Source organism: Aminobacter sp. Y103A (assembly GCF_030294925.1).
Lineage (GTDB): Bacteria > Pseudomonadota > Alphaproteobacteria > Rhizobiales > Rhizobiaceae > Aminobacter > Aminobacter ciceronei.
Map to the genome: position 1 here is coordinate 207,501 of NZ_AP017986.1, position 57,336 is coordinate 264,836.

At 64.0% G+C, this 57,336-nt stretch carries 49 protein-coding genes, 1 tRNA gene, 2 rRNA genes and 1 pseudogene (2 of these 53 running past the window's edge); 14 read left to right on the forward strand and 39 right to left on the reverse strand.

Annotated elements, in window-relative coordinates:
* From Amn_RS01010 to Amn_RS01020, 3 genes are all read left to right on the forward strand, one after another.
* A 23S ribosomal RNA gene (locus Amn_RS01010) occupies positions 1-1,516 on the forward strand (it extends 1,296 nt beyond the left edge of the window).
* Positions 1,517-1,616: 100 nt separating this feature from the next.
* Positions 1,617-1,731, forward strand: a 5S ribosomal RNA gene (rrf, locus tag Amn_RS01015).
* Positions 1,732-1,902: 171 nt separating this feature from the next.
* Positions 1,903-1,979 (forward strand) — tRNA-Met (locus Amn_RS01020).
* A gap of 419 nt (positions 1,980-2,398) precedes the next feature.
* Here Amn_RS01020 and Amn_RS01025 read toward each other — a convergent pair.
* From Amn_RS01025 to alr, 20 genes are all read right to left on the reverse strand, one after another.
* On the reverse strand, positions 2,399-3,127 hold the full coding sequence (locus Amn_RS01025) for a phytanoyl-CoA dioxygenase family protein (RefSeq protein WP_263005478.1): 729 nt from the start codon (positions 3,125-3,127) through the stop codon (positions 2,399-2,401).
* A gap of 10 nt (positions 3,128-3,137) precedes the next feature.
* Positions 3,138-3,953, reverse strand: a complete 816-nt coding sequence (locus Amn_RS01030; protein ID WP_286294290.1) for a glycosyltransferase family 32 protein — start codon at positions 3,951-3,953, stop codon at positions 3,138-3,140.
* Between the two features lie 108 nt (positions 3,954-4,061).
* Positions 4,062-4,403, reverse strand: a complete 342-nt coding sequence (locus Amn_RS01035) for a DUF8776 family protein (protein WP_157096964.1) — start codon at positions 4,401-4,403, stop codon at positions 4,062-4,064.
* Between the two features lie 61 nt (positions 4,404-4,464).
* On the reverse strand, positions 4,465-4,971 hold the full coding sequence (locus Amn_RS01040) for a chemotaxis protein CheD (RefSeq protein WP_067965849.1): 507 nt from the start codon (positions 4,969-4,971) through the stop codon (positions 4,465-4,467).
* A 26-nt stretch (positions 4,972-4,997) separates the two neighbouring features.
* On the reverse strand, positions 4,998-5,387 hold the full coding sequence (locus tag Amn_RS01045) for a response regulator (RefSeq protein ID WP_067955473.1): 390 nt from the start codon (positions 5,385-5,387) through the stop codon (positions 4,998-5,000).
* Entirely contained in the window at positions 5,365-6,435 is a 1,071-nt protein-coding gene (locus Amn_RS01050) for a protein-glutamate methylesterase/protein-glutamine glutaminase (protein WP_067955471.1), read from the reverse strand. The genes Amn_RS01045 and Amn_RS01050 overlap by 23 nt, the downstream gene beginning before the upstream one ends.
* Positions 6,432-7,328: a CheR family methyltransferase gene (locus tag Amn_RS01055; RefSeq protein WP_154387180.1), complete on the reverse strand. Its 897-nt coding sequence runs from the start codon at positions 7,326-7,328 to the stop codon at positions 6,432-6,434. The genes Amn_RS01050 and Amn_RS01055 overlap by 4 nt, the downstream gene beginning before the upstream one ends.
* Positions 7,325-7,789 carry a chemotaxis protein CheW gene (locus Amn_RS01060; protein ID WP_154387179.1) on the reverse strand — a complete coding sequence of 155 codons (465 nt, stop codon included), beginning with the start codon at positions 7,787-7,789 and terminating at the stop codon, positions 7,325-7,327. Before Amn_RS01060 ends, Amn_RS01055 begins: the two co-directional genes overlap by 4 nt.
* Positions 7,790-7,793: 4 nt before the next feature.
* Entirely contained in the window at positions 7,794-9,971 is a 2,178-nt protein-coding gene (locus Amn_RS01065) for a chemotaxis protein CheA (protein WP_502874761.1), read from the reverse strand.
* Positions 9,972-9,996: 25 nt separating this feature from the next.
* The gene (locus tag Amn_RS01070; protein ID WP_182576065.1) at positions 9,997-10,362 is read right to left on the reverse strand and encodes a response regulator; all 366 of its coding nucleotides are present in this window, start codon (positions 10,360-10,362) and stop codon (positions 9,997-9,999) included.
* Complete coding sequence (locus Amn_RS01075) at positions 10,359-10,661, reverse strand: STAS domain-containing protein (RefSeq protein WP_154387177.1); 303 nt, start codon at positions 10,659-10,661, stop codon at positions 10,359-10,361. Before Amn_RS01075 ends, Amn_RS01070 begins: the two co-directional genes overlap by 4 nt.
* Before the next feature lie 7 nt (positions 10,662-10,668).
* Positions 10,669-12,660: a methyl-accepting chemotaxis protein gene (locus Amn_RS01080; protein WP_210252536.1), complete on the reverse strand. Its 1,992-nt coding sequence runs from the start codon at positions 12,658-12,660 to the stop codon at positions 10,669-10,671.
* A 1,069-nt stretch (positions 12,661-13,729) separates the two neighbouring features.
* Entirely contained in the window at positions 13,730-14,800 is a 1,071-nt protein-coding gene (locus Amn_RS01085) for an ABC transporter ATP-binding protein (RefSeq protein ID WP_067955465.1), read from the reverse strand.
* A gap of 4 nt (positions 14,801-14,804) precedes the next feature.
* Entirely contained in the window at positions 14,805-15,653 is an 849-nt protein-coding gene (locus Amn_RS01090) for a carbohydrate ABC transporter permease (protein WP_067955463.1), read from the reverse strand.
* Positions 15,653-16,576 carry a carbohydrate ABC transporter permease gene (locus tag Amn_RS01095; protein ID WP_286294294.1) on the reverse strand — a complete coding sequence of 308 codons (924 nt, stop codon included), beginning with the start codon at positions 16,574-16,576 and terminating at the stop codon, positions 15,653-15,655. Before Amn_RS01095 ends, Amn_RS01090 begins: the two co-directional genes overlap by 1 nt.
* 190 nt (positions 16,577-16,766) lie before the next feature.
* Complete coding sequence (locus Amn_RS01100; protein WP_067955461.1) at positions 16,767-18,044, reverse strand: ABC transporter substrate-binding protein; 1,278 nt, start codon at positions 18,042-18,044, stop codon at positions 16,767-16,769.
* Between the two features lie 30 nt (positions 18,045-18,074).
* On the reverse strand, positions 18,075-19,256 hold the full coding sequence (locus tag Amn_RS01105; RefSeq protein WP_067955459.1) for a PLP-dependent transferase: 1,182 nt from the start codon (positions 19,254-19,256) through the stop codon (positions 18,075-18,077).
* Positions 19,253-19,981, reverse strand: a complete 729-nt coding sequence (locus Amn_RS01110; protein WP_067965845.1) for a FadR/GntR family transcriptional regulator — start codon at positions 19,979-19,981, stop codon at positions 19,253-19,255. The genes Amn_RS01105 and Amn_RS01110 overlap by 4 nt, the downstream gene beginning before the upstream one ends.
* A 362-nt stretch (positions 19,982-20,343) precedes the next feature.
* The gene (locus Amn_RS01115) at positions 20,344-21,597 is read right to left on the reverse strand and encodes a D-amino acid dehydrogenase (protein ID WP_154387173.1); all 1,254 of its coding nucleotides are present in this window, start codon (positions 21,595-21,597) and stop codon (positions 20,344-20,346) included.
* Between the two features lie 15 nt (positions 21,598-21,612).
* The gene (alr, locus tag Amn_RS01120; protein ID WP_067955456.1) at positions 21,613-22,746 is read right to left on the reverse strand and encodes an alanine racemase; all 1,134 of its coding nucleotides are present in this window, start codon (positions 22,744-22,746) and stop codon (positions 21,613-21,615) included.
* 130 nt (positions 22,747-22,876) lie between these two features.
* Between alr and Amn_RS01125 the strand changes: the two genes are divergently transcribed.
* Positions 22,877-23,341, forward strand: a complete 465-nt coding sequence (locus Amn_RS01125) for an Lrp/AsnC family transcriptional regulator (RefSeq protein ID WP_067955455.1) — start codon at positions 22,877-22,879, stop codon at positions 23,339-23,341.
* Between the two features lie 44 nt (positions 23,342-23,385).
* On the opposite strand, the gene Amn_RS01130 is transcribed toward Amn_RS01125, so the two are convergent.
* From Amn_RS01130 to Amn_RS01140, 3 genes are all read right to left on the reverse strand, one after another.
* On the reverse strand, positions 23,386-24,819 hold the full coding sequence (locus tag Amn_RS01130) for an NAD-dependent succinate-semialdehyde dehydrogenase (protein WP_067955453.1): 1,434 nt from the start codon (positions 24,817-24,819) through the stop codon (positions 23,386-23,388).
* Positions 24,820-24,902: 83 nt separating this feature from the next.
* A complete protein-coding gene (locus Amn_RS01135) occupies positions 24,903-26,024 on the reverse strand; it encodes an NAD(P)/FAD-dependent oxidoreductase (RefSeq protein ID WP_067955452.1) in 1,122 nt (373 codons plus the stop codon).
* 2 nt (positions 26,025-26,026) lie between these two features.
* The gene (locus tag Amn_RS01140) at positions 26,027-26,713 is read right to left on the reverse strand and encodes a GntR family transcriptional regulator (RefSeq protein ID WP_067955451.1); all 687 of its coding nucleotides are present in this window, start codon (positions 26,711-26,713) and stop codon (positions 26,027-26,029) included.
* 268 nt (positions 26,714-26,981) lie between these two features.
* On the opposite strand from Amn_RS01140, the gene Amn_RS01145 reads away from it, so the two are divergent.
* Positions 26,982-28,352, forward strand: a complete 1,371-nt coding sequence (locus tag Amn_RS01145; protein ID WP_067955449.1) for an aspartate aminotransferase family protein — start codon at positions 26,982-26,984, stop codon at positions 28,350-28,352.
* A gap of 163 nt (positions 28,353-28,515) precedes the next feature.
* Here Amn_RS01145 and Amn_RS01150 read toward each other — a convergent pair whose 3' ends face one another.
* Together Amn_RS01150 and Amn_RS01155 are read right to left on the reverse strand one after the other, a co-directional pair.
* Positions 28,516-29,886: an IS1182 family transposase gene (locus Amn_RS01150; protein ID WP_067961601.1), complete on the reverse strand. Its 1,371-nt coding sequence runs from the start codon at positions 29,884-29,886 to the stop codon at positions 28,516-28,518.
* Between the two features lie 131 nt (positions 29,887-30,017).
* Entirely contained in the window at positions 30,018-30,770 is a 753-nt protein-coding gene (locus Amn_RS01155; protein ID WP_067955447.1) for an SDR family NAD(P)-dependent oxidoreductase, read from the reverse strand.
* A 166-nt stretch (positions 30,771-30,936) separates the two neighbouring features.
* Here Amn_RS01155 and pcaD point away from each other — a divergent pair, with 166 nt between their 5' ends.
* A complete protein-coding gene (gene pcaD, locus Amn_RS01160) occupies positions 30,937-31,734 on the forward strand; it encodes a 3-oxoadipate enol-lactonase (protein ID WP_067955445.1) in 798 nt (265 codons plus the stop codon).
* Between the two features lie 21 nt (positions 31,735-31,755).
* Here pcaD and Amn_RS01165 read toward each other — a convergent pair whose 3' ends face one another.
* The 3 genes from Amn_RS01165 to Amn_RS01175 are packed head-to-tail and all read right to left on the reverse strand — an operon-like array spanning position 31,756 to position 37,031.
* Positions 31,756-34,842, reverse strand: a complete 3,087-nt coding sequence (locus Amn_RS01165) for an efflux RND transporter permease subunit (RefSeq protein WP_067955444.1) — start codon at positions 34,840-34,842, stop codon at positions 31,756-31,758.
* Positions 34,843-35,910 (reverse strand): efflux RND transporter periplasmic adaptor subunit, encoded by a 1,068-nt coding sequence (locus tag Amn_RS01170; protein ID WP_286294298.1) that lies wholly within the window; start codon positions 35,908-35,910, stop codon positions 34,843-34,845.
* Complete coding sequence (locus Amn_RS01175; RefSeq protein ID WP_154385853.1) at positions 35,907-37,031, reverse strand: efflux RND transporter periplasmic adaptor subunit; 1,125 nt, start codon at positions 37,029-37,031, stop codon at positions 35,907-35,909. Before Amn_RS01175 ends, Amn_RS01170 begins: the two co-directional genes overlap by 4 nt.
* A 179-nt stretch (positions 37,032-37,210) precedes the next feature.
* Between Amn_RS01175 and Amn_RS01180 the strand changes: the two genes are divergently transcribed.
* Both Amn_RS01180 and Amn_RS01185 read left to right on the forward strand, forming a co-directional pair.
* A complete protein-coding gene (locus Amn_RS01180) occupies positions 37,211-37,456 on the forward strand; it encodes a DUF982 domain-containing protein (RefSeq protein ID WP_067955441.1) in 246 nt (81 codons plus the stop codon).
* Between the two features lie 173 nt (positions 37,457-37,629).
* Positions 37,630-38,123: pseudogene (locus Amn_RS01185) on the forward strand (ABC transporter permease subunit); the annotation flags it as partial.
* A gap of 27 nt (positions 38,124-38,150) precedes the next feature.
* On the opposite strand, the gene Amn_RS01190 reads toward Amn_RS01185, so the two are convergent.
* From Amn_RS01190 to Amn_RS01205, 4 genes are read right to left on the reverse strand one after another with little or no spacing between them, the layout of a single operon-like run.
* Positions 38,151-39,053, reverse strand: a complete 903-nt coding sequence (locus tag Amn_RS01190) for an ABC transporter permease (protein WP_286294301.1) — start codon at positions 39,051-39,053, stop codon at positions 38,151-38,153.
* 3 nt (positions 39,054-39,056) lie between these two features.
* The gene (locus tag Amn_RS01195; protein ID WP_430732234.1) at positions 39,057-39,869 is read right to left on the reverse strand and encodes an ABC transporter ATP-binding protein; all 813 of its coding nucleotides are present in this window, start codon (positions 39,867-39,869) and stop codon (positions 39,057-39,059) included.
* On the reverse strand, positions 39,854-40,816 hold the full coding sequence (locus Amn_RS01200) for an ABC transporter substrate-binding protein (protein ID WP_246341065.1): 963 nt from the start codon (positions 40,814-40,816) through the stop codon (positions 39,854-39,856). The genes Amn_RS01195 and Amn_RS01200 overlap by 16 nt, the downstream gene beginning before the upstream one ends.
* Before the next feature lie 30 nt (positions 40,817-40,846).
* On the reverse strand, positions 40,847-41,845 hold the full coding sequence (locus tag Amn_RS01205) for a dipeptidase (RefSeq protein WP_184770175.1): 999 nt from the start codon (positions 41,843-41,845) through the stop codon (positions 40,847-40,849).
* Between the two features lie 119 nt (positions 41,846-41,964).
* On the opposite strand from Amn_RS01205, the gene Amn_RS01210 reads away from it, so the two are divergent.
* On the forward strand, positions 41,965-42,897 hold the full coding sequence (locus Amn_RS01210; protein WP_067955433.1) for a LysR family transcriptional regulator: 933 nt from the start codon (positions 41,965-41,967) through the stop codon (positions 42,895-42,897).
* 79 nt (positions 42,898-42,976) lie between these two features.
* On the opposite strand, the gene wrbA is transcribed toward Amn_RS01210, so the two are convergent.
* Entirely contained in the window at positions 42,977-43,621 is a 645-nt protein-coding gene (gene wrbA / locus Amn_RS01215; protein ID WP_286294302.1) for an NAD(P)H:quinone oxidoreductase, read from the reverse strand.
* Between the two features lie 86 nt (positions 43,622-43,707).
* Positions 43,708-44,589 carry an EamA family transporter gene (locus Amn_RS01220; RefSeq protein WP_286294305.1) on the reverse strand — a complete coding sequence of 294 codons (882 nt, stop codon included), beginning with the start codon at positions 44,587-44,589 and terminating at the stop codon, positions 43,708-43,710.
* A gap of 88 nt (positions 44,590-44,677) precedes the next feature.
* Between Amn_RS01220 and Amn_RS01225 the strand changes: the two genes are divergently transcribed.
* Positions 44,678-45,166: a MarR family winged helix-turn-helix transcriptional regulator gene (locus tag Amn_RS01225; protein ID WP_286294307.1), complete on the forward strand. Its 489-nt coding sequence runs from the start codon at positions 44,678-44,680 to the stop codon at positions 45,164-45,166.
* Between the two features lie 100 nt (positions 45,167-45,266).
* On the opposite strand, the gene Amn_RS01230 is transcribed toward Amn_RS01225, so the two are convergent.
* Together Amn_RS01230 and Amn_RS01235 are read right to left on the reverse strand one after the other, a co-directional pair.
* Complete coding sequence (locus Amn_RS01230) at positions 45,267-46,433, reverse strand: cystathionine gamma-synthase (RefSeq protein WP_286294309.1); 1,167 nt, start codon at positions 46,431-46,433, stop codon at positions 45,267-45,269.
* A complete protein-coding gene (locus Amn_RS01235) occupies positions 46,430-47,818 on the reverse strand; it encodes a pyridoxal-phosphate dependent enzyme (RefSeq protein ID WP_286294311.1) in 1,389 nt (462 codons plus the stop codon). The genes Amn_RS01230 and Amn_RS01235 overlap by 4 nt, the downstream gene beginning before the upstream one ends.
* Positions 47,819-48,089: 271 nt before the next feature.
* Here Amn_RS01235 and Amn_RS01240 point away from each other — a divergent pair, with 271 nt between their 5' ends.
* On the forward strand, positions 48,090-49,013 hold the full coding sequence (locus Amn_RS01240) for a MerR family transcriptional regulator (RefSeq protein WP_286294313.1): 924 nt from the start codon (positions 48,090-48,092) through the stop codon (positions 49,011-49,013).
* 86 nt (positions 49,014-49,099) lie between these two features.
* Here Amn_RS01240 and ilvD read toward each other — a convergent pair whose 3' ends face one another.
* Together ilvD and Amn_RS01250 are read right to left on the reverse strand one after the other, a co-directional pair.
* On the reverse strand, positions 49,100-50,941 hold the full coding sequence (gene ilvD / locus Amn_RS01245; protein ID WP_286294314.1) for a dihydroxy-acid dehydratase: 1,842 nt from the start codon (positions 50,939-50,941) through the stop codon (positions 49,100-49,102).
* 141 nt (positions 50,942-51,082) lie between these two features.
* Positions 51,083-51,961 (reverse strand): MurR/RpiR family transcriptional regulator, encoded by an 879-nt coding sequence (locus tag Amn_RS01250; RefSeq protein WP_286294315.1) that lies wholly within the window; start codon positions 51,959-51,961, stop codon positions 51,083-51,085.
* 232 nt (positions 51,962-52,193) lie between these two features.
* Here Amn_RS01250 and Amn_RS01255 point away from each other — a divergent pair, with 232 nt between their 5' ends.
* Entirely contained in the window at positions 52,194-53,270 is a 1,077-nt protein-coding gene (locus tag Amn_RS01255) for a Gfo/Idh/MocA family protein (protein ID WP_286297797.1), read from the forward strand.
* 82 nt (positions 53,271-53,352) lie between these two features.
* On the opposite strand, the gene Amn_RS01260 is transcribed toward Amn_RS01255, so the two are convergent.
* The gene (locus Amn_RS01260) at positions 53,353-54,075 is read right to left on the reverse strand and encodes a hypothetical protein (protein WP_286294316.1); all 723 of its coding nucleotides are present in this window, start codon (positions 54,073-54,075) and stop codon (positions 53,353-53,355) included.
* Between the two features lie 236 nt (positions 54,076-54,311).
* Here Amn_RS01260 and hrpB point away from each other — a divergent pair, with 236 nt between their 5' ends.
* Positions 54,312-56,774 (forward strand): ATP-dependent helicase HrpB, encoded by a 2,463-nt coding sequence (gene hrpB, locus Amn_RS01265; protein WP_286294319.1) that lies wholly within the window; start codon positions 54,312-54,314, stop codon positions 56,772-56,774.
* Between the two features lie 178 nt (positions 56,775-56,952).
* Positions 56,953-57,336 carry the 5' portion of an ActS/PrrB/RegB family redox-sensitive histidine kinase gene (locus Amn_RS01270; protein ID WP_067955412.1) on the forward strand. 942 nt of this gene lie beyond the right edge of the window, so only the first 384 of its 1,326 coding nucleotides appear in the window; its start codon is at positions 56,953-56,955; its stop codon lies beyond the right edge, outside the window.

A 57,336-nucleotide genomic window follows, 5' to 3' on the forward strand; every position in this document is an offset into this window, starting at 1 on the left:
CAGAAGTGCGAATGCTGACATGAGTAACGTAAGGGGTGTGAGAGACACCCCCGCCGAAAGTCCAAGGGTTCCTGCTTAAAGCTAATCTGAGCAGGGTTAGCCGGCCCCTAAGTCGAGGCAGAAATGCGTAGACGATGGGAACCACGTTAATATTCGTGGGCCTGGAGGAAGTGACGGATCACGTATGTTGTGGGGTCTTATTGGATTGATCCCTGCAGCGGAGTGGTTCCAGGAAATAGCTCCTCCTTATAGACCGTACCCGAAACCGACACTGGTGGACTGGTAGAGTATACCAAGGCGCTTGAGAGAACTATGCTGAAGGAACTCGGCAAATTGCACGCGTAACTTCGGAAGAAGCGTGACCCTTTCCTGCGCAAGCAGGGTGAGGGTGGCACAGACCAGGGGGTAGCGACTGTTTATCAAAAACACAGGGCTCTGCGAAGTCGCAAGACGACGTATAGGGTCTGACGCCTGCCCGGTGCTGGAAGGTTAAGAGGAGAGGTGCAAGCTTTGAATCGAAGCCCCAGTAAACGGCGGCCGTAACTATAACGGTCCTAAGGTAGCGAAATTCCTTGTCGGGTAAGTTCCGACCTGCACGAATGGCGTAACGACTTCCCCGCTGTCTCCAGCATAGACTCAGTGAAATTGAATTCCCCGTGAAGATGCGGGGTTCCTGCGGTTAGACGGAAAGACCCCGTGCACCTTTACTATAGCTTTACATTGGCATTCGTAGTGGCATGTGTAGGATAGGTGGTAGGCTTTGAAGCCAGGGCGCCAGCCTTGGTGGAGCCACCCTTGAAATACCACCCTTATCTCTATGGATGTCTAACCGCGGCCCGTTATCCGGGTCCGGGACAATGTATGGTGGGTAGTTTGACTGGGGCGGTCGCCTCCTAAAGAGTAACGGAGGCGCGCGATGGTGGGCTCAGACCGGTCGGAAATCGGTCGTCGAGTGCAATGGCATAAGCCCGCCTGACTGCGAGACTGACAAGTCGAGCAGAGACGAAAGTCGGTCATAGTGATCCGGTGGTCCCGTGTGGAAGGGCCATCGCTCAACGGATAAAAGGTACGCCGGGGATAACAGGCTGATGACCCCCAAGAGTCCATATCGACGGGGTTGTTTGGCACCTCGATGTCGACTCATCGCATCCTGGGGCTGGAGCAGGTCCCAAGGGTATGGCTGTTCGCCATTTAAAGCGGTACGTGAGTTGGGTTCAGAACGTCGTGAGACAGTTCGGTCCCTATCTGCCGTGGGTGTAGGAATATTGAAAGGATCTGTCCCTAGTACGAGAGGACCGGGATGGACGGATCTCTGGTGGACCTGTTGTGGCGCCAGCCGCATAGCAGGGTAGCTATATCCGGACGGGATAACCGCTGAAGGCATCTAAGCGGGAAACCCACCTTAAAACGAGTATTCCCTGAGAACCGTGGAAGACGACCACGTTGATAGGCCGGGTGTGGAAGTGCGGCAACGCATGAAGCTTACCGGTACTAATAGTTCGATAGGCTTGATCGTTCTCATTCCTTATGTTCATCGCAGTGCGATCCCAAAGGGATCGTCACGAAAAACGACAAAAGCACAAAAACAGCTTCTCGATTAACATGCGCTTTGCCGACCTGGTGGTTATGGCGGAGCGGCTGCACCCGATCCCATTCCGAACTCGGCCGTGAAACGCTCCAGCGCTGATGGTACTTCGTCTCAAGACGCGGGAGAGTAAGTCGCTGCCAGGTCTGCCAAGCGCATGTTAAATCTTCTCGATACAAAAGGCCCGCCAACGGGTAGACGGGCCGCGTAAGCGGCCCTTTCCTTTGGCAAAAGCCAGACAAAAAGACATTTTGCCCGTGGCAAAAGTCGGAAAGCGTTGAAAAAGGACATTTTGCCTGTCGCAAAATGTCCGGTGGCGCGGGGTGGAGCAGCCCGGTAGCTCGTCAGGCTCATAACCTGAAGGTCACAGGTTCAAATCCTGTCCCCGCAACCAAATACCAAAACAGCCCAGCTTGTCTGGGCTGTTTTGGTATTTGGACGCAGGTGACGGTCGAGTTCAACCTGCATCAGCGGCCCGCTAGGAGCCAAAGCCGACAAAGCGGGACAAAAAGCCAAATCCTGTCCCCGAAACCAACAATAAAAGCCCGCCAAGGTGAAAACCACGGCGGGCTTTTTGCTGTCTCGAACCACGTGACAGCCCGAGCTTGAAGCGTGAGGCGGCCTCCAAAGCCGCAGACCCAACAATCAAAAGCCCCCAAAGGTCAAAACCACCGACGGCTCTGTCGTGGCTGGACGCTGGTGACGCGACAGCTGAAAGTGCTGCACGGTCCGCGCCGGCAAAGGTCGCCGGAGCTCGAGCTGGCAGGCCTCGACCAAACCTGCTCCGCCCGTCAGCCTCATGCTCCTGAAGGCCTAAGCCAAATAGCGCCTGTCCCAGTCGGCCATCCTATGCGCATTGCCGATCTGCATCGCCTGCGAAAAGGCCGAGCCGACACCACCGAACACCGTCGACACCAGGATCTTCGGCCGCGCGGCGAGCTCCGCGCTTGCCATATCTGCATCAGTCGACCCGCGATGCAGCGCCCGGATGTCCATGATAACCACGTCGCCGGCCCTAACGTCGATGCGAACGACGTCCGCGGCCGACGCTTCCGCAAGGGCTTCGAGCCGTGTGTCATCGAGCGGTGTGGGCGTAAGATGCGAGCCTGGCAGGATCCGAAGGCTGGCGCCGTCCTGCAGATAGACCAGTGCCTTGAGGCATCCGGCCGTCTCCGCCCAGGGATCGCAATCCTTGAGGAAACCGCTGTAGCGGCCACGCAGCAGATCGGTGTGCCAGTGTTGGGAACGATTGACCGTAATGTCGCTCAAGCCAAGGGCGAAATACGGGATGTCCTGGTAATAGGCCTGCAGGAACCGGTTGATCGTCTCGTCGGCGGCGATCCTGGCGTGGACTGCCGCCAGGGCTGGAAAGCGATGAAAGCCGGCGAGATGGTAGGAGTGGGCGACGTTACGTGTCTGTCCCATGCTGCCGAGATTGTCGACGGCAGCTTGGCGAAATGCCTCGATTTCGGCTTTGTCGAAGACTTGCGGCAGAACGCAATAACCGTCTCTCAGGCTCAGGTTCGTCAGTTTCGGATCCATGCACCCCAGCTCAGCCCTGCTTCAGCGATCGGCGCTTGCGCACCCGCTTCGCCTTGAGATCGGAGCGCAGCCGCTCGATCAGGCCACGCGTGTCCGGCTCGCCCCAGATGCGCCGTTCGCTCCACAATCGGTTGTAGTTGTTTCCGCCTGATGGCACCAGATCGCTGAACTCGCCTTCCGCTGTCTTGTTGCGGATGGCCACGATTTCTCCGGACGGCATCATCTTGACGATGTTGACCCTGTCGGTTCGGTCGGTGTTCAGCCGCGGCGAGTCGCCGAAGGTGATCGAGCGCCAGTCGGACGTCTCGGCCAGGACGCGGCCGAACAAATAGGGTCCGGTCGGTTCCAGCGACGAGTGGCCATAGAAGCGGGCGTTGAAATGCGTGACGATGCGGTCGATCGCCCGCGCCAGAACCGGATTGCCGGCTTCGGCATAGATGAGCGCGTTGCTCGTCGCCCAGGACGGATGGCCTGATATGTCGCGAAAAACCACCATCTTGCAGCGGCTCCCGATCGCGATCGGGCGCAGGTGGAGATAGGACAGGTCGGAATAGAGCCCGCCATAGCTATGCAGCAGGCAGTAGCGCGCCAGGTCCGCCTTGAAAGCGTAAGGCGTCAACGCTTGATAAGCCTGCAGTACCGGTTCGGGATAGCTGGCGGCGAGAAATGCGGTCAGTTCTTCGTTGTCGTAGCGCCGGTACTCAGCGTCGGGATAGGTCGACCTGAACGACTCGACGTTGCGCGCGAAGCTGTCCGTTGTCGCTGGCGACGGCTGCGCGCCGTCGGTGATCATGATCTGGAAAAGCCGCAGCGGCGGTTTTGTCATTCCATTCGTCCCCGATTGCGACCGTGTTATCAGCCCGAGCGTGGGCGTGAGAAGGGGCTGTCTGGTCTGGCAGGGGGGACGTTGCGGCTATACAGCTCAAAATCGCGGCTAGAACAGCTCAAAATCGCCCGATGGCGCGGCGTTCGGCTGCTCGGAGGTCTGGCCGGCCAGGCGTGCTGCGAGGTCTGAAAGGGTGATCGCTGCGAGGGCCGCTTGCGGATCGAGCTGCCAGACCGGGCTCATGCCCGTGCCGATCTCGTCGAGATAGCCGGCTAAGCAGCGGAGTTTCTGCTCGATGTGATCGAAGCTCTGCAGCGCCTGCGCATAATGCGGGTCGCTGCCGGCGAGCTGGCTGCTCCGGGCGGAAACCAGCGGATGCAGCCTTTCCACTTGCGCGGCGATGTCATTCAACTCGCTGCTCACCCGTCCGAGCAGTTCGGAAACGGGCACAAGCGTCTCGTGGCAAAGTGCAGTGGCACGCGATGGCATGTCGGAACGGCCTTTCAGAAGATCAGAAGAACTCGACGGAACCGCCCGAAGGCGCGACCAACGGCTGTTTGGGCGGAACAGGCGCAACAAAACCCTTGTCGCCGGAGAGCATGACCTGGCGGGCGCGCCCCGACAATGGCCAGTATTCGACCCGGCGGCCGCGATCGCCGCCGAGGTCGCCGCCGACGATGCTGATGCCTTCATTGCGCAGGAACGTCTCGGCAAACTCGCCGTTCATCGCGCCGATGTCCGAAAGACCTTCGATGGTCCGGGCCCCCCCGAACAGCTTGGCTTCCAGCCGGTGGCGATGGGCGCCACGCTGCAGCAGGCCGTTGACGAGCAACTCCATCAGGTGGACGCCGTAACTCTGGGCATCGAGCGACGAGCGGCCATTGTTGCCGGGCAGCAGGAAGTGGTTCATGCCGCCGGTCCGGGCAAAGGGATCGCGAATGCAGGCGGCGACACAGGAGCCGAGAATGGTCGTCAGCACGACGTCCTCCCGGTCGACCACGTGGTATTCGCCGCGCATGACGGTGATGCGCTGGTTTACAAGGGTCACTTAAGGATCCCGACGATTGCTTCGATAGCCTTCTTGAGCGCCGGCGTGGTGAACGGCTTGGTCAGGAAGTTGTTGACGCCAAGTGCCACGGCGGCTTCCAGGAGCTGGCGGTCGCCCTTGCCGGTCAGGAGGATGAACGGCGTCGCCCGGGTCGGGCCGTAGGAGCGGATCGCCTTCAGCAGCTGCAGCCCGTCGAGTTTCGGCATGTTGAAGTCGGAGATGACCATGTGCGAGGGCTGCTCCATCATCATGCGCAGCGCCTGCTCGCCGTCCTTGGCGATGGCGATCTTGCGGATGCCCATCTCCTGCAGCGCATCGGTGATGAGCATGCGGCTGGTCGTCGTATCGTCGACCACGAGGACCTTAAAGTGTTCGAGGAAGGACATTTTTAGCTCCGTTGGAATTCGAGCGCGTCAGCGCGAGGATATGGGAGGCGATCTTGTCCAGCGGCGCCTGCCGCTCGACCGCGCCGACTTCGAAAGCGACCCTGGGCATGCCGTAGACAAGGCTGGTGGCCTCGTCCTGACCGATCGTGCCGGCGCCTGCCTGGCGCATGTGCAGCAGTCCGGCAGCACCGTCGCGACCCATGCCGGTCAGGATCGCGCCGACTGATTTCGACCCTGTCGCCTTGGCGACCGAGGCAAACAGCACGTCGACCGACGGCCGATGGCCATTGACCGGATCGGTGCTGCGCAGCCGGCAGCGCAACTGGCCGGGCCCCGAAATCTCGAGATGCGTGGCACCACCGGGGGCGAGATAGATGTGCCCGGTCGTCAGCGGCGCGCCATCGACGGCCTCGCTGACACGTGGCCGCGACATGCGGTTGAGGCGCTCGGCGAAGCTCTTGGTAAAGGCTGCCGGCATATGCTGGGTGATCACGGTGGGCGGGCAGTTCTCCGGAAACTGCGACAGCACGGTGATCAGCGCCTCGACGCCGCCCGTCGACGAGCCGATCGCCACGACCTTGCCGTTGGGCACATAGTCGGCGTTGGCAGCAGGCTGCTCGCGCGCGTCGCTCGGCTGGTTCGTCGCCAGCGGGCGAATCTGGGCACGTGCTGCTGCCTTCACCGTCGCTTGCAGCGTGCCGAAGGCGCGGTCGTCGCTGAACGACGCCTTGGAAATGCAGTCGAAGGCGCCGATCTCAAGGGCCGTGATCGTGGCCGTAGCATCCCTTGATGTCAGGCTCGACACCATGATGACGGGCATCGGCCTCAGCCGCATGATCTTCTCGAGGAATTCGAGCCCGTTCATGTTCGGCATCTCGACGTCGAGCGTGATGACGTCGGGATTGAGTTCCTTGATCTTGGCGCGGGCCTCCAGCGGGTCGGCGGCATGGCCGACGACCTCGATGGCCGGGTCGAGGCGCAGCACTGCGGAAAGCAGTGTGCGCATGGTGGCGGAATCGTCGACGATGAGAACGCGAACCGGCTTCATGCGGCGCCCTCGCGCAGCTTGTAGGTGGTGATCCCTTCGGGCTGGAAATCCGCCGTCGCAGGCCCTGAGACGCGCTCGGAATGGCCGATATAGAGTGTGCCGCCCGCCGTCAGCAGCGGAACGAAGCGGCTCCAGATTCGCGACTGCGTCGCTTCCTCGAAATAGATGACGACGTTGCGGCAGTAGATCGCCTGGAACTGACCCTTCATCGGCCATGCGCCGATCAGGTTGAGCTCGCGGAAAGCCACGATCGTACGCATTTCGTCGGCAGCACTGAACGAGTTGCCGTCGCCTGAGCGGACTGGCGTGAACCAGCGCCGGCGCAAATCAGGCGGCACCGGGCGAAGGGCTGCCTCGCTGTAGATTCCCTCGCGACCGAACGCGACCATGTTGGGGTCGATGTCGGTCGCCAGAACCCGGATGTCGTGGTTGGCGGCTTCCGGCATCAGCGACAGGATCGTCAGGGCGATCGAATAGGGTTCGGCGCCATTGGAGCATGCCGCAGACCAGATCCTGACGCGGCCGCCGCGCCTCGCCGCTTCGAGCAGCGGCGGCAGGACCTGCTTGGCCAGATGTTCGAAGTGATGCGGCTCACGGTAGAAATTGGTGACGTTTGTGGTCAACGCCGCCAGCATCCTCTGGCGCTCGTCGAGACCCTCGCGCGAGGCGATGAGCGCGCAGTAGTCGCGGAAGCTTTCCAGTCCGAGCGCCCGCAGGCGCTTGGACAGCCGGGAGTAGACGAGTGCTGCCTTCGCCTCGGTCAGATGGATGCCGGCGTCGGCATGGAGCATCGCCGCGATCTGCCGCATGTCCTCGCCGGTGAGCACGAACTCACCGGCGACCAGGCTCTGGCGCTGATTGTGCGGCTTGTCGATGTTTTGCAGAGTGGTCATGCCGCGATCGGCTCAAGCGCCGGCAGGACGTTGTCCAGTGCGATCAGGCTGATCATGCGGCCTTCGATGGCCAGCACGCCGCGTACGAAGGTCTTGGCCATGTCCGAGGCGACGTCGGGCGTCGGCTTGATGGCGTCGTCGGTGACCGACAATATGTCGGACACGGCGTCGACCAGTAGGCCCACCACCTGGGTGCCGACCTGAGCCACCATGATGACATGGCGAACGGTAGGCTCCGGCGGCTGGAAGCCGAGGCGGGCAGCGAGATCGACGATCGGCAGGATCGCGCCGCGCAGGTTGATGACACCGCGGACGTAGGGCGGTGACTTCGGCAGCACAGTCGCCGGTGCCCAGCCTCTGATCTCGCGCACCGACATGATGTCGACGCAGAATTCCTGCTCGCCGATACGGAACGCGATGAGTTCGCGGCTGCTGTTGTCGTGTTTGGTGGTCTCGATCATGGCATCACCCTGCTGCTGCAAGAACGGGTTCAAGAATGGTCGCGTCGGACTGCGAATTGGCGATCACGGTGTCGACATCGATGATGAGGGCGACGCGGCCATCGCCGAGGATGGTTGCGGCGGCGATGCCCGGCACATGCCTGTAGTTGGACTCCAGGCTCTTGATGACGACCTGGCGCTGGCCCTGGATCGTGTCGACGAGCAGGGCGCTGCGGCGGCCGCCTTCGGTCTCGACGAGGATTGCCACGCCTGCCAGCGGATCGGTGGCGGTGTTGCGGAAGCCGAGCTCGCGGCCGACGTCGATCAGCGGCGTAAACGCATCGCGGATCGCAATGACCCTGGAGCCGCCGCCGAGGCCGTGCACGTCGGCTGCTTTGGGCTGCAAGGTCTCGATGATCGCCGTCAGCCGCACGACCAGCGTCTGGTCGGCCACCGTCACCACCATGCCGTCGAGCACGGCGAGCGTGAGTGGCAGGCTCATGGTGAAGGTCGAGCCCTTGCCGGGGCGCGAGGTGATCGACAACCGACCGCCAAGACCCTGGATCGAGCGCTTGACCACGTCCATGCCGACGCCGCGGCCGGAGATGTTCGACACTTCCGATGCCGTGGAGAAGCCAGGCAGGAAGATCAGATTGTCGATCTCCTCGTCGGACAGCACGGCGTCGGCTGCGATCAGTCCCTTCTCCACAGCGATCGCCTTGACCCGCGAGCGGTTGATGCCGGCGCCGTCGTCGGCAACCTCAATGACGATGCGGCCCGAGCGGTGCATCGCCGAAAGACGCACAACGCCTTCGGCCGGCTTGCCGGCGGCGATACGCACCTCGGGCTTTTCCAGCCCATGGTCGATGGCGTTGCGGATCATGTGCGTCAATGGGTCGTTCAGGCGGTCGATCACCGTCTTGTCGACTTCGGTGCCTTCGCCGTCAGTGATCAAGCGGACCTGCTTGCCGGTCATGCTGGCGACTTCGCGCACCAGGCGCGGAATGCGCTGGAACACCGACTTCACCGCCTGGGCGCGGATCGCCATGACGCAGTCCTGGATCTCGCGCGTCAGGTGCTCGAGCTCGTCGAGGCCAAGGGCCACGGCGGATCCAGGTACGTGTCCGGCTTCCATGACGCGCTGCGACAGCATCGCCTGGTTGATGACGAGCTCGCCGACGAGGTCGATAAGTCGGTCGACACGCTCGAGATCGGCGCGGATGGTCTGCGGGGCACCCGCATTGGCATTGGCGCCGCTTTCGCTGTTGCGCGCCGCGGCAGCCTTGGTCGGCTGGGCCTCGACTTCGGCAACAGCCTCGCGTTCCTCGGCTGATGGCAGCGGGATGATCTCCGCCGTCGTTGCCGGCTGAGCCGCCTCGTCGCCCTGGATGGAGCGGAGCAGGGCAGCGAATGCGTCTTCGGTCGAGTCGGCGCCGGGTTCGGCATCGGAGGAACCGGCGTCGGCTGCCTGGATGGTCAGGCTGGAATCCCATTCCACGAATTCGAAGACTTCGCGGATCGCGTCCTCACCCTTTTCGGTGGTGAGCTTGATGGTCCATTCAAGATAGGCGCCTTCCGGATCGAGTGCGGCGAGAGACGGCAAGCCGCTTGCGTCGCAGTTGATTTCCAGCTCGCCGAGCCGTTCCAGTTCGCGCAGCACCAGCACCGTCTCGTTGCCCTTGGCATAGAGTTCGGGCCTGGGCTTGAAAGTGATCGTGTAGCTGCGCCCGATATCGACGGGTGCGTCCGAGAAATCGAACGCCACGGTGACGGGCGTGAAGGAGAAGTCGCTCATGTCGTCTTCTTCTTCGGCTTCCGCCTCTGCCCCGCCGGGGCTCAGTGCGGTGAGCTCGCCGACAAGCACTTCGCTGCGGCCGCTGTCGACCGTGTGGCCATCGCGTGCCGCCGCCACGAGATCTGCCAGAAGGTCGGCGGCGCGCAGCATGACTGCCATGACGTCGGCCGTCGGTTCCAGCGCGCCGTTGCGGACGTGGTCGAGCGTGGTTTCGAAGACATGGGCGAACTGCACAAGGCCTTCTAGGCTGAAGGCGCCAGCGCCGCCCTTGATCGAATGCACCGCGCGGAAAACCGCGTTCACGGTGTCGGATTCGGCTTCCCCGCGTTCCATCGCGAGAAGGCCGGTTTCCAGTTCGGCGAGTTGTTCCTCGCACTCCTGGAAGAAGGTCTGCTTGACCGCTGCCATTGCGTCCACGGACATGTCTCCCGGTTCAGGCCGACACGCGGCGGATGGCGTCGATCAGCTTGGCAGGATCGAATGGCTTGATGATCCAGCCGGTCGCACCTGCACGGCGGGCGCGATCCTTCTTCTCGGCATCGCTCTCGGTGGTCAGCACCAGGATCGGAATGCCGCGATAGGAGTCGTCTGCACGCACATGCTCGATGAAGCCGAAGCCATCCATGCGGGGCATGTTGATGTCGGTGACGATGACCCGCGGGGTCTCTGTCTTCAGCACCTCGAGGCCATGGACGCCGTCCTCGGCTTGAATGACCCTGTAGCCGGCTTGCGTCAGCGCCAGTTTCAGCATCTCGCGCATGGTGCGAGAATCATCGACGGTCAAAATGGTCGCGCTCATTCCGGCATCTCCTCCCTGGTGAAATCCGCTTCCGAGAAGCCCAGGAGCCGCAGGCCTTCGACGAAGCCGGGCGTCAGGTTGGTGAAGGAGAGCGCGGTGTCATCCGCGCTCCAGGTTTGTTGCGCCGACAGGAGAACCTGAAGGCATTGACCGCCGATCCGCTCCACGCGCGAGGCATCGATGGTCAGCGCGGTTCCGCGCATTGCAAGCAGGCTTTCGGTCAGAGGCGCTGCCGCCCTGAAGTCCAGCGCTGCCGCAAGCTCGAGTATCCGTTGTGAAGGATCGGACACGGTGGTCATGGCTCGATCAGAACTCCTGCCAGTCGTCGGCCGCCGGAGCGACCGCACGGGCTGCGGAAGAACCGAAGCTCGACGATGCGACCTTCAGTTCCGGCCGTGGCGCGCGCGCCGGAGCCTTGGGGCTTGCTGGGCGGCTGCCTTCGACGACCGAGAGTTTGCCCAGCCGGAACGTGCTGATCTGGCGCGACAGCTCTTCGGTTTCCTGCGACAGTGAGTGGCTTGCGGCAGTCGATTCCTCGACCATCGCGGCGTTCTGCTGGGTCACCTGGTCCATCTGGTTGACCGCCGAGTTGACCTGGTCGAGACCGGTGGACTGCTCATGCGCGCTGGCCGCGATGTTGGTGACGACGGCATTGATCTCGGCCACCTGGAGAACGATGCGCTCCAGTGCCTTGCCGGTCTCGGCGACCAGCTTGACGCCTTCGCCGACCTGGGTCGTCGAAGCGGAGATCAGGCTCTTGATCTCGCGGGCGGCTTCCGCCGAACGCTGGGCCAGCGCGCGCACCTCCGAGGCAACCACGGCGAAGCCGCGTCCAGCGTCGCCGGCGCGAGCCGCTTCGACACCGGCGTTGAGCGCCAGGAGGTTGGTCTGGAAGGCGATCTCGTCGATCACGCCGATGATGCGGCTGATCTGCTCGGACGACTTCTCGATCGTGCCCATGGCATCGATGGCCTTGCGCACCACCACGCCGCTGGTCTCGGCATCGGTCTTGGCCGTCGAGACGACATCACGGGCATGCACTGCACCTTCGGCCGTCTTCTTGACGGTCGCGGTGATCTCGTCGAGCGCGGCTGCGGTCTCTTCGAGGCTTGCGGCCTGCTGTTCGGTGCGGCGCGATAGGTCGTCGGCGGCGGTGTAGATCTCGCCGGTGCCGGCGTGGATCGCCTTCACCGAGGAGGTGATGCTGAGCATCGTCTGCTGCAGCTTCTCAACGGATTCGTTGAAGTCCTGGCGCAGCTTGACCAGCTTGTCGGGGAACGGCGCGTCGATGCGGTGCATCAGGTCGCCCTTCGACAGCGCGTCGAGGCCGTGGCCCAGTGCCGAGATCGCAACCATGTCCTGGCGGTCTTCCTCGGCCTTCTGCGCGGCGCGCAGTGCGGCCTCGTCCTCGGCGCGGCGGCGCGTCTCGGCGGCTTCTGCCTCGAGACGAACCTTCTCGATCGCGGCTTCCTTGAAAGTCTGCACGGCGGACGCCATCTGGCCGACTTCGTCGCGGCGGCCGATGGCCGGAACGACGACCTTGAGGTCACCGGAAGCCAGGCTGCGCATCGCCTGCGTCATGTTGTTGACCGGCGTTGCGATCTGGCTGGAGAGCCACAGCGCGATCACGACGAGGATGGCGATAGTCAGGCCGGCGCTGCCGAGCTGCAGATACTGTGCAGTGGCGATGGCGTCGTTCTTGAGAACGGCGGTTTCGGTCTCCCACCGGGTGATCTCGGCCTGCATCTCTGCAACCGCCTTGCGAACGGTGGCCTGCACCTCAGATGCCCGAACCGAGGACCCGCGCTCGCGACCCTCTGCGTAGGTAGCTTGATTGCCGGCCAGCTGGACCATCGGGTCGCCGACCTCATTGCGCCAATTCTCGGTCATTGCCCTAAAGTTCTCGACGGCGGCGATGACAGCCTTGTCGTCGATTGGCAGGTTCACAGCTTCGGTGATCGTCTTGTCGACGTTCTTCGAGGTCTCGTGATAGCGCTTGGCTACGTCTTCCCTGAGATTGAGCAAGTAGGTTCGAGCAATGTTGGATCGATCGAGGTGGAGCGCTTCCGCCTTGCCGACGGTGGAAAGCACGCGGCTGGCCACCTCGAGTTCCGCACTGGCAGCTTCAAGCTGGCTGAGGGCGCGCATCATCATCCCGCCGACGACGAGGCTCACGATGACGATCGCCGAGAAGGCAAGCACCAGCTTGCGCGTGATGCTGAGATTGGTTGTGGAGAAGCCCCCTCTCTGAGGCGGAGCGCCGTAATGGGTGGCTGTTGGATCGAAGGTGGAACTCATTGGGCGTTTCCTTGCCGTAGAGGTAGAACGTGGTTGCCTGGCCCCGACACGTCTTCTTCGCCGGCAAAGTATTGCCGATCGCTGGGAAGCGTTTCGCTTCGCACCGCCTGAAGACATGCAGGAATGTGAGTAGGGGATGGCGCCGGCGGCGTCGCCAGCGCGTGTTTTGCTTCGAAAAGGAGGAGATCTAAGAGAGGTTTCTCAAACGTCGCTTATTAGAAAATGCTCATGTCTTGCCTGCTACTTCATTCCCCGAGAGCGCCGACAGGAACCCCTCCCTGTACTTAAAAATTTAGCTATCTCGTTGACTCGACGTATTCAGAAGAAATTACCCAAGTGTAAATGCCGGCAGCACTGCCAAGGATCCGAGTCATCAGTACTTGTACGGCAAGAGTCATTCGCGCTGCGCAAGCAATGTGTGAAAGATAAGTCGTCGGTATTGAGAATGATCCGCTTAAGATAAACCAGTACTCTTGCAAGAACACTGGTCAGTTGAATCAGGCTCGATCCTAGTCGGCACCGATCCATGTAAGCCGCCGCTGACAGTCGAATCCGCTGCATTTTCGGCTTTTTCGCACGGTTGCTGCCCGGTGACTCAAGGGAAAGGCGGCTATCGATCTGCCTCATTCTTGCCACAGGTGGCGGTCGACTTGTTGGAGTTCAGAGGTCGATGCGCTGCGAAATTCCGCTGAGTCGTGCAAATTTTTTTGCGGTTTGACGCCGAAGTTGACCTTGAGTCACGCGATCGGCGTTGGTGTCTGCGCGCGTCGGTTGTGAGCCAGTTTTGCAATTCGCCGAACAAGGGGAATCATCGCTTGCTGCACTTTACTTCGGTCGCGCGCGGGCTGCTTCCCTTAGTTGAATCCGCGCGCGTTTTACTTCCTGTCTAGTTGCAGAACGCATCGTCGCTGGCCGCCGAGGACGCTTTGTGCACAAATGAAAATGCCGCCTGGACCGTTCCCACAAGAATGAATGGCGTCGTTGAAAGTTTGTACACAAACGAAAAAGGCGCCGACTTTGGCCGACGCCTTCACAAGATGGATGCTGGTGGTACCAGCTCGCGGCTAGCTTATCCGATGCGCTGGCCGCTCTTCGGATTGAATACATGCAAGTCGGCAGCACTTACCGACAGCCGGACGGTGTCGTCAGGCTTCACCGCGACCCGCCCCATGGCAAAGACACACGCCTGCTGGCCGGCAAGCCTGGCATAAAATTGCGTCGACAGGCCGAGAGGCTCGACCACCTCGACCCGAACGGCGATGCCGCCATCGCCGGCGACGCGCATATGCTCGGGCCGCAACCCTATCGTCACCTCGTCACCGTCGGCAACCGGCAGGCTGGCCAGTACGGGCAGGCGCTGGCCGTCGCTCAGGACGGCCGCTGCATCATCGCCCGTCCGCCTGACAGTCGCCGGCAGGAAGTTCATGCCCGGCGAGCCGATGAAGCCGGCAACGAAAGCGTTGGCGGGCCGGTCGTAGAGGTCGAGCGGCGCGCCGACCTGCTGGACGACGCCATCATGCATGACGACGATACGGTCGGCCATCGTCATTGCCTCGACCTGGTCGTGGGTGACATAGACCGATGTCGTCTTGAGCTGCTGGTGCAGTGCCTTGATCTCGGTGCGCATATGCACGCGCAGCTTGGCATCCAGGTTGCTGAGCGGCTCGTCGAACAGGAACACCTTAGGGTCGCGCACGATGGCGCGGCCCATGGCGACGCGCTGGCGCTGGCCGCCGGAGAGCTGGCGCGGCAGACGCGCCAACAGCTTGTCGAGCCCGAGCCGGTTCGCCGCGCCATTGACCCTGGTGTCGATCGAGCCCTTCTCGGCCTTCCGAAGCGCCAGGCTGAAGCCCATGTTCGAAGCGACGTTCATGTGCGGATAGAGCGCATAGGACTGGAACACCATGGCGATGTCGCGGTCCTTGGGCGCGACGTCGTTGACGACGCGCTCGCCAATGCGGATCTCGCCCGCCGAAACCTCTTCCAGACCGGCGATCATCCTCAGCAAGGTCGACTTGCCGCAACCGGAGGGGCCGACGAGCACCACGAACTCGCCGTCTGAAATCTCGAGGTCAACGGCCTGGAGCACGTTGAGCGAACCGTAATCCTTCTGGACCTTGTTGAGTGTAACCGAAGCCATGGTCCTACCCTTTGACGGCGCCGGCGGTCAGGCCGGTCACAAGATAGCGTTGCAGGAATGCGAAGAAGATGCAGACCGGGATGAGCGCCAGGATCGACGCCGCCATCATCTGTCCCCAGTCGACGGCGAATTTGCCGATGAAGGTGAGCAGCCCAACGGCGAAGGTCTTCTGGCCCTCGCTGGAGATCAGCATCAGCGCGAACAGAAGTTCGCTCCACGCCGCGGTGAAGACGAAGCCGAGCGTCGCCCCCATGCCGGGCAGCGTCAGCGGGATGATGATGCGGCGCAAAGCCTCGAAGCGGGTGCAGCCGTCGATCATCGCCGCTTCCTCCAGGTCTTTCGGTATGCCGTCGAAGAAGGATTGCATCAGGAAGGTCGCGAAGGCGGTGTTGAAGGCGGTGTAGATGATGATCAGCCCGGTCAGGCTGTTGGTCAAGCCGATCTCACCCATGATGCGGTAGATCGGCGGGATGACCATCACCAGCGGGAAGGTCTGCGTCAGCAAAAGGGCTATCGCCACCGTCGTCTTGCCACGGAAGGAGAAGCGCGACATGGCGTAGCCGGCGCCCGAGGCGATGACGGTCACCAGGATGGCCGTGGTCACGGAGACAAGCACGCTGTTGAAGAAGTAGAGTGGAAAATCGCTGGCCTTCAGCACCGTGGCATAGTTCTCGAAGGTCGTCGCCGACGGCCACAGCGTGATGCCTTCGGAATAGAGCAGCGACTGCGGCGTCACCGAGATCTTCAGCGTCCAGTAGATCGGAAACAGCGCGAAGATGACGTAGGCGGCAATGGCGCCGTAGAGCCCGGTACCGCCGAGCAGGCGCACGGAATTGGAGCGTCCGGCAATCATCACGAGTACCTCGCGAGCGAGCGGCGGATGCCGATCAGCACCACCGCATAGACGATGAGAAGGATCAGCAGCAGCACTGCCACCGCCGAGGCGTAACCCTTGTCGAGCGACTTGAAGGCGCTGACATAGATGTAGGTGGCGACCGTGTTGGTCGAGCCGGCTGGTCCGCCCGAGGTCATGACGAAGATCAGGTCGGCGAAGGTCGCGATCCAGATCGTGCGCAGCATGACGGTGATGGCGATTGTCGGCGCCAGGAACGGCAGCGTCACTTTGGAAAAGCGCTGCCATGGCGAGGCGCCGTCGATGGCCGCGGCCTCGTGCAGCTCGGACGGGATCGACTTCAGTGCCGCCAGAAGCGTGATGGCGAAGAATGGGATGCCGAACCAGACATTGGCGATGATCGGCCCCCACATGGCGATCTTGGGGTCGGCCAGGATGTTGCTCGGCTCGGCCATGATGCCCATGGCGTAGAGCCAATGCGGCAGCGGCCCGACGATCGGGTTGAACAGCCAGGCCCAGGTGAGGCCGGACAGGAAGGATGGTACCGCCCAGGGCAGGAACACCACCGCCTGCACCATCTTGCGGCCCCAGAACGGCCGGTCGAGCAGGAGCGCCAGGCCGAGTCCGAGGAAGAACTGGAAGAACAGGCTGCCGACGGTCCACCACAGCGTGTTGACCAGCGCTTGGGCAAGCAGCGGATCGGAAAACAGTGCCTGGTACTGGCCGAGGCCCACATATTCGGACTTGAAGGCCGAGAATTTACGAAACGAATAGCTGATGCCGATGATCAGCGGCACGAGCAGCACCGTGACCAGCAGGATCAGGGCTGGGCTGAGATAAAGCCACGGCTCGAAGCCGGGCAGGACGGAACCCCTGCGCCCCGCCTTGCGGGGCGAATTCGATTCGGCGACTGCAGTGATCATGGGCGACGCTTTCGGGCGATGCTTTCGGCATGGCGAAAAGATCGCCCCCTCGCGCGCGACCTCGTCTCCAAGGGGAGAAAGGGCTTGGCGGCGATGCCGGCATGACCGCGAAACGCGGTCGCGAGGGGGCAGCAAAGGAGCCCTGGCGACAGGGCAGGGTTGGCGGGACATCGCTGCCCCGCCATGGCCGTTACTTCTTGTTTTTGGCCATCCAGTCCTGCTGTTCCTTGGTCAGGAACGCAGCCCACTCGTCGGCGATGTCCTTGGCCGTGCGCTGGCCGAGGAGCACCTCCTGGACATTCTTGACCGAGACCTGGTCATAGAAGTTGCCGAGGTTTTCGAGATGCACCGGCGGCGTCACGAACTCGAACTTGTCGGGATTGTTCAGCTCCTCGAACCAGCCCTTGAACTGCTCGGTCTTGAAGTGCGGATCGTCGGCGGCGCTGTTGTGGATCGGCAGCACGCCGACTTCCTTGGCCCAGCCGATATTGTTTGCCGGCGAAAGCAGCGTCGACATCAGCTTCCAGGCGTCGTCCTTGACCTTGGAACTGGCGAACATCGACCACCCGGCATAGCCGAGCGTCGGATAGGATTTTCCAGACGGACCGGCCGGCATCGGGGCCACGGCGAAGTCTTCCGCCTTCATCTTTTCGGCGATGCCGATCAGCGCGTCCGGGTCCTGGTCGAGCATGGCGCACGTGCCGGAGTAGAAGCCGGTGACGATCTCGTTGAAGCCCCAGCTGACGCTGTCCTTGGGCGCGTAGCCTTCCTTGTAGATGTCGGCCAGCATCTGCAGGCCCTTGACCGAGCCTTCCTCGTTGATGGTCGAGGTGCCGTCCTCGTTGAAGTAGCCGCCCTTGCCGTTGGCGATGTTCATGAACATCTGCACGCCGTTGAAGCCGCCGGGGCCGCCGCGCATGCAGTAGCCATACTTGCCTGGAATGGCTGAGATCTTCTTGTTGGCGTCCATGAACTCGTCGAGCGTCGTCGGCGCATGGTCGAGGCCGGCTTCCTTGAACAGCTTCTTGTTCCAGAACATGGCGCGCAGGTAGTAGCCGTAGGGAAGCATGTACTGCTTGCCGTCGACGACGGAACCGAACTGCTTGGCGCGGTCGCCGAGCGTTGCGGCGTCACCCCACTTGGCCATGTAGGGCGTGAGATCCTCGAGCTGGCCGTTGGTGCCGTAGAGGCCGAGCCAGCGCTCGGGCATCTCGACGATGTCGGGCGTGTCGCCGGCCTGGACCATGGTCAGGAATTTTTCGAAGGCCTGACCCCAGGGCAGCGAGACGAGCTCGACCTTGATGCCCGGATTGGCGGTCTCGAATTCGGCGATCTGCTTTTTCAGGAATTCGGTGCGCGGCGGGCTGGTGATGACCTCCACCATCTTGATTGTCGAGTCGGCGAGCGCCGACCCCGCCGACAATGCGAGGCCCATGGCCGCCGCGAACAACACTCCGTACTTCTTCATTCCAGTCACTCCCATTCTTGGATCTTGAAGTTATTTTCTTGTTGCACTCTCGAAGGCCCGACTGACGTCGGCCCAGAGATCCTCCACGTTTTCCAGCCCGATATTCAGCCTGATGGTTCGCGGGCTGACCCCGAACCGGCCGATCGAATTGGCATCCGGCGTCTGCTGCAGCGAGGCGAGCGCCGGCACCACGAGGCTTTCGTGACCGCCCCAGCTGACGCCGATGCGGAACAGTTTCAGCGCGTCGGTGAAGGCAGGCACGTCGATGTCGTCGGTCACCTCGAAGGAGAACAGGCCGGAATAGCCAGTGAGCGTCTTCTTGCCCGGATGGTTGGAGAAGGCGGGGTGGTTGACGCGCTCGACATGGCCGTGGCCCTTCAGCCGTTCGGCAATCGTCAGCGCGCTCTTCATGTGGTGCGGCAGGCGCAAAGGCAGCGTGCGCAGTCCGCGCAGCAAGAGCCACGCCTCGAAAGGCGACAGCTTGGCGCCGAGATAGGGATAGGTGCGCTCGTTGATGCGGCGAATGTGCTCGGCCGAGCCGGCGACGACGCCGGCAACCGTGTCGCTGTGGCCGCCGAGATATTTCGATGCCGAATGCATGACCACGTCGACGCCGTGCAGGATCGGCTTCTGGAACAGCGGCGTCGCCCACGAATTGTCGATGACGGTGACGATGCCTTGCGCCTTGGCGAGTGCCGTCAATACCTCGAGGTCCTGCAGCTCGAACATCATCGAGGTCGGGCTTTCGAGATAGAGCATCGCCGCGCCCGGCAGTGCTGCCTTCACCGCGTCCGGGTCGGAGCCGTCGACATAATCGACCTTGATGCCGAGATGCGGCAACAGCCGCTCGAACAGGCGGTAGGCGTCGCCGTAGCAGTTGCGGATGGCGACGATGCGCTGACCCGCGCCGACAAAGGCAAGCACGGTCGAGCTGATTGCCGCCATGCCGCTGGAAAATCCGCGCGCCGCGTCGGCCCCTTCAAGGGCGGCGATCTTGCTCTCGAATTCCATGACCGTCGGGTTGTTGCCGCGCGAATAGATCGGCTTGGTGCTGCGCCCGGCAAACACGTCCGCCATCTCGGCATAGCTGTCGAAAGTGAACAGCGATGTCTGGTAGATCGGCGGAACCACAGCGCCGCCGGGGAACGGCTCGTCATGGGCCAGCAAGGTCGCCGCCTCGGCTATGAAATCGCGCTCGAACTCGCTGTTCATTTGTATCCCGCACGTTTGAGATTGGCGTCGCCGCGGCGTAGGTCGGCCTCGACGGTGGCGATCAGTTTCAGCGCTTCGCCGCGCGCTCCTTCGGCGTCGCCAGCCGCAATCCGCTCGTAGACCGTGCGGTGATAGGGAAAGCTGGCGTGGCCGAAATCGCGGACGCCCAGCGGATGCTCCCAGAAACGGTGGAACAGCTCATGCATTGCCGAGATGATCTGTTCGAACAGCGGATTGCCCGACACGCGGTAGATCGCCTGATGGAAATCCCAGTCTTCGTCCGAGGACATGCCGGCGCGGCTGTGGAAGGCTTCTTCCATGACCTCGAGCTTCTGGCGGATGATCTCGACTTCGGCCGGACCGGCGCGCAGGGCGCACAGGGCGGCGGCTTCGGCCTCGAGGCCACGGCGGATTTCCAGCGTGTGCATCAGGCTTTCGAAGTCGTTGCCCGAGGCAAATGTCAGCGGCAGATGCAGCATGTCGCGCGATACCGCCGCCTTGAGATAGGTGCCGCTGCCCTGGCGGCGTTCCACCAAGCCAAGTCCTTCCCAGCGCGTCAGCGCCTCGCGCACGGTGGTGCGGCTGACCTTCAGCCGCTGCGACAGGACGCGCTCGGTCGGCAACCGGTCGCCGGGCTTGAGCTCTTCGTGGATGACGAAGTCTGCCAGCACGTTGAGGACTGCATCATCGCGCGCAGTGGCTTGGAGGGGAGGCAGGTCGAGCACGTCGCGGCCTTCAAATGGTACAATGGTCAGACCAATTTGTGCATGGCCAGTTGCGGCTGTCAATCGCGAATGTCAGGACAGTTCAGGAGCGACTGACCGGGCACCGGTCGTGGGCAACTGATACGAGGCGTCTGGCGATGCTGGATGCCGCGTCGAGATGAGTGTTGTTGACGGTCGTGGTCAACTGGTCGGCAGGGTCATCTTTGCAATGGTTTCAAAGCCTTGCGGACAATGCGATGCACAATAGGCCGCCTCCGAGGTCGGAGGGCGACCTATTGCGACAAGACAGTCAGCTGGGCGACGAGGGTCGTAGCATCGGAAAACGCAGGCACGGCCTGGCGCCCGCGCGACAGCTGATGTTTTCAGGCGTAGCGCGACAGAGCGAGGTCGGAGACGTCGATCTCGGGACGGACGCCGCCGATCATGTCGGCCAGCACCCGGCCCGAACCGCAGGCCATGGTCCAGCCCAGCGTGCCGTGGCCGGTGTTGAGGTAGAAGTTGTCGAACTTGGTGCGTCCGATGACCGGCGTGCCATCCGGCGTCATCGGCCTCAGCCCGCTCCAGAAGGTGGCGCGGCTCTGGTCGGCGGCGCCGCCGAACAGGTCCTCGACCGAGAACTGCAGCGTTGCCTTGCGCGACGGCGACAGGTCGGTGTTGAAGCCGGCGATCTCGGCCATGCCGCCGACGCGGATACGGTCGCCGAGGCGGGTAATGGCGATCTTGTAGGTATCGTCCATGATCGTCGACACCGGCGCCTTGCTCTCGTCGACGATAGGCACGGTGATCGAATAGCCCTTGACCGGATAGACCGGGACCCGGAGGCCCAGCGGCTTGACGAAGGACGGCGTGAAGCTGCCGAGTGCGCCGACGAACATGTCGGCCTCGACATCGCCTTCCGAGGTGCGGACGGCGACGATGCGCTTGCCTTCCTGGCGCAGGCTTTCCAGCTTCACATTGTAGCGGAACTCGACGCCGAGCTGTTCCGCGAGTTTGGCCAGCTCGTTGGTGAACTTGAAGCAGTCGCCGGTCTCGTCATTCGGCAGGCGCAGGCCGCCGGCGATCTTCTCGCGCACCGGCGCCAGGCCCGGTTCGGCACCGACGCAGCCGGCGGGATCGAGCACTTCGTAAGGCACGCCGTCGCTCTGCAGCACCTCGATGTCCTTGGCCATGCCGTCGAGCTGCTTCTGGTAGCGGAACAGCTGCAGCGTGCCCTGCGTGCGGTGGTCATACTGGATGCCGGTATCGTCGCGCAGCGCAATCAGCTGGTCGCGGCTGTATTCGGCGAGGCGGACCATGCGGCTCTTGTTGAGCGCGTAGCGGGCCGAGGTGCAGTTGCGCAGCATTGCCGTCACCCAGCGCCAGGTCGAGACGTCGAGCATCGGCTGGATGATCAGCGGCGCGTGCTTCATGAACAGCCACTTCATCGCCTTTTGCGGAATGCCGGGAGCGGCCCAGGGCGAGGCATAGCCGGGCGAGATTTCGCCGGCATTGGCAAAGCTGGTTTCCAGCGCCGGACCGGCCTGGCGGTCGAGCACGGTCACCTTGTGACCCTGCTTGGCCAGGTAGTAGGCGGAGGTGACGCCGATGACACCGGCACCGAGAATGACTATGCGCATGATTGCCCCTGTGGTTTAGCGCGCTGCCGGGCTGAGGTAGCGGCGTCTGTAGCGCCGGCCCAGGCTGGTCAGGATTTCGTAGGAAATGGTGCCGGCATCCGACGCGATCATTTCGAGCGTCTGGTGCGGGCCGATCAGTTCGACCATGTCGCCAAGCTTCAATGTTCCGGTCGGCAAGCCGGTGACGTCGAGAATGATGCTGTCCATCGACACGCGCCCGACGATCGGCAGGCGCACGTCACCGAACCAGGCAGCGCCTGAATTGCTGAGATGGCGCGGCAGGCCGTCGGCATAACCTGCGGCGATGGTGGCGAGCCGCATTTCGGACCTGGCGACGAAGCTTGCCCCATAGCCCACCTCGGCACCCGCCGTCACGGTGCGGGTCTGGACGACGCCGACGTCGAGGCGGACCACCTGCTGCATCGGATTGACGCCCTCGCCGAGCGGCGCGCCGCCATAGAGCGCTATGCCCGGGCGGGCGAGATCGCCATGAAAATCGTCGCCCAGGAAGATGCCGGCGGAATTGGCAAAGGACAGCTTGGCATCGGGGAAGCGTGCGCGCACGTCCCGCATGCGTCCGAGCTGGCGGGCGTTGGCATCATGCGCCGGCTCGTCGCCGCAGGCGAGATGGCTCATCACGATGTCGATGTGGATACCGTCGAGCCGGTGTGGTTCGGCGATCAGAGTTTCCAGCTCCTGCGGCTCGAGCCCGAGCCGCGACATGCCGGTGTCGGCCTGGAGTGCTGCCGGCAACGTCACGTTGCGCGCCCTTGATGTGGCCGACCAGTTGGCGACCTGTTCGAGCGAGTTCAGCACCGGCACCACGCCGAGGTCGGCGCAATCGGCCTCGCTGCCCGGCATCAGACCGTTGAGCACCAGGATGCGTGCGTCAGCAGTGAGATGCGGCTTCAGCCTGACCGCTTCGATGAAATGGGCGACGAAGAAGTCGCGGCACCCGGCGGCGTATAGAACCGGGGCAACCTCGGCCACGCCGAGCCCATAGGCATCGGCCTTGACCACCGCCGCGGTCCTTTCAGGCGCGTTGCGCTGGCTCAGCTGCCGATAGTTCTCGACCAGAGCGTCGAGATCGATGGTCAGCACGCCGCATGCCGCACGGCTCTCAATGTCGCTTTGCACGCCCATTGTCATATCAGGAAATTGTCCTCACCTTCGCCAAAGAATATCGCAATGATCGGCGAAAATCTTGCCAATGTGATGATGATCATGCGAACTGTGCGTAATCTGTGCAATTTTCGAAGCGTTGTTGAAAGGAACAGCGATGCCCTCTCTGGACGCCATCGACCGCGGCATCATCCGGGCATTGCGCGCCAATGCGCGCGTCAGCAATGCCAGCCTCGCGGCCGAGGTTGGCCTGTCGCCATCAGCCTGTCTCAGACGGGTGCAGTTGCTGGAGCAGGAAGGGGTCATCAGGGGCTACACCGCGATCATCGGCAATGCCGCGGCCGACGAGGGCATCGCCGTCATCGTCCAGATCACGCTGGAGCGGCAGACCGAGGAGTATTTCAACCGCTTCGAGCTCGCGGTGCGGCGCTACCCCGAGATCAAGGAGTGCTACCTGATGACCGGCGATTCCGACTATTTCCTGCGTGTCGAAGTGGCCAGTGCCGGCGATTTCGAGCGCGTGCACAAGGAGATCCTGTCAGCGCTGCCGGGCCTCGCCCGGATCCATTCGAGCTTCTCGATCCGCAACATCCTGCAGTCGAAACGGCCGAAGACGTCTTGAAGAAAAGCCGGCGCCCTGGTGGTACGCCGGCTTTGTTGTCAGTGTCAGACGGCTGACTGGGTCACGAATTTGGTGACCAGATAGGCTTCGAGCGCTTCGGTGCCGCCTTCCGAACCGTAACCGCTGTCCTTGACGCCGCCGAACGGCGTTTCGGGCAATGCCAGGCCGAGATGGTTGATCGTCAGCATGCCGGTTTCGATCTCGGCGCCGAGGTCGGTGACCGTCTTGTTCGACTTGGTGAAGGCATAGGCCGCGAGGCCGTAGGGCAGGCGGTTGGCCTCGGTGACGACGTCCTCGAAGGTCCTGAACGGCATCACCAGCGCCACCGGGCCGAAGGGCTCCTCGTTCATGATGCGCATGTCGGTGCGCACGCCCGACAGCACCGTCGGCTCGAAATAGGAGCCCTTGTTGCCGATGCGCTTGCCGCCAGTCTCGAGTCTGGCGCCGTCGGCCACCGCCTCGGTGATCAGCTTTTCGACCGCTTCCAGCCGGCGTTCATTGACCAGCGGGCCCATGCGGCTGCTGGCCTCCAGGCCGTCGCCGACCTTCACGCCCTTGGCATGCTCGACGAACTTGCCGAGGAAGCGGTCGTAGGCGCCTTCCTGGATCAGGAAGCGCGTCGGCGACACGCAGACCTGGCCGCCATTTCGGAACTTCGACGCGGCGAGCGTCGCTGCGGCTGCGTCGACATCGGCGTCGTCGAACACCATCGCCGGTGCATGGCCGCCAAGCTCCATCGTCGCGCGCTTCATGTGGGTGCCGGCCAGCGCCGCCAGATGCTTGCCGACCGGTACAGAGCCGGTGAACGACACCTTGCGGATGACCGGATGCGGCACGAGGTAGCCGGAGATTTCGGGCGGGTTGCCATAGACGAGGTTGAGCACGCCGTCGGGCAGGCCGGCATCCCTGAACACGTCGGCAAGGCAGGCCGGCGACGCGGGCGTCTCTTCCGGCGGCTTGACGATGATCGAGCAGCCGGTGGCAAGGGCTGCGCCGATCTTGCGCGCCGCCTGCGAAATCGGGAAGTTCCAAGGCGTGAACGCTGCAACCGGACCGACCGGCTCCTTGACGACGATCTGCTGGATGCCGGGCGCACGGGCCGGAATGACGCGGCCATAGGTGCGGCGGCCTTCCTCGGCGAACCAGTCGAACAGGTCGGCTGAGGAGAGCACTTCCATCTTGGCTTCGCCGACCGGCTTGCCCTGTTCCTGCGTCAGCAGTGTCGCGATCGCATCGGCGCGTTCGCGTAAGATGTCGGCGGCGCGGCGCAGCACCTTGGATCGGTCGTAGGGCGACACCTTGCGCCAGATCTTGAAGCCGCGCTCGGCGGCGGCGAGTGCCCGGTCGAGGTCGCCCTTGCCGGCCGAGGCGACCTTGCCGATCACCTCGTTGGTGGCGGGGTTGTAGACGTCGATGGTCCTGCCGCCTTCGGCCGCCGTCCATTTGCCATCGATGAACAATTTCACTTCGGGGTACATGCTGTGTCCTTGCTGGGTCGTTCGTGAGCGGATGAAGATGGGGCAGGCGTCGCCGGGCGGCGGGTCACGCCTCGAATGGTGCGCTAGACATAGGTTCGCTTCAGCTTCCGTGCCACCAGTTCTGCGATTGCCAGCGACGAGGTCAGCCCCGGGCTTTCGATGCCGAACAGATTGACCAGTCCACTGACGCCGTGGACCTCCGGGCCTTGGATGACGAAATCGGCAGCCGGCTCGCCGGGCCCGACAAGTTTGGGGCGGATGCCGCAGTAGGTCGCACTCAGGCTGTCGTCGGCGAGGCCGGGCCAATATTTCCGGATCTCGCCATAGAAGTGGTCGGCCCGTCGCGGATCGACCGTGTAGTCCTTGGTCTCGATCCACTCGACATCGGGGCCGAAGCGCATGCCGCCATTGAGGTCGAGCGTCAGATGCACGCCGAGCCCGCCCGGTTCAGGCACCGGATAGATCAGCCGTGAAAACGCCGGCTTGCCTGACACCGAGAAATAATTGCCCCGGGCATAAAGCAGCGCGGGCACGAATTTCGGGGAGAGCCCCGCCAGCGATGCGGCGAGCCTGTTCGCGCCAAGACCGGCGGCGTTGACGACATGCCGTGCTGCGATCTCGAAACCTGCGCCGCTCGAGCTGTCCAGTGTCTGCAGCACGAAACGGCCCGCTTCGATACGACCGGAAACGATCTCGGTGTTGAGGCTGAGAAAGGCGCCATGCTCCTCGGACTCACCGAGCAGTGACAGCATCAGTGCATGGCTGTCGACGATGCCGGTCGATGGCGACAGCACGGCGGCGTGGCAGGCAAGAGACGGCTCCATCGCTTGCGCTTCGGTGGCGTCGAGCAGCACGAGGTCGTCGACGCCGTTGGCCCGAGCCTTGTTGATGATGCCTTTCAACGTCGGCACCTGCTCCGGCAGCGTTGCCACGATCAGCTTGCCGCAGCGCTTGTGCGGAACGCCGCGCTCTGCGGCATAGGCGTAGAGCATGTCGCGGCCTTTGACGCAGAGCTCGGCCTTCAGGCTGCCCTCGGGATAGTAGATGCCGGCGTGGATCACTTCCGAGTTGCGCGAACTGGTTTCGGTGCCGATGGCATCAGCCGCTTCGACGACGATCGTCTCCATGCCGCGCCGGCTGAGTTCCCGCGCCACGGCGAGACCAATGACGCCGGCGCCGGCGATGATGCAGTCGACCGTCTCCATGGTCAGCCGGCACTCCCGGTCGGCTTCAGCGCCGCGAGCTGCTCGATGATGGCCGAGCTTGCGCCGCGGATGTCGTCGACGATGGCGCGCTCGGCCCGGTCGGCGTCGCGGGCCTCGATGGCTAACAGGATCATGTGGTGATAGTCGATCATCGCCCGCCCGCCATGCTGGTAGGACGCCGCGATCATCGGCCCCATCTGCAGCCACAGCCGGTTGAGGATGCCGCGCAGCACGGTCATGCCGGCGATCTCGGCCAGCGCAAAATGGAAGGTCTGGTTCAGTTCCAGCGCCGCCGGCCAGTCCGCCGCGGCAATGGCCTGCTCGTTGCGCGTGACGAGTTCGCGCAGCCGCTCGATGTCCCTGGCCTCGGCCTTCAGCGCTGTCTCGCGCGCGGCAAGCCCCTCCAGCTTCATCCTGATCTGACGGATTTCGAGATAACGCTCCAGCGTCATGACAGGCACGCGTACTTCGCGCGCCGACTTCTGCACCAGCGCCTCGTCCTGGATCAGGCGCAGTATGGCATCGCGCACCGGTGTCACCGACGTACCCAGCGACTGCGCCAGGTCGCGGATGGTCAGGCGCGCGTCGGGCGCGAAGCGTCCCTTGATCAGCGCGTCGGACAGCTGGCCGTAGACAATCTCGCCGAGATTGTCGTGCTCAACCATCTGCAAGGCGAAGCCTTCGGTCATCGGTTTCCTTCGCTCAGCTGCTCATTGTCCGGGCTCGCATGGCGCCGGGGTCAGGTCGCGTGCCCCTTTGTCGGTACTGGGCAGCTGCGGCACCCTGGCCTTATCTGGCCTGCCCGTGCCGCTTCTCTGGCCCTTGACATTGGTCCACACGAAAAACATGATGCATCAAACAACAATTTACGGATTTTGCAAGCGGTCGCTGACCGCGAACGCAAGATCATCGACATCGTCGCCCTGCCGGCGACGCTTCATCCAGTGAGGAACGACAATGGACAGCCAGCCGAATTCGCCCGAGGCGCGCGACAAGAAATTCCACATGCACGCCTACACCAATGCCCGCCGCCACCAGGAGGTCGGCCCGCTGATCATCGAAAAGGGCGACGGCATCTATGTCGAGGACATCTCGGGCAAGCGCTACATCGAGGCGATGTCGGGACTGTGGAGCGTCGGCGTCGGCTTCTCCGAGAAGCGCCTCGTCGATGCCGCAACGAAGCAGATGGCCAAGCTGCCCTACTACCACAGCTTCACCCATAAAGGGCACTCGCCGCTGATCGACCTCGCCGAGAAGCTGGTGACGATGGCGCCGGTGCCGATGAGCAAGGCGTTCTTCACCAATTCCGGATCCGAGGCCAATGACACGGCCATGAAGATGATCTGGTTTCGCTCCAATGCGCTCGGCCAGCCCGAGCGCAAGAAGATAATCTCGCGCAAGCGTGCATATCACGGCGTCACCATCGCTTCCGCCAGCCTCACCGGCCTGCCCAACAACCATCTGTCCTTCGACCTGCCGATCGCCAATGTGCTGCACACATCGTCGCCACACCACTGGCGTGAGGCGCTGCCTGGCGAGACCGAGCAGCAGTTCTCGACCCGTCTCGCCGACGATCTGGAAAAGCTGATCCTCGCCGAGGGCCCCGAAACCATCGCCGCCATGTTCGGCGAGCCGGTCATGGGTGCCGGCGGCGTCGTCGTCCCGCCGGCCGGCTATTGGGAGAAGATCCAGGTCGTTCTCAAGAAGTACGACATCCTGCTCGTCGCCGACGAAGTCATCTGCGGCTTCGGCCGCACCGGTAACATGTTCGGCTCAGAAACCTACGCCATGCAGCCCGACATCATGGTCATGTCCAAGCAGATCTCGTCGTCCTATCTGCCGATCTCGGCGCTGATGATCAACGACAAGGTGTTCGAGCCGATCGCCGACGAAAGCAACCGCATCGGCACCTTCGGTCACGGCTTCACCGCCGGCGGTCATCCGGTCGCCGCCGCCGTTGCGCTCGAAAATCTCAAGATCATCGAAGAACGCAATCTGGTCGCCAACGCCCGCGAGGTCGGCGCCCACATGCAGAAGCGCCTGGCGAAAATCGCCGCGCACGATCTCGTCGGCGAGGTCCGCGGTGTCGCCCTCATCGGCGCCATGGAGCTGGTCGCCGACAAGGCAACCAAGGCGCCATGGGGCTCCGCTGGCGCACTTGGCGGCCTGGTCAACGGCCTGCTGCAGCAGAATGGCATCATCTCCCGCAACATGGGTGACGCGCTTGCCTTCTGCCCGCCGCTGATCATCAACGACAAGCAGGTCGACGACATCTTCGACGCCGTCGAGAGGTCGCTCGACGAGGCAGCGAAGCACGTCAAGGCCTGATCGTCGATTCAACCAGGCAACAGCAAAAAGCCCGCCATCCGGCGGGCTCAGACTGCTGACAAACCCCGTCGAATTTCGGCGGGGTTTTGTTTTGTGGGTTGATTGAGCTTTTGGATTGATGTCGGGGGGCAGATGCCAAGGCCGTTGCGAGCCGGCTTTGGCCTCATGCGAGGCTTGGTTTTGGCTTTGGCCAGAGGCTGATTGCGATCTTTTTCATGTTCTGGGCGGCGGCTGCGATCAGGCACTGGCAGGCGACGCTTGTTCGCCCTCGGAAGCGGGCATAGCGATGGCCGAAGAGCTGCTTGGCATCGGCGAAGGATCGCTCGACCGTCTCCTTGCGGCGTCGATAGATCGCCTTGCCCCATGCGGTTAAGCGGTTGGCATCGACCCGCTCGCGGACATCCTGCCAGACATGGCGCGTGATGGTGCGCTCGGCCTTGGCGTTTGATGTGCAAGACGCCAGCAGCGGACAGTTGCGGCAGATCGTCGGGTCGCTCCTGTAGTGGCGATAACCGCCGCGATCGGTGGTGGCGTAAGTGAGCAACTGGCCCTGCGGGCAACGATAGCCGTCAAGGTCCGGCTCATGGACGAAAGCGCCCTTCCTCATCTTGCCAGGCTTTGGCCGGGGCGGGTTGCGATAGCCGACGACACCCTGGATGTTCCTGTCCTCCAGGCCCTTGGCGATGCCTGGCGTGGCATAGCCGGCATCCAGCCCCGCCGCCGTGACGTCGAAGCCGAAACGCTCCACCTGGCGGTCGAGCCGGTCGAGATAGACGATCGAGTCATGCACGTTGGCCGGCGTGGCAAACGTGTCGGTGATGATGCCGAAGCCGCCATCCACCGTGCGGTGATCGAGATAAAAGAAGCCCTTCGGCTTGCCCTCGCGCACCATATAGCCAGCCTCAGGATCGGTGCGCGAGACCTTCGTCTCTTTCACCGCAGGCTGCCGCTCCTGCTCCTTCAGCGCCTTCTGGCCGTGCAACGCCCGTTCGGCATCGATCGCCCGGTCGAGCTCGCCCCAGTAGTCGGCACGCGACTTGGCGACCATGGCAAGGTCGTACTTGCCCTTGTTGGCATTGGCCTTCAGGTGCGTGCTGTCGGTGTAGAGCACCGTGCCGTCGACCAAGCCTGCCCCGATCGCCTGCTCGACAATGCGGTCGAAGATCGCCTGCGCGATCGTCTCGTCCTGGTAGCGCCGGCGTCGGTTCTGCGACAATGTCGAGGCGTCGAACACCTTGTCCGTCAGCTTCAGCCGCAGGAACCACCGGTAGGCGACATTGACCTCGATCTCTCGCACCAATTGCCGCTCCGAGCGCACCCCGAACAGGTAGCCGATGAACAGCGCCTTGAACATCAAAGTCGGATCAAGTGGCGGGCGACCATTGTCGGCGCAGTAAAGCGGCGCTGTCAGATCGTGGATGAACGAGAAATCGATAACACCATCGATCTTGCGCAGAAGGTGATCAACTGGAACCAGTTGATCGAGCGTGACGATCTCAAGTGCGGTTTGTTCAGGGCCGGCTCGCTTCAACATCACCCACTGAATCACAAACCCCCAACTCTCGCCAGGGGGTTGTCAGCAGTCTGAGCCCGCCATCCGGCGGGCTTTTTTTGTTTGGGCGCGCGGCAGGTATTCTCCCGCACACGGAGAGCAGGCAAAAGCTCTCAAACGTGCTGACCGCCGTTGATATGGATTTCAGAGCCCGTGACATAGGAGGCCTGGCCCGAGCACAGGAAATAGATGATGTCGGCGACTTCCGACGTCAGGCCGAGCCGGCGCATCGGGATCGTCTCGACGATCTTGTCGGTCCCCGGCGACAGGATGGCAGTGTCGATCTCGCCGGGCGCAATGGCGTTGACACGGATGCCGTGCGGGCCGAAGTCGGCGGCCATCTCGCGGGTCAGCGCGCCAAGTGCTGCCTTGGACGTGGCATAGGCCGTGCCGGCAAAGGGATGGACGCGGGTGCCGGCGATTGAGGTCACGTTGACCACCGAGCCCTTGGCCGCCGCCAGTTCCTTGAACAGGCCGCGCGCCAGCATGATCGGCGCCAGGAAATTGACCTGGAACACGTCGCGCCAGACGTGCATCGGCGTGTCGATCGAGTTCATCCGACCGCCGCCCTTGTGCTTGGGCGAGATGCCGGCGTTGTTGACGAGCGCATGCAGCAGTCCGCCTTCCTTCTCCAGCCGCTGGCGGATTTCGGAAACGGCGCTGCCGACATCACCCTGGTCGGCGAGGTCGACCTTGATGTGATCGTCCGGACCGGCCGGCCACGGGCAATCGTCTGAAAATGCCTGGCGCGAACAGGTGATGACGCGCCAGCCCTCGCGCGAAAAGCGCTTCACCGTCGCATGGCCGATGCCGCGGCTGGCTCCGGTCAAAACGATCGTCTTTCGCCCTTCGGTCTTCTCGGCCATCACATCCTCATTTTAAGCTTACAGCTTATGTAGCGGATGCACCTTGCCATTGCGAGGGGGCGCGGCTCTCGGCCGCGCTCGGCAGAGGCCTCGCGGCTTGACCGCGCCGGCCTGACGGGCGACTTCTAGGCCCCATGTCCATGACCTCGCGACGAGGAGACTGTCCGTGCAATTTACTGAAATCGGCGGCATCACGCTGCATCACCAGCTGATCGGCGGGCCTGCCAACAAGCCGGTCTTCGTCTTCGTCAATTCGCTCGGCACCGACTTCCGCATCTGGCGTGACGTCATCATCCGCTTTGCCGGCGACTTCCCGATCGTCACCTACGACAAGCGCGGCCACGGCCTCTCCGATGTCGGTACGTCGCCATATCGGATGGACGATCACATCGGCGACCTCGAAGGGCTGCTCGATCATCTCAACGTCAAGGACGCCATCATCTGCGGGCTGTCGGTCGGCGGCATGATCGCGCAAGGCCTTTACGCCAGGCGGCCCGACCTGGTGCGGGCGCTCGTGCTCTGCGACACCGCCCACAAGATCGGCACGGCAGAGCTGTGGAACAGCCGCATCGCCGCCGTCGAAAAGGATGGCATCGCGGCGATCACGGGCGACATTCTGCAGCGCTGGTTCACGCCCGACTTCCACGCGCAGCGCAAAGCCGACCTCACCGGATACCGCAACATGCTGACGCGCCAGCCTGTCGTCGGCTATGCCGGCACCTGTGCTGCCCTGCGCGATGCCGACTACACCGAGGCGGCCAAGGCGATTGCTGTGCCGACGCTCTGCGTCGTCGGCGATCATGACGGCTCGACGCCGCCGGCGCTGGTGCGCGCGCTGGCCGATCTCATCCCCGGCTCTCGCTTCAAGATCATCGACGGCGCCGGCCACATCCCTTGCGTCGAGAAGCCGGAAGAACTGACCGCTCTCATCAAGAACTTCGTCGCCCAACTGCCGCCGCAATAGGCTGGCTGCCACCGGTGGCGCCTACGCCGCCGGTGGTTCCATCGCTTCGGTCGTGGCGCTGCCGGCCTCGTCCGGCTCCTTGAGCCTGAACCAGGCGACATAGAGTGCCGGCAAAAACAGCAGGGTAATTGCCGTGCCGGCCAGAATGCCGCCCATCATCGCATAGGCCATGGGCGCCCAGAACACCTCGCGGGCGATCGGGATCAGCGCCAGCGATGCTGCCGCCGCCGTCAACGCAATCGGCCGCATGCGGTGCTCGGAGGCCTCGATCACCGCATGCCACCGGTCGGTACCCGTGGCGATCAGCTCCTCGATCTGGACGATCAGGATCACCGAATTGCGGATCAGGATGCCGACCAGCGCCAGCACGCCGAGGATGGCGACGAAGCCGAGCGGCTGGCCCGTCGGCACGAGTGCCGCGACCACGCCGATCAAGCCGAGCGGCGCGACAGCCACCACCAGGAACAGCCGCTGGAAGCTTTGCAGCTGCAGCATCAGCACGGTTGCCATGATGAACAGCATAAGCGGCACCACGGCGATGATCGGCCCTTGGCTGTTGGCGCTTTCCTCGACCGAACCGCCGGTTACGACAGTGTAGCCGTCGGGCAACTTGGCCGCGAAGTCGTCGATCGCTGGCTTGAGTTCGGCGACGACGGTGTCGGGCAGGGCGCTGCCGACCATGCCCGCCTTGACGGTGATGGTGGGCAGGCGGCTGCGGCGCCAGACCGTCGGCTGCTCGATCTCGTAGCGGAAGTCGGCCACCGTCGCGAGCGGGATGGATTCGCCGCCTCCGGTGGGTATCTGCAGGTTGCGCAGCGTTTCGATCGAGCCGCGTTCGGCATCCTGCGCCCGCACCACGACATTGATCAGATATGTGGCGTCGCGCACCTGGGTGATTGCCACGCCGCCGACAACGCTGTTCATGGCGCTGGCGATGTCCTCGGAGGTGATGCCGAGCTGCCGTGCCTTGTCCTGTAGCACCTCGACCTTCAGCACGCGCTCCGGCTCGTTCCAGTCGAAGCTTGGCGCCTGCAGCTTGGGATTGGCCGAAATGACGCCCGCCAGCTGCTGTGACAGCGCCCGCACCGTCTGCACCTCCGGGCCGCTGATGCGATACTGCACCGGCCGGCCCACAGGCGGGCCGAGCTCCAGCGTCTTGACGTAGGTGTCGGTTCCGACGAACTGCTCGCGCAGGATCTTTTCGATCGCCGGCTGCACCCGGTGCCGTGCTTCGAGGTCCTTGGTTACGATCACCGTCTGGCCGAAATAGGGATTGGCCGGCTGCACGTCATAGGCCAGCACGAAGCGCACCGCGCCCTGTCCGATATAGGAGCTCCAGTGGTCGATGTCGGCATTGCCCTTCAGCGCGATCTCCTCGAAGCGCTCGATCTGGGCACGTGTCTCGGCAATCGAGCTGTTCTGCGGCAGGTTCCAGTCGACGATCAGTTCGGGCCGGTCCGACGGCGGGAAGAACTGTTGCTGCACGAAAGTCAGCCCCACCACCGACAGCACGAAGGCGACGACGGTGGCGATGATGGTCAGCCAGTGGCGGCGCACGGCAAGCCGCAACAGGCGCGAGAAGCCCGCCGCAAAGCGGCCCGGCCGCTCGTCGTGTTTTTTCATCGTCGCCGGCAAGAGCGTGACGCCGAGCAGGGGCGCAAACAGCACCGCCACGATCCAAGACAGCAGCAGCGAAACGGCGATGACGACGAACAGCGTGTAGGTGTATTCGCCGGCCTGGCTGCTGTTGAGGCCGATGGGGATGAAGCCTGCGACCGTCACCAGCGTGCCGGTCAGCATCGGAAACGCAGTTGACGTGTAGACATAGGTCGCGGCTTTGCGGAGCGAGTCGCCGACCTCCAGCCGGGCCACCATCATCTCGACGGCAATCATCGCGTCGTCGACGAGCAGGCCGAGCGCGATGATCAGCGCTCCGAGCGAAATGCGCTGCAGCGAGATGCCCATATAGGCCATGACCAGGAAGGTGATGGCCAGCACCAGCGGGATCGACAGCGCCACCACGAAGCCGGCACGCATGCCCAGGCTGATGAAGGACACGGCGAGCACGATGGCCACCGCCTCGAACAGCGCGCGGGTGAAGCCCGACACGGCATGCTCGACGATGACCGGCTGGTCGGCGACCTGGTGCACGCCGACGCCGACCGGCAACTCACCGGTGACCTGCCCCATCAGCGCCTTCAACGCGTCGCCGAACTCAAGCAGGTTGGCGTTCGGCTTCATGCCGATGGCGAGACCGATCGCCGGTTCGCCATTGACGCGGAACAGGGCCGTCGGCGGATCGACGTAGCCGCGGCTGATGGTGGCGACGTCGCTCAGCCGGAAGAAGCGATCATTGACCCTGAGGTTGATCGCCCTGAGGCTTTCCTCCGAGGTAAACTGGCCGCCGACGCGCACCGCGATGCGCTCCGGTCCGGCCTGGATGACACCCGACGGCGACACCGCGTTCTGCGCCTGCAGGCTGGCGACGACGGCCTGCTGGTTGAGGCCCAGAGCCGCGATCTGGCGCGTCGAGAATTCGAGATAGATGACCTCGTCCTGCGCGCCGATGAGCTCGACCTTGCCGGCATTGGGAATGGTCAGGATGCGCGTGCGCACCATCTCGACATAGTCGCGCAGCTGGCGCATCGACAGCCCGTCCGAGGTGAAGGCATAGATGTTGCCGAACACGTCGCCGAAGCGGTCGTTGAAGAACGGTCCTTGCACCCCTTGCGGGAAATTGGGCCGGAGGTCGTTGACCATGTTGCGGACCTGCACCCAGGTCGGGGCCACGTCGCGCGCCTTGGTGGTCGGCTTGAGATTGACGAAGATGATCGTCTGGCCGGCGGTCGTCACGCTGCGGCTGAAATCGAGGCTCTCCAGTTCCTCGAGCTTCTTTTCGATCCTGTCGGTCACCTGCCGCGTCGTTTCGTCGACCGAGGCTCCCGGCCAGTTGGCCTGGATCAGCATCGTCTTGATGGTGAAGCTCGGGTCTTCCTCGCGGCCGAGATTGAGATAGGCGAAGACGCCCGCCACGGTGAAGATCAGCATGAAGTACCAGACCAGGGAGCGGTGGTTCAGCGCCCAGTCGGAAAGATTGAAACCCTTCACCTACGCCCCCTCTGGAATTCTGACCTTCTGGCCCTCGGCGAGGCTGCGCACGCCGGCAGTCACCACGCGCGTGCCGGCGCCGATGCCGCCGGCGGTAAAGCTCGCACCGTCCTTTGCCTTGACCTCGACAGGCTGCAGGCTGACGGTCGAAGCATTGGGGTCGACGACCCAGACGAAGCTCTTGCCGTCCTTTTCCAGCAAGGCCGTCAGCGGCAGGTCGATCGCAGCGTCTGCCTTCGACGGCTGTGTCGCCGTCACCGTCGAGCCGAGCCGAAAGGCCGTCGGCGGAGCGCTCAACGCCAGCCGCACCCGCCGCGTTCGCGTCGCAGCATCGGCCTGCGGCGCGATTTCGCGGACATGTGCCTTGGCCCGCAGCGACGGCAGCATCTGCAACGCCACCTCGAACTCGTCGCCGTCGCGCAGGCTGATCGCCATCTGGTCGGGAACGTCGACGACGGCCTCGCGCGCATCCGAGAGTGCCACCGTCACCACCATCTGTCCCGGAGAGACTGTCTGGCCGACCTCGGCGCCGACCGCGGTGACGATGCCATCGAAGTCGGAAAACAGTCGGGCATAACCGAGTTGCTCCTCCGACTTGGCCAGTGCCGCGCGCGTGCGCTCGACATTGGCCGCAGCGGAATCCAGCGCCTGTTTCGCGGAATCATAGACTGCCTGCGAGGTGTTGGATTCGGCCAGCAGGCTGCGCTGCCGTTCCTCGCTGGCGGCGGCATTGGCGAACTGCGCCTCCGCCGTCGTCAGGTCGGCGCGCGCTGCCTGCGATGCGAGCTCCAGCGCCAGCGGGTCGATCGCGGCAAGCGTCTCGCCCTTGGTCACCATGTCACCGACGCCGACATCGCGCGTCACAAGCCGCCCGAGCAGGCGGAAGGCGAGGTCGGCGGAGAATTCAGGCTGTATCGTTCCGGCAAAGCCCTGCGCGGTCGGGCCGTGCGGCTCGACGACAGTCGACAGCACCGGGCGGATGACTTCGGGAGGGGGCGCTTTTTCCTCGCTGCAGGCCGCAAGCGCGAGCAACGGCACGAAAGCAAGCAAGCTTGTCCTGGAGATCATGGCGCCACCTCCACCACCTGGCCGGGACTGAGCAATTGTCCGCCCTGGGCGACAACCGATTGTCCGATCTCCAGTCCATTGGCCACGACGACGACACCCGAGGCAAAGGACTGCACTTCGATCGCCGCCAGCGCCACAGCCTTGGTCGCGGGGTCGATGGTCCAGGCCGCCGGCCTTCCCGCATCCGACATCAGCGCCTGCCATGGCAGCACGATGGCCGGCTGGGGCTTCGACACGATTGTGCCTGTTATCGCGGCACCCAGCGGCATCTCGGTGGGCGTGTTTGGCACCATCACCTTGACCCGGATCGAGCCCGATGCCGGATCGACCGCCGGCGACACCTCGCGCACCTGTCCCGGGGCTTTGATGCGCGGGTCAGAAATCAGCGCGATCATCACGTCGGGTGCCACCGGGTTGCGCGCCACCAGCGCCTCGTCGACATTGAACACGGCGTCGCGGTCTCCGTCCTCGGCAACGGTGAACACCGTCTGTGCCGCCTGCACGACCTGGCCAACCTCGATCGTCCGTGCCGTCACCACGCCGTCGGCGCTGGCCTTCAGTTCGGTATAGGTCAGCCGGTCTTCGGCATTGCTCATCTGGCTCTGTGCCGATTCCACACCGCTTTGGGCGACGCGTTGCGCCTGGTCTGCCTGGTCGTAATCGCGCCGCGTCGTGAAGCCCTGGGCAAGCAGCGTCTTCTGCCGTTCGAATGCGGCGGCGGCCTGCTTGAGCTGCGCCTGCGCGGCATAGAGGCTGGCCTGCGCCGCCCGCACGTCCGACTGCTGCTCCTGCGGGTCGAGCTTCGCCAGCACCTGGCCCTTGGTCACGCGCTGGCCGATGTCGACACTGCGCTCGGCGACCCGGCCGCCGACCTGGAATGACAGGTTGTTCAGCGTCCGCGCGGCAATGACGCCGGTCAGCGATGTCGATGGTGCATAGTCGGTCAGTTTGACCTCGACGGAGCGCACCACGATCGGCTGCCGTTCCGCCGTTTCCTGTTTCTGGCAGGCCGGAAGCGGCAACAGAAGGCAAAGCGCGAGGGCGGTGAGGTGTCGTCTGGGTGGCGCGCATGCCGATATCTTGCCCGGCATGCCTGCGGTGATCGGGTTCGTGGATCGCATCTGCCCCCCCCCAAATCGCTTCGTCAACAAGCTACGATGCAACTGGCAATCGGGCAACGCCCAGCAAACCTGCCGGTATCGTGATGCGACAGGGCGAGTGCGTGGCGCACAGCACACGTTGCCACGGAACCCGAGCTATTCCGGAGCGTTGTTGGACGCAATCAACTCGGAGGATCGCCATGGATCGTATGCTCTTCGACAGCCCTGTACAGATCCGCATCGGGACGGAAAGCACCCAGCGCGAGGTGACGACCGTCAAGGGCGCCTACGAAGCGCTCGTCGACTGGCCGCATGCCAAGCGCAGCGGTCCGCTCTACCGCGAGGCGGTCGAAACCGTATCCGCAGCCCTTGCCGGCACCCGCACGCGCGAGGCTGCCAAACGGGCCTTTATCGCCGCTGCCGACGAAATCGGCATCAGGATCTGAGCTTGTCGGCCATCGGGCGGAGGGGTGGCCGTTCGCCGGGCGGCGAACGGCGCAAGACTCTATTGCCGGCGAAAATGGGCAGGACATCTCAGTCACGCACGGTTTGCCGGAATAAATTAACTCTACAGAAGTTATAGAATTAACATTCTGAATGGGCATCGTCATTCAACCCCGGCCGCGGCATCTTCGATCCCGTACTGGAATTTCTGCGACCGATCCCGCCGCTCGCCTATCTGCCGCCAGTGATCATCTGGCTCGGCATCGGCGAACAGGCCAAGGTGTTGGTCATCGCAATTGCCATGGTGGCGCCGATCGCGCTGTCGACGGCCTCCGGCGTGCGCGGTGTGCAGCAGGATCGCCTCAACGCCGCGCGCCCGCTTGGCGCCACGCGCCGGCAGGTCTTCCGTTTCGTCGTCTTGCCCAGCGCGCTGCCGTCGATCCTCACCGGCCTGCGCATCGCGCTGGGCGCCGGCTGGACCACTTTGGTCGCCGCAGAACTGGTGGCTGCGACGCGCGGCCTCGGTTTCATGATCCAGTCGGCGACTCAGTTCCTCGTCACCGACGTCGTCGTGATGGGTATTCTTGTCATCGCCGCGGTCACCTTCATGTTCGAATTCGGCCTGCGTTTTGTCGAACGAGGCTTGTGCCCTGGGCCGGCCGCGAGTAGCGGTCGGCCGAGGCTGCGGCCCGGCACTTATGCCCGCATGGTTTCGCGCATGGCGCTGCGTCCGCGCAGCATGGGTAGCCCCAGCGTCACCAGCACGAAGCCGGCTGTCACGACCTTGAGGTCGCTTGGCTGCAGCCCGATCGACAATGCCAGCGACACGAGCTGATAATAGACCATTGCACCGACGACAGGCGCCAGCAATTGCCGGGTGACGGTCTGCCGTCCGGTGATCGTTTCGCCGATGACCAGCGAGGCGAGACCGTTGATCAGGATGCCGGTGCCCATGCCAACGTCGGCATAGCCCTGCAACTGCACGATGAGCGCGCCGCCAAGCGCGGTCAGGCCAGAGGCGACACCCAGGCCGACGATCGTGTATGTCCAGATGCTGATGCCGAGCGATGGCGCCAGCTCCGGATTGATGCCGATGACGCGCAACGCCGCTCCTGCCTGCGTGGCCAGGTAGCAGCGCAATGCGGCCAGGGCCACGACGATCAGCACGGCGAATGTGGCGACTTGCAGCCGAACGTCGGTCAGGATGGCCGGGTTGATCTGGGTAAAGATGTTGTCGGTGTTGAACAAGGCGATGTTCGAGCGGCCGAGAACGCGCATGTTCGCGCTGTAGAGTGCCGTGAAGACCAGGATGCCGGCCAGCAGCGAATTGATGCGAAAGCGCAGATGCACCAGCGCGGTCGCCGCGCCGGCTCCGACACCAGCGAGCATCGCGACAACGGTTGCCAAGAGCGGCGGATATCCGGCCAGCAAAAGTGTGGCGCAGACGCAGCCGCCAAGCGGAAACGCACCTTCGCTGGTCAGATCAGGAAAGCTCAGCAAACGGAACGGGATCATGATGCCGAGCACCAGGAACGAATAGATGAGGCTTTGCGAGAGCGTCACCGGCACGAGATTGAGATAGGCGTGGATCACGTCCATTGGTCAGGTTCCGAGCAGCATGCGATCGTTTTCGATTCTGAACTTCTCGACGAGATCGGCAGGTGTGAGTCTTGCCTTCTCGGTGCCGCCGATGTCGTCGCGGATGCGGCCGGCGTCCATCATGACGAGCCGGTTACCGGTCTCGATCGCCTGGCGCATGTTGTGAGTGACCATCAGCGTGGTCAGCGACTGCTCGGCGACGATCCGCAAGGTCGTCGCCATGATCAGCTCGGCGGTGCGCGGATCCAATGCTGCCGTATGCTCGTCGAGCAACAGCAGCGAGGGGCGCGACAACGATGCCATGATCAGGGACAAGGCCTGGCGTTGCCCGCCGGAGAGCTGGGCCACCGGCGTCGACAACCGGTCTTCCATGCCGAGCGCCAGGCCGGCGAGCAGCGCCCGATAGCGGTCACGCTTGGCGCCGTCGAGATGGCGCGCGAAGCCTCTGCGCTGCCCGCGCTGTTCGGCGAGCGCCAGGTTCTCCTCGATGGTCATGGCCGCTGCAGTGCCAATCATCGGGTCCTGGAAGACCCGCGCGATCATGCCGGCCCGGCGATGTGCTGCAAGGCGGGTGATGTCCCGGCCGTCCAGGGCAATCGAGCCGCCATCCGGCTCGATTGCGCCGGCGATGGTGTTGAGCAGCGTCGATTTGCCGGCGCCGTTGGAACCGATGATCACGACGAAGTCGCTGCGATTGAGCGCAAGGTCCACCCCGTTCAACGCCGGTCGCGCTCCGGCAAGGCCGGCGTTGAAGGTTTTGCGCAAGTCCGCGCAGACAAGCAGGGGCATGCTCACCGCTGTCACTTGAGCAGCCATGGACTGTCCTTGAGTGCTTCCGGAACCGTCAGGCCGACGGCTGCGAGACCCTTGGGGCTGACATAAGCGTCGAAGTCTTCGCCCTTGGGAACATAGGGCGCGATGTCGGCCGGCTTCTCGCCCTTGAGGATCCGGTCGGCGATGTCGGCGGCATGCTCGCCATTCTTGCGATAGGAGATGGCGTGGAAACCGGCGAGCTGATCCTTGAGGTCAGGGGCGTAGACCGAGTTGAACAGCGGCAGCTTGATCCTCTGCGCCACCTGGGCAACGACCGGTACCGAGGTCTGCACCACATTGGACTGGATGAGGAAGATGGCGTCCACCTGTCCGGCGAAGGTCTGGACACGCTGGGGCAGGTCGTTGGGGTTGTCGACCGGCACGCCGACGATTTCGATCCCGGCCTTTGCGGCCGCCTTGTGGATCAGCTCCATATTGGAGGTGTCGTTGTCTTCGCCCGGATTGAACAGGGTCCCGACCTTCTTGACCTCGGGCAACACCTTCTTGAGGTAGTCGAAGGAAGCATCGAAGTCGGGCAGCATCGACGCGCCGGTGCTCCAGCCCGAGCCGTGCTGCCAATCCGGCACGATGCCCGCCACGACCGGGTCGACGACCGCGCCGAACACGACCGGGATCGACTTGTCGGTAATGCCGCGCACCGCCGCCTGGTTGAGGCCGGTGGTGATGGCGAGGATCAGCGCCGGATGCTTGGCTTCCACCTGCTGCAGGATCTGGGGAACGAGGCTGCGGTCGAAATTGGCGTGCTGGAAGCCGTAGGTGACGTCCTTGCCTTCGACGTAGCCCAATTCGCTCATCCGGGCCTTGAAGCCTTCGGCGACCTGGTTGAGCGCCGGGTGCTCGCCGAAGCTGGCGATCTCGACCAGTTTCGGGTCAGCCAGGGCTGCGCCATTCGCGGCGGTGAGCAAGGCTGCAGCGAGCAGCCACTTCATCAATTTCACGACACGCTCCTAAGGTTGGGATTACACGATGGAGGGACGCCAGTTCTGTTCGGCGACCCGCAGGAAATTCTCGCCCAGCACGCCAAGTATGGCCGTCTCCGAATAGCCATGGCGTTCCAGCGCTTCGACCAGTTCGGGCAGGACTTCGGGTTTGACATCGGCCCACGGCGGACGCGGATAGCCGCGCAACGCCATCATCGGACCGGAGTCGTAGAGCTTGGTCATGAAGGGCTGGTAGAAAACGGTGTCGAGGCCGAGGCCGACATGTTCGGGCCCGACGAGCTGGGCGACGTAATCGATGTGGCGCATCAGCGCCGGAACGTCGGAACGGTTGTCGTCGGTCAGGAAGGCGCCGATGGAGTTGATGCCGACCACGCCGCCGCGGCGGGCGAGCGCCTTGATCTGGACGTCGTCGATGTTGCGCTCGTGGTTCTTCAGCGCACGTACGCTCGAATGCGAGAACACCACCGGCTTTTCCGATAGCTCGATGATGTCGAGCGACGTGTTGATGCCGGCATGGCTTGCGTCGAGCATCATGCCGACGCGGTTGGCCTCGGTCACGAAGGCACGGCCCAGCATGGAAAGCCCGGCATCCGAGGGCTCATGGCAGCCGTCGCCAAGCGGGTTGCGGGTGTTGTAGGCGACGATCATCCAGCGGATTCCAAGCCGGTACCAGCTGTCGATCATCGCGGGCTCGTGCGCGGCCGGGCCGGCCCCTTGCAGATGCAGGCCGATCGCCATCTTGCCTGACTGCTTGGCCGCGCGGATGTCGGCCACGGTTTCGATGAGCTGGTAATCGTGAGCGCGTTGCTCGAACCAGCGCCTTTGTTGGGAGAGATGCCGGAACGTCGGCTCGGGTCGGTCCCAGTCGGCGCCGATTGTGAGCGAGAGGAAGGAGAACCCCGCGTCGCGATAGCGGACCAGCATGTCGGGTCCTTCATCGAGACATTCGGGAGTCCAGCCCACGGCACTTTCCCAGACGACAGCCTTGGCGATGAGGTTGTTGGCTGAAACAGTCACGTCGTCTGCACCCGCTGAGCAAAGAAATCCAAGCGGTCAGCTAATCGGCAATCTCGTCGTTGCGCTATCGCCCGGAATGGGTTTGATTGTTTCATACTTGAACCAATCAAGGCTCCGTCATGCCGACAACGCCCGATCCGTTCGACCTGATGATCTTTGCGCGCGTTGCGGAAACGGGCAGCTTCAGCGCCGCGGCCGAACGGCTTGGTCTGCCGAAGTCGACGGTGTCGCGGCGCATCACCGTCCTCGAAGCGCAGTTGGGCGAGCGCCTGCTCCAGCGCAGCACGCGGCGCAATTTCCTGACCGAGATGGGCCAGCGCATTCTCATTCCCGCCGAACAGATCATCCACGAGGTGGATGCCGTCATGGCCGTCGCCGAACACCGGCAGGTGACCCCGTCGGGACGGCTGCGTGTCTCCGTCCCCGGCGACCTTGCCGCAATCTCGCTCGCACCGATGCTGGCTGAATTCAGCAAGGCATATGGCGAAATCCAGCTCGAACTGGATCTGTCGCCTCGTTATGTCGACGTCATTGCCGACGGTTTCGATCTCGCCATACGGATCGGTGGCGAAGCGCAGGACCTGAGGTTGACCACCCGGCATCTGGTCGACCTCGGCATCGGTCTTTATGCCTCGCCGCAGTACAGGGATCGCGCCGGCCAGCCCGATGCGCCCGAGGCCCTCGCACATCATGACGTGCTGGTGCTGCTCGCCGATGGCGTTCCGGTCAACTGGGTGCTGAACAAGGATGCCCAGTCGGTTGCCGCCGACATGTCGGGGCGGCGGGTCTGCGCGAATTCTTACGAGCTGCTGTTCCGCATGGCGCGTTCCGGCGCCGGCATTACGGCGATGCCCGATCTTTTCGCGCGGCCTTACCTGGCAAGCGGCGAACTCGTCCGCATCCTGCCGGCATGGAGTCTTGCCCCGGCCATGGTGCGCGCCGTCTTTCCGAGCAGGCAACTGATGCCGCGCAAGACGCGGGTCTTCCTCGATGCGCTTTTGGGCCATCTCAAGCCGCGTCCGCTGAGGACGGCGCAGCCACTGCCGGCCTAGTCGGCGATCGCCGGCAGTGTCGGCGGCGTCGCAACAAGCCCGATGGTCGCTGCCATCGCCATGGTCAAGGGGGCCAAACCTATGCTGCCAATTCCTCGGGCTGGCGAGACATCTCCGGCCGCCGCTTGGCCAGTGCCCCGGCGATCCCGGCGACATAACGACCCTGGTGGCGGGCGCCGTCGAGCTCGTTGGCGCTGGGAGCCCTCGAACTGCCGTCGGCGTTGATGGCAAGCGTCGTTGCGCCATAGGGCGAACCGCCCGTTATCTCGTCCATGCGCGTCTGGCCTCGGAAAGTGTAGGGCAGGCCGACGGTCACCATGCCGAGATGCATCAGCGTCGCGTGCATCGACAGCAGCGTGTGCTCCTGCCCGCCATGTTGGCTCTCGCTCGAGGTGAACACGCTCGCCACCTTGCCGACCAGCGCGTTCTGCAGCCACAGCCCACCGAGTTGGTCGATGAAGTTCTTCATCTGCGAGGCCATGTTGCCGAAGCGGGTCGGCGTACCGAAGACGATGGCGTCGTATTCGGTGAGTTCCCTTGGCGTGGCCAAGGGCGTGTCGTCGTGCCTGATGCCTGCCTTGAGCATCGCCGCCTCGTCCATCAGTTCGGGAACGCGACGGAGCGTGACGGTGGCGCCGGCCTCGCGCGCGCCTTGGGCAATGGCTTCCGCCATGGTGCCGATATGGCCGTAAGCGGAGTAGTAGAGCACCAGGATCTTGGGCATGAGAATCTCCTTCTGCCGGCCGCAGCCGGAAGTGATGCAGGTTTCGAATTGTGGGAGGACGCACCGCCCGGAAGCGGCGCAATTGTTCAGGCGGTGGCGAGCTTGGCCGGGGCGGGCTTTGCCTGCTGGGCGCGCTGGCTGAGCCAGACGCTGCCGAGCACCACGACCATGCCGAGGATCTGCGCTGCGCTGAGCGACTGGCCGAGCACCGACCAGCCGAGGATCACGGCGGTCATCGGGCTGAGAAAGCCGAGCGGTGAGACGACTGATGGTTCCAGCCTGGCGATGCCACGGAACCACAGGATGTAGGTCAGTGCCGCGCCGATCAGGCCAAGCCAGGCGAGGCCGAGCAGGTTGGGCATGGTCAGCGACGGCAGCGACGGCTCCTGCAGCAGCGCCACCGGGAGGAGCAGCAGACCGCCAGCCGTCAGTTGCCATGCAGTGAAGGTCAGCGGTGTGACTGGCGGCTGCCAGCGCCGGCTGAGCACCGTGCCGGCGGCCATCGACACGGCACCGGCGAGGCCGGCAGCGATGCCGATGGGGTCGAGTGCCGCGTGCGGCGTCAGGATCAGCAGCGCCACGCCGGCCATGCCGGCAAGGGCAGCCACGATCGACAGCGGGCGGATCGGCGAGCCGAGCAAGGCGCGTGCGAGCAGGATGACGATCAGCGGCTGGATCGCGCCGACGGTTGCCGCGACGCCGCCCGGCAGCCGGTAAGCGGCAACGAACAGCAGCCACCAGAAGACCGAGAAGTTGAGCGCGCCGAGCACCAGCACGCGGGCCCACCAGATGCCCTGCGGGAACTGCCGGACGAGCAGCAGTAGCAGCAGGCCGGCTGGAAGCGCCCTCAGCATGGCAACCGTCAGCGGGTAGCCGGCGGGCAGGAACTCAGTCGTCACGATATAGGTGCTGCCCCAGATCGCGGGGGCGATTGCAGTCAGCAGCAGGTCGGTGTTGCGCGTCGTCATGGCTGCATCTCTCTTTACATCGAATATCTTGATCTCAAGGTAATCCATATTCTCTTGACGTCAAGAGAAGTAATCGGAATGGTGGGCCATGGATCAGGTTGACGATATTCTTGCCCAGTGGAACCGCGAACGGCCCGACCTCGACGTCGCGCCGATGGGGCTTATCGGCCGCGCCAACAGGGTGTCGCAGCATCTCGGCCGCGAGATGGAGAAGACCTTTGCAGCGCATGGGCTGAACTTCGCCAGCTTCGACGTGCTGGCGACGCTGCGTCGTTCGGGGCCGCCTTATGCGCTGTCACCTGGCGATCTCGCGGCGACGATGATGATCACCTCGGGCACCATGACCAACCGCGTCGACCAGCTGGAAAAGGCAGGCCTCGTCGAGCGTCGGCTCAACCCCGACGACCGCCGCAGTTTCATCGTCTCCCTGACCGACAAGGGCTTCGCCACCATCGACGCCGCCGTCACCGACCATGTCGCGACGCAGACGCGCATCGTTTCTATCCTGACCAAGGAGGAGCGGGTGGCGCTCGACGCGCTCCTCAGCAAGTTTTTGGTCGGATTCGAGAGCGTGTGACTTTGGCTACGGCCAGCTGGGAATTACCCCCTCCCCACAAGGGGGTGGGAGACCAGCGTGCCGCCACGACATCTCGCCGTCTCGGGCAGGATTTGGCGGTTCACCCCGCCAGCGCCTGCTCCAGGTCGGCGATCAGGTCATCGCCATCCTCGATGCCCGCCGACAGCCGCACCAGCGAATCCGAGATGCCGATCGCGGCGCGCGTTTCGGCCGGGATCGAGCCGTGCGTCATCAGCGCCGGGTGCTCGATCAGGCTTTCGACGCCACCGAGGCTTTCTGCCAGCGTGAACAGCTGCGTGCGTTCGAGGAAGCGCTTGGTGCCGGCGAGGTCACGGTCGAGGTCGACCGAAATCATGCCGCCGAAATGATGCATCTGCGCCTTGGCGATGGCATGCTGCGGATGGCTGTCGAGGCCGGGATAAATCACCCGGCGCACATCCTTGCGCGCTTCCAGCCAGCGCGCGATCTGGGCGCCGTTCTGCGAATGCCGCTCCATGCGCAATGCCAGGGTCTTGATGCCGCGCAGCGCCAGGAAGCTGTCGAATGGTCCGGAGATCGCGCCGATGGCGTTCTGCAGGAACTTCAGCTGGTCGCGCAGTTCCTTGTTGTCGCCCACCACCACGCAGCCGCCGACCATGTCGGAATGGCCGTTGAGATACTTTGTCGTCGAATGCACGACGATGTCGATGCCGAGCTCCAGAGGGCGTTGGAGGTAAGGGCTGCAGAAGGTGTTGTCGGCGACCGAAAGCACGCCCTTGCGCTTGGCGATTGCGGCGACCCCTTCGAGATCGACGACACGCAGCAGCGGGTTGGTCGGCGTCTCGACCCACAGCATCCTGGTCTCCGGCCGGATCGCCGCCTCGACGGCGGCGAGGTCGGTGAAGTCGACGAAGCTCACCTGCAGCCCGGCGGTACGCTTGCGCACCCGCTCGAGCAGCCGGAACGTGCCGCCATAGATGTCGTCAGTGGCAACGATATGCGCGCCTGCGTCGAGCAGCTCGAACACGGTGCCGATCGCCGCCAGCCCGGAGGCGAAGGCGAAGCCGGCGGAGCCGCTTTCGAGGTCGGCAATCGCCCGCTCGAAGGCAAAGCGTGTCGGGTTCTGGCTGCGGGCGTACTCAAAACCCTTGTGCACGCCCGGGCTCTGCTGGCCATAGGTCGAGGTGGCGTAGATCGGCACCATGACGGCGCCCGTAGTCGGGTCGTGGCTCTGGCCGCCGTGGATTGTGCGCGTCGAAAATGCCAGCCGGTTCTTCTGCGTCGTCATTTTGCTCGCCTGAGATGGTTGATGAGGTCGACCCGAGTGATCAGCCCGACAAATTCCTCGCCGTCGAAGATGATCGCCACTTCGTTGCGGTCGAAGATCGGCAGCAGCGCATCGAGCGTCTGGTTCGCCTGCAGCGTGTGCAGGTCCTTTGCCATCGCCGTCGAGACGGGTGCGTTGAAGCGGTTCCAGCGGCTGTCATAGGGTCCTTCGACAACAGCCAGTATGTCGCTCTCGTCGACGATACCGACGAGCTTGCCGTCTTCCAGCACCGGTAGCTGCGACACGTCCCCACGCCGCATCCGGCCATAGGCCGTCAGCAGGCTGTCGCCAGGTCCGACGAACACCGTGCCGCCCTCGCGATGCGAGCGCGCCACCAGGTCGCTGAGATCGCCATGATGTTCGCGCTCGTCCAGCCCCTGTTCGGCCAGCCAGAAGTCATCGAACACCTTGGATAGATACTTGTTGCCGCTGTCGCAGACGAAGGTCACCACGCGCTTTGGCGTCTTCTGCTCGCGGCAGTAGCGCAGGGCCGCCGAAAGCAGCGTGCCCGACGACGAGCCGGCCAGGATGCCTTCCTTGGCAAGCAGGTCGCGCACCGCCAGCATGCTTGCCTTGTCGTTGACCGTGTAGGCGCGTCTGACCAGCGACAGGTTGCAGTTCGGCGGCACGAAGTCCTCGCCGATGCCTTCGACGGTCCAGCTGCCTGCCTCTTCCATCTTGCCGGTCTTGACCAGCGGCGCCAGCACCGAGCCCAGCGGATCGGCCAGCACCATCTCGGTCTTGGGCGACACTTTGGCGAAGAACCGCCCGAGCCCGGTCAGAGTGCCGCCCGAGCCGACACCCACCACCACCGCATCGACATCGCCTTCCAGCTGTTCCCAGATCTCGGGGCCGGTCGTCGTCTCATGTGCAAGCGGGTTGGCCGGATTGGCGAACTGGTTGACATAGAACGAACCAGGGATCTCGGCGGCGATCTTTTCCGCCATGTCCTGGTAATATTCGGGATGGCCCTTGCCGACGTCGGAGCGCGTCAGCCTGACCTCGGCGCCGAGCGCGCGCAGGTGCTGGATCTTCTCGCGGCTCATCTTGTCGGGCACGACGAGGATGATGCGGTAGCCCTTGGGGATACCCACTTGCGCCAGTCCGAGCCCGGTATTGCCAGCGGTCGCCTCGACAATGGTGCCACCGCGCTTGAGCTTGCCCTCGCGCTCGGCCGCGGCAATCATCGAAAGTGCGATGCGGTCCTTGATCGAACCGCCGGGGTTCTGGCTTTCGAGCTTGATGAACAGCCGGCACATGCCGGTGTCGAAACGCGTCAATTCGACGACGGGCGTTTCGCCGATCAAATCGAGCACGGACCTGAAGGGCGGGTTCAAGCGGCTCATGGCGGCGTCTCCCTCGGCAGGCAGGTTCATCGGAATATCCCATGTCGGGCGGGCGGACACCAGCCGCCCGGAAGCGTGTTGCGGCCGTTTGGCCATCCTGGCCGCATTTACCGGTGCTGCCCCAAACGAACAAAGGCAGGGCTTTTCGTTTCGTGCGAAAGCTTGAGAAGGAAATTCTCACGCGCCAGGTTTGGTTCCGTTTGCGGGCAATACATTTCTCTTTCCGGCTGTTGTTGACTCTCCACTTGGTGGAGGACCTAGAAGGGCTGTCATGGACGACAGGATCTACACCATCGGTGAGCTTTCCAGGCTGAGCGGCATCACCGTTCGCAAGCTCCGTTTCTACTCGGACAGGGGGCTTTTGCCTCCGACGGTCAGGGCGGAGAGCGGCTACCGGATGTATTCGGGCGTCGATCTCGAACGGCTCGGGCTCATCCTTGCCCTGCGCGATGCCGGCGTGAGTCTTGCCGACATCGGCAAGATCCTGTCCAACCGCCTCGCCATCTCGGCCGTGCTGGAACTCAGGCTCCAGGCGCTCGAGGCGGAAATCAAGTCCAAGCGCCGTGTCGCCGCCGCCCTCAGGGCGGCCATCCGGGTTCCCGACCCGACAACAGACGACCTCAGGAGAATATGGACCGTGACAAAGCTCTCCCAGACTGAATTTCGCGCCGCCATCGAGCGCTTCTTCGAAGACGTGGCCTCCGAAGCCAATGTCTCGCCGGAATGGAAGAGGCAGATGATCGACGCTTCGACACCCGACCTGCCCGACGACCCCACGCCCGAGCAGGTCGACGCCTGGACCGAGATCATGGCCTTCGTTTCGGACAAGGAATACGCCATGGAGCTGCGCAACAGCATGTCGTCGATGTGGGACGGCGCGTTCGATCCCGTGGCCTATGCCGAGGCTTCCACTGCCATCTTCGCCCGCGTCCGCCAAGCCATCGACAAGGGCGAGACACCGGGGTCCGAGACCGGCAAGGCGATCGCCCGAGACTGGCTGGCCAGTTCCGCCAAGGCGATGAACAGGACACCCGACAAGGCCTTCCTCGACTGGCACGACAACCAGTACCGCAAGTACCATTCGCGGTCGGCGCGCTATTACGAACTGCTGCGCATCCTCAGGGGCGACCGCCAGCCCGACACGATCAGCGAGGAATGGAGCTGGATCAACGCCGCCATGGCCGGGGCGCTGTAGCCTGGCGGCCATGCTGGTTTGCGGGAGCTGCCAAACAACAAAGGGCCCGCGATGCGGGCCCTTTGCATTGATCTTTCTTTCAGGACTTATTCAAACTCGCCGAGGTCGCGGACGGCACCGCGGTCGGCCGAGGTGGCAAAGGCGGCATAGGCCTTCAGCGCCTTGGTCACCTTGCGCTTGCGCACTTCCACCGGCTTCCAGCCCTTGGCGTCCTGTTCGGCGCGGCGGGCGGCGAGCGTCGCTTCGTCGACGCGCAGGCTGATCGTGCGGTTGGGGATGTCGATGTCGATCATGTCGCCCTCGCGCACCAGCCCGATCGTCCCGCCATTTGCCGCCTCAGGCGAAACGTGGCCGATCGACAGGCCTGACGTGCCGCCCGAGAAGCGGCCGTCGGTGAGCAGCGCGCAGGCTTTGCCGAGGCCCTTCGACTTGAGGTAGCTGGTCGGGTAGAGCATTTCCTGCATGCCGGGGCCACCCTTCGGACCCTCGTAGAGGATCACCACCACGTCGCCGGCCTTGATCTCGTTACCAAGGATCGCCTTGACCGAGGCGTCCTGGCTCTCGAACACGCGAGCGGGTCCCGAGAATTTCAGGATCGACTCGTCGACGCCGGCTGTCTTCACCACGCAGCCGTCGCGCGCGATGTTGCCCTTGAGTATGGCGAGGCCGCCGTCCTTGGAGAAGGCATGTTCGGCCGAGCGGATGACGCCTTTTTCGCGGTCGAGGTCGAGATCGTCCCAGCGCCGGTCCTGGCTGAAGGCTGTCTGCGTTGGTACGCCGCCCGGGGCGGCGAGGTAGAAGTCGCGCACCGCCTGGCTCTTGGTCCGCGAGGTGTCCCAATGATCGATGGCTTCGCCGATCGTCGCCGTGTGCACGGTCGGCAGGTCGCGGTTGAGCAGGCCGGCTTTGTCGAGCTGGCCGAGGATGGCAAAAATGCCGCCGGCGCGATGCACGTCTTCCATGTGCACGTCCTGCTTGGCGGGCGCCACCTTGCACAGCACCGGAACCTTGCGCGACAGCGCGTCGATGTCGTCTTGGTCGAAGTCGATCTCGCCTTCATGGGCCGCCGCCAGGATGTGCAGCACTGTGTTGGTCGAGCCACCCATGGCGATGTCGAGCGCCATGGCGTTTTCGAATGCCCCCTTCGAGGCGATGGAGCGCGGCAGCACGCTCTCGTCGTCCTGCTCGTAATAGCGCTGGGCGAGGTCGACGATCAGGTGACCGGCCTCGACGAACAGCCGCTTGCGGTCGGCATGCGTTGCCAGCGTCGAGCCGTTGCCGGGCAGCGACAGGCCAAGCGCTTCGGTCAGGCAGTTCATCGAATTGGCGGTGAACATGCCAGAGCAGGAGCCGCAGGTCGGGCAGGCGGAGCGTTCGATCACCTTGACGTCTTCGTCGGTGACCTTGTCATCAGCGGCGGCGACCATGGCGTCGATCAGGTCGAGCGCATGGGTCTTGCCGTTGAGCACGACCTTGCCGGCCTCCATCGGGCCACCCGAGACGAACACCGCCGGGATGTTGAGCCGCATTGCTGCGTTCAGCATGCCGGGCGTGATCTTGTCGCAGTTTGAGATGCAGACCATGGCGTCGGCGCAATGCGCGTTGACCATATATTCGACGCTGTCGGCGATGATCTCGCGGCTCGGCAGCGAATAGAGCATGCCGTCGTGGCCCATGGCGATGCCGTCGTCGACGGCGATGGTGTTGAATTCCTTGGCGACGCCGCCGGCGGCCTCGATCTCGCGGGCGACCAACTGGCCGAGGTCCTTCAGGTGTACGTGACCCGGCACGAACTGGGTGAAGGAGTTTACGACAGCAATGATCGGCTTGCCGAAATCGGTGTCTTTCATGCCGGTGGCGCGCCAAAGGCCACGGGCACCCGCCATGTTGCGGCCGTGGGTGGTGGTGCGCGAACGATAAGCAGGCATGGGGGCTCTCTCATACAATAGATGGCTAACAGTGGGATTGAGCCACTATCGCCCTTGCGTCAACCATTTTTCGCCTGAGCAGGCGTCTGGCATGACGACAGCGGGCAGCTGCCATGCATTTCGTGCAGTGCAGGCGCGGTTTCAAGCCTTGGAGTTGGCCGATTTCCGGCCCTTGCGGCCGCGCCGCAGCTCGGCGACGCCGACCGTTAAGCCCATCGCCAGCGCCATGGTGGCGGCCAGCGAGCGGAAGCCGCCGAAATCGGCCTCGGCCACCTCGAACCACACGCTGGCAAACTGCGCCAGCGGCGAGAATGCGCTGTCGGTGATGGCAACGACAGGCACGCCGTTTGCGGACAATACCCGCGCCTCCTCGACGGTTGCCGAGGCATAGGGCGAGAAGCTGATGGCGATGACGGCGTCCCTTGGCGTGGCGAAGGAAATGATCTCCGGGCTTAGCCCAGAGGCGGATTCGATCAACTGGCTGCGCACGCCGAGCTTGCCCAGCGCATAGGCGATGTAGCTGGCGACAGGATAGGAGCGCCGGCGGGCCAGGATGTAGATCGTCTCCGCGCCGTTGAGGAGATCGATTGCCCGGTCCAGCGTCTCGTCGTCGATGTTGCGCGACATCACGTCGATCGACTTGCTGGCTGCTGCCAGGAAGCCATCGACGATGCGACGATTGCTGGTGCCGTCGTCGGCATCGCCGCGCACCACGGTCAGCCGCTCCTCATAGGACGTCGTACGCTCCCTCAGCCGCTCGCGAAAAACCTGCTGCAGGCTGGTGAAGCCGTCATAGCCGAGATGCTGGGCAAAGCGGATCAAGGTCGAGGGCTGCACGCCAGCCGAACTGGCGATGCTGGCGGCGGTGCCGAAGGCGATCTCGTCGGGATTGTCGAGGGCATAGGCCGCCACCTGGGCGATGCGTTTGGGCAGACTTTCCCTGCGGTCGAGGATCAGCGCCCTCAGCGCCTCGAAATCGCGCGGCAGTGCCTCCGAAACCGTGTCCGCCATGTCGTCCATTCCGCCTCCGCCTATCCCACCATAACCGTGCCGCCGCGGGCTGTCCAAATAAAATGAACTGTATGTTCCATTTTCGCCAAAATTCGACTATTCAGTCCGCCGTGAGCATGATCTCAAAGCAGGAGAAGATCATGCTTCGGCAAAATGCCCGAGCCCCATTCCGACGGGATGCGAGCTCTATAAACCGGGAGAGCGTGAAGTGACAGGCGTAGGTCTTATCGGAACCGGCTTCATGGGCAAGTGCCATGCGCTGGCGTGGAATTCGGTGCGCACGGTGTTCGGCGACGTCGACAAGGTCAGGCTCGTCCATCTCGGCGAGGCCAATGCCGACCTCGCCGCCCAGCGCGCTTCCGAACTCGGTTTCGAAAAGTCGTCGGGCGACTGGCGCGCCGTCGTCGCCGATCCGGAGGTCGACATCGTCTCGCTGACCACGCCCAACCAGTTCCATCCGGAGATGGCCATCGCCATCCTCGAAGCCGGCAAGCATCTGTGGTGCGAAAAGCCGATGGCGCCGACATTGGCAGAGGCTGAAGCCATGGCCGCGGCTGCCCGCAAATCGGGCAAGGTGGCCGTGCTCGGCTACAACTACGTCCAGAGCCCGGCCATCCGCCACATCAGGCAGCTGCTCGACGAAAAGATCATCGGTGACGTCAACCATCTCCGCGTCGAGATGGACGAGGACTTCATGGCCGATCCCGAAGCGCCGTTCTTCTGGAAACACGAGGCCAAGTCAGGCTACGGCGCGCTCGACGATTTCGCCGTCCACCCGCTGTCGCTGATATCAGCCCTGTTCGGCCGCGTCGGCCGCGTCATGTGCGACATGGCCAAGCCCTATGCAGATCGCCAGGTCGCCGGCGGCGGCCGCCGAGCGGTCGAGACCTATGACATCGCCTCCAGCCTGATCCATCTCGAAAACGGCGTTCCCGGCACGCTGCTGGTCAACCGTTCCGCCTGGGGGCGCAAGGGCCGCATCCAGGTCCAGATATTCGGTTCCAAGGGCTCCATCGTCTTCGATCAGGAGCGCTTCAACGAAATCCAGCTTTATGTCACCTCGGACCGCCCGACCGAGCAAGGCTACCGCACCATCCTCGCCGCCCCCGTCCATGAGCCCTACGGCAAGTTCATCCCAGCCCCCGGCCATGGCCTCGGCTTCAATGACCTCAAGACCATCGAATGCCGCGAACTGCTCGCCCGCATCGCCGGTCAGCCGGCGCGTGTCATCGACTTCGACGAGGGCCTTGACATCGAGCGCACGGTGCACGCCATGGCGCAGTCCTTTGCCGAGCAGAAGTGGGTGAAGGTAAGGTAGGCAAGTCTCTCAAGACTTGGGTTCCTCGCCCCACACCGTGGGAGAGGCGTCACGGCAAAGCCGTGACGGAGAGGGGCCTTTTTCAGCAAACGCCACTTCGCCGAGCGGCGTTCGGCCATCCCACCTGCACGACATAAGCCGCCAGCAACATCGCGGCGTTCATCTCCAGCACTTCCTCGACGGCGGCGAGCGCGCGTGATGAGGCTGCGATGTCGATCGCCTGCGCCAGCCCGATGAAGCCGACATGCAGAAGGAGCAGCGCATGGCCCGACAGCCATGTCGTTGTCCCCGCCATGCCTTGCCTGATGTGGCGCAAGGCGAGCAACACCAGCCCTGCTGACAGCGCGAGTATCAGCGCGACCAGAAGCCAGGCGAGGCCGTGGCTGACATCGCGCAACATGCGGTAAGCAAGGATCACGAGGTCGTGGAAACCGTCGAGTTGTCCGCCGCCATAAAGCCCCGGTGGCTGGAAGCCGAACAGGCGGGCGCCGAAGCTGGTCTCGTCTAGCAGCTCGGCAAACCCGATCAGGCCGGCAAGCACGACCGTAACCCTGGGACCACGTCGCAGCGTCGAAGCCGCGGCGCCAAACACGGCGGCAGCCAGAAAGAGCACCGTCCCCGTCTCGACGATACCGTCTTCCTTGAGCAACAGGTGACGGATGCCGGGCGCAACGATCGCCGCAAGTGCCGCAGCGGTGGTGACGGCGCCGACGAGCGCCAGCGCCACGATGAGAAACCGGATCTGGTCGCTCCGCCGCGGATCCGGCGTTGCGCCGGCAAGTATCGGATGCGCAAATTCTGCCACCGGCCCCCCTGTTGTAAGACCGTCACCAAAGCGTCACGCTACGCTTCATTCCGGCGAAGCAAGGGCGGGGCCGATCACTCTTGGCGACCGTCTGTGACGAGCCGGCTTCATTTCGCGCAAGTGTCGGCCAGGTCTTGCGCCACCTTGTCGGGGTGTTGCGATGTTGCCTCGCCCCGCTCGTGCCTGATATTGCCCGGCTTGCCGTCCATGCGGCGTAAAAGGCCGGAACGTAACTGATGATCAAGCTCCCCGACCTGCCGGTGGCGGCGGTCCTGCCGCAACTTGCCGAGGCACTTGCGGCCGGCAATAGCGCCGTGCTGGTAGCACCTCCCGGCGCCGGCAAGACCACGCTGGTGCCGCTGGCGCTGCTCGCTGCGCCCTGGCGTGGTGATGGTAAGGTCGTGCTGCTCGAGCCGCGGCGGCTAGCTGCCCGCGCCGCCGCACGCCGCATGGCTTCGCTGCTCGGTGAGGAGCCGGGTGGCACAGTCGGCTACGCCATGCGCATGGAAAACAAGGTCAGCGCGAAGACCAGGATTCTCGTCGTCACCGAAGGGGTGCTCGCCCGCATGATCCTCGACGATCCCGAGCTGCCGGGTGTCGCCGCCGTCTTGTTCGACGAGTTCCACGAGCGTTCGCTCGACGGCGATTTCGGCCTCGCGCTGGCGCTCGACGTGCAGGGCGCGCTGCGACCCGATCTCCGGCTGATCGTCATGTCGGCGACGCTCGACGGCGCCCGCGTCTCGAAGCTGCTCGACGGCGCCGAGGTGATCGAAAGCCAGGGCCGCAGTTTCCCTGTCGACATCCGTTATGACGAGCGCCCGGCGGGCGTTGCCATCGAGGACGCCATGGCCAAGGCGATCCGTGACGCGCTCGCCGACGAACCGGGCAGCGTGCTTGCCTTCCTGCCTGGCCAGCGCGAGATCGAGCGCACCGCCGAGCGCCTCGATGGCCGTGTCGGCGCGGATGTCGACATCGTGCCGCTCTATGGCATGCTCGACGGCAAGGCCCAGGACGCGGCGATCAAGCCAGCGCCGGCAGGCCGCCGCAAGGTGGTGCTGGCGACCGCAATCGCCGAGACCTCGATCACCATCGACGGCGTCCGTGTCGTCATCGATTGCGGCCTGTCGCGGCTGCCGAAATACGAGCCGGCGAGCGGCCTGACCCGGCTTGAGACGGTGCGCGCCTCGCGCGCCGCCGCCGACCAGCGCGCCGGCCGTGCCGGCCGCACCAGCCCGGGTGTCGCCATGCGCCTGTGGCGCGCCGAGCAGACCGCAGCATTGCCTGCCTTCTCGCCGCCCGAGATTCTCGAGGCCGACCTCTCCGGCTTCCTGCTCGATTGCGCCGCCTTCGGCGTTGCCGACCCGACGACGCTCGCCTTTCTCGACCCGCCGCCGGCGCCTGCTTTGGCCGAGGCGAAGGCGCTTCTCGTCGAGCTCGAAGCCATCGACGCCGACGGCCGGCTGACGGCGTCCGGCCAGGCGATGCGCAAGCTGGCGCTGCCGGTCCGTCTCGCCCACATGGTCGCCGAAGCGGCGCGTCAAGGGGCGGCGCTTGAGGCGGCGCAGCTTGCCGTGCTGATGACCGAGCGCGGTCTCGGCGGCGACAGCGCAGACCTCGAACGCCGCCTGCAGCGCTTCCGCAACGAGCGCTCGCCCCGCGCCAATGCGGCGCGGCAACTGGCGGAGCGGCTGGCGCGGCAGGCAGGCGCTGCTGGGCAGCCGTCAGGTGATGCGCCCACCCCTGGCGCTCTCCTGCTGCTTGCCTGGCCCGACCGTGTCGCCAAAGCGCGCGGCGAGCGTGGGCGCTTCGTGCTGGCCAATGGCAGCGGTGCAGCCGTCGACGCCGCCGATCCGCTCGCCGGCGAGCAATATCTCGTCGTCGCCGACCTGCAGGGCAAGGCCCAGAACGCCCGCACCTCGTCCGCCGCTGCCGTCTCCGAGGTCGACATCCGCACCGTCCTTGCCGCGCATCTGAAGCGGAAGACAGAGGCCAGTTTCGATAGGGAAAAGCGTTCCGTCCGTGTCCGCGAAACCGTCCGCATCGGCGCAGTCACCTTGTCTGAACGCATGCTGCCGGCACCCAAGGGCGAGGAAGCCGACGGCGCCATTCTGCAGGCCCTGCGCACCCATGGGCTTGGGCTGCTCGACTGGGGCAAGGAGGCGGAGACGCTGCGCCAGCGTCTGACCTGGCTGCATCGCGGTCTCGGCGAGCCCTGGCCCGACATGTCCGACGAGGCGCTGCTCGATCGCCTCGAGGATTGGTTGCTGCCTTTCCTGTGCGGCGAGGCGTCCTTTGCCCGCATCGGCGCCGGCGTGCTCCACGATGCCCTGTTGTCGTTCGTCCCGCACGACCTCCAGCGCAAGATCGGAACGCTCGCGCCGACGCATTTCAGCGCTCCGTCCGGCAGCCATGTGCCGATCCGTTACGATGGCGAATGGCCGGTGCTTGCGGTGCGCGTGCAGGAGCTGTTCGGCATGGACAAGCACCCCTCGATCGCCGGTGGCACGGTGCCGCTGACGCTCGAACTGCTGTCGCCGGCGCACCGGCCGATCCAGACCACGCGCGACCTGCCCGGGTTCTGGCGCGGCTCCTGGGCCGATGTGCGCTCCGACATGCGCGGCCGCTACCCCCGGCATGTCTGGCCCGACAACCCGCTGGAGGCGCAGGCGACCGCTCGCGCCAAGCCGCGCGGTACCTGAAACATGATCCCGAACCGAAGGTCGGCGTAGCGAAAAGCGGATGCCGGTTTTCGGCCAGGATCAGGCTCAAACAACTGAGCATGATCCCGAAAAGTGGATACCGGTTTTCGGACAAGATCATGCTCGAACGACAAGCCAGGGCTTGGCGCGGGCGCGCCTTGCAGCGCATATAGCTGGCATGAACTCACTGATGCGCGCCCCCGACCTCCAGCAGAGCCACCGGCTCCGGCTCAACACGCTGATCCGCCTGCGTTGGCTCGCCATCGTCGGCCAGAGCTTTACCGTCGTCGTCGTCGCCTACTGGCTCGAATTTCCGCTGCCGGTCAGCCTGTGTTTCGCGCTCATCGCCAGCTCCGCCTGGCTCAATCTGTTCCTCGCCTTCCGCTATCCGGCGGCGCACCGGCTCAACCCCTTCGCCGCTTTCGGCATCCTCACCTTCGACAGCCTGCAACTGGCCGGGCTGCTGTTCATGACCGGCGGACTGACCAATCCCTTCTCGCTGTTGATGACGGTGCCGGTCGTCATTTCGGCGACGTCGCTGCCGCTGCGGTTGACCGCCATG

Bases quoted from the DNA above. Each gene is read 5' to 3' on its own strand.
- Amn_RS01025 (WP_263005478.1), bottom strand. From the start codon at position 3,127: ATGGATCCGAAACTGACGAACCTGAGCCTGAGAGACGGTTATTGCGTT.
- Amn_RS01030 (WP_286294290.1), bottom strand. From the start codon at position 3,953: ATGACAAAACCGCCGCTGCGGCTTTTCCAGATCATGATCACCGACGGC.
- Amn_RS01040 (WP_067965849.1), bottom strand. From the start codon at position 4,971: ATGCGCGGCGAATACCACGTGGTCGACCGGGAGGACGTCGTGCTGACG.
- Amn_RS01045 (WP_067955473.1), bottom strand. From the start codon at position 5,387: ATGTCCTTCCTCGAACACTTTAAGGTCCTCGTGGTCGACGATACGACG.
- Amn_RS01050 (WP_067955471.1), bottom strand. From the start codon at position 6,435: ATGAAGCCGGTTCGCGTTCTCATCGTCGACGATTCCGCCACCATGCGC.
- Amn_RS01055 (WP_154387180.1), bottom strand. From the start codon at position 7,328: ATGACCACTCTGCAAAACATCGACAAGCCGCACAATCAGCGCCAGAGC.
- Amn_RS01060 (WP_154387179.1), bottom strand. From the start codon at position 7,789: ATGATCGAGACCACCAAACACGACAACAGCAGCCGCGAACTCATCGCG.
- Amn_RS01065 (WP_502874761.1), bottom strand. From the start codon at position 9,971: ATGGCAGCGGTCAAGCAGACCTTCTTCCAGGAGTGCGAGGAACAACTC.
- Amn_RS01070 (WP_182576065.1), bottom strand. From the start codon at position 10,362: ATGAGCGCGACCATTTTGACCGTCGATGATTCTCGCACCATGCGCGAG.
- Amn_RS01075 (WP_154387177.1), bottom strand. From the start codon at position 10,661: ATGACCACCGTGTCCGATCCTTCACAACGGATACTCGAGCTTGCGGCA.
- Amn_RS01080 (WP_210252536.1), bottom strand. From the start codon at position 12,660: ATGAGTTCCACCTTCGATCCAACAGCCACCCATTACGGCGCTCCGCCT.
- Amn_RS01085 (WP_067955465.1), bottom strand. From the start codon at position 14,800: ATGGCTTCGGTTACACTCAACAAGGTCCAGAAGGATTACGGTTCGCTC.
- Amn_RS01090 (WP_067955463.1), bottom strand. From the start codon at position 15,653: ATGATTGCCGGACGCTCCAATTCCGTGCGCCTGCTCGGCGGTACCGGG.
- Amn_RS01095 (WP_286294294.1), bottom strand. From the start codon at position 16,576: ATGATCACTGCAGTCGCCGAATCGAATTCGCCCCGCAAGGCGGGGCGC.
- Amn_RS01100 (WP_067955461.1), bottom strand. From the start codon at position 18,044: ATGAAGAAGTACGGAGTGTTGTTCGCGGCGGCCATGGGCCTCGCATTG.
- Amn_RS01105 (WP_067955459.1), bottom strand. From the start codon at position 19,256: ATGAACAGCGAGTTCGAGCGCGATTTCATAGCCGAGGCGGCGACCTTG.
- Amn_RS01115 (WP_154387173.1), bottom strand. From the start codon at position 21,597: ATGCGCATAGTCATTCTCGGTGCCGGTGTCATCGGCGTCACCTCCGCC.
- alr (WP_067955456.1), bottom strand. From the start codon at position 22,746: ATGACAATGGGCGTGCAAAGCGACATTGAGAGCCGTGCGGCATGCGGC.
- Amn_RS01125 (WP_067955455.1), top strand. From the start codon at position 22,877: ATGCCCTCTCTGGACGCCATCGACCGCGGCATCATCCGGGCATTGCGC.
- Amn_RS01130 (WP_067955453.1), bottom strand. From the start codon at position 24,819: ATGTACCCCGAAGTGAAATTGTTCATCGATGGCAAATGGACGGCGGCC.
- Amn_RS01135 (WP_067955452.1), bottom strand. From the start codon at position 26,024: ATGGAGACGGTCGACTGCATCATCGCCGGCGCCGGCGTCATTGGTCTC.
- Amn_RS01140 (WP_067955451.1), bottom strand. From the start codon at position 26,713: ATGACCGAAGGCTTCGCCTTGCAGATGGTTGAGCACGACAATCTCGGC.
- Amn_RS01145 (WP_067955449.1), top strand. From the start codon at position 26,982: ATGGACAGCCAGCCGAATTCGCCCGAGGCGCGCGACAAGAAATTCCAC.
- Amn_RS01150 (WP_067961601.1), bottom strand. From the start codon at position 29,886: ATGTTGAAGCGAGCCGGCCCTGAACAAACCGCACTTGAGATCGTCACG.
- Amn_RS01155 (WP_067955447.1), bottom strand. From the start codon at position 30,770: ATGGCCGAGAAGACCGAAGGGCGAAAGACGATCGTTTTGACCGGAGCC.
- Amn_RS01170 (WP_286294298.1), bottom strand. From the start codon at position 35,910: ATGATCTCCAGGACAAGCTTGCTTGCTTTCGTGCCGTTGCTCGCGCTT.
- Amn_RS01175 (WP_154385853.1), bottom strand. From the start codon at position 37,031: ATGCGATCCACGAACCCGATCACCGCAGGCATGCCGGGCAAGATATCG.
- Amn_RS01180 (WP_067955441.1), top strand. From the start codon at position 37,211: ATGGATCGTATGCTCTTCGACAGCCCTGTACAGATCCGCATCGGGACG.
- Amn_RS01190 (WP_286294301.1), bottom strand. From the start codon at position 39,053: ATGGACGTGATCCACGCCTATCTCAATCTCGTGCCGGTGACGCTCTCG.
- Amn_RS01195 (WP_430732234.1), bottom strand. From the start codon at position 39,869: ATGGCTGCTCAAGTGACAGCGGTGAGCATGCCCCTGCTTGTCTGCGCG.
- Amn_RS01200 (WP_246341065.1), bottom strand. From the start codon at position 40,816: ATGAAGTGGCTGCTCGCTGCAGCCTTGCTCACCGCCGCGAATGGCGCA.
- Amn_RS01210 (WP_067955433.1), top strand. From the start codon at position 41,965: ATGCCGACAACGCCCGATCCGTTCGACCTGATGATCTTTGCGCGCGTT.
- wrbA (WP_286294302.1), bottom strand. From the start codon at position 43,621: ATGCCCAAGATCCTGGTGCTCTACTACTCCGCTTACGGCCATATCGGC.
- Amn_RS01220 (WP_286294305.1), bottom strand. From the start codon at position 44,589: ATGACGACGCGCAACACCGACCTGCTGCTGACTGCAATCGCCCCCGCG.
- Amn_RS01225 (WP_286294307.1), top strand. From the start codon at position 44,678: ATGGATCAGGTTGACGATATTCTTGCCCAGTGGAACCGCGAACGGCCC.
- Amn_RS01230 (WP_286294309.1), bottom strand. From the start codon at position 46,433: ATGACGACGCAGAAGAACCGGCTGGCATTTTCGACGCGCACAATCCAC.
- Amn_RS01235 (WP_286294311.1), bottom strand. From the start codon at position 47,818: ATGAGCCGCTTGAACCCGCCCTTCAGGTCCGTGCTCGATTTGATCGGC.
- Amn_RS01240 (WP_286294313.1), top strand. From the start codon at position 48,090: ATGGACGACAGGATCTACACCATCGGTGAGCTTTCCAGGCTGAGCGGC.
- ilvD (WP_286294314.1), bottom strand. From the start codon at position 50,941: ATGCCTGCTTATCGTTCGCGCACCACCACCCACGGCCGCAACATGGCG.
- Amn_RS01250 (WP_286294315.1), bottom strand. From the start codon at position 51,961: ATGGACGACATGGCGGACACGGTTTCGGAGGCACTGCCGCGCGATTTC.
- Amn_RS01255 (WP_286297797.1), top strand. From the start codon at position 52,194: ATGGGCAAGTGCCATGCGCTGGCGTGGAATTCGGTGCGCACGGTGTTC.
- hrpB (WP_286294319.1), top strand. From the start codon at position 54,312: ATGATCAAGCTCCCCGACCTGCCGGTGGCGGCGGTCCTGCCGCAACTT.